The organism is Kitasatospora sp. NPDC127116 (genome assembly GCF_042677365.1).
GTDB lineage: Bacteria > Actinomycetota > Actinomycetes > Streptomycetales > Streptomycetaceae > Kitasatospora > Kitasatospora lactacystinica.
In genome coordinates this window covers 1-54,663 of the sequence record NZ_JBHXTL010000035.1, presented here as the reverse complement: position 1 = coordinate 54,663, position 54,663 = coordinate 1, and the positions used below count along the sequence as shown (strand labels likewise).

Sequence of the window (54,663 nt, the reverse complement as noted above, 5' to 3'; positions counted from 1 at the left end):
CCCGCTGGCCGTCGGCACGGTGTTGCAGAAGGCCACGATCGAGGTCGGCGAGGACGGCACGGTCGCGGCGGCCGGCAGCGGTGTCGGGATGGAGGTGATGGCGGTGCCGAACGCCGAACGGCCGGTCCAGGTGTACGTCGACCGGCCGTTCCTGTTCCTGATCCGGGACGCCCGGGGCGGCGCGCCGCTGTTCCTCGGCCAGGTCACCGACCCGCGGGCGGGCTAGTCACCGGGCCGGGTGGTCACCAGGCGGGGTAGCGCCCGCCGAGCCCGGGGTGCAGCGGGTCGCGGCTGCCGAACAGCACCAGCAGGTCGTCGGCGACCTGCCGCAGCTCGGCCCGGCCCTCGACCGCCCCGGCCCACTCGGGGGGCAGCGCGGCGGCGCCGTACGCGGCCCCGACCAGGTTGCCGCAGACCGCGCCGGTCGAGTCGCTGTCCCCCGAGTGGTTCACCGACAGCAGCAGCGCGGTGCGCACCGGGTCGGGGTCCAGGGTGGCCGCCAGCAGCGAGTACACCGCGATGGCCAGGCACTCCTCGGCGGTCCAGCCGAGCCCGACCCGCTCCACCGTCTCCGCGGCCGGCTCGGCCTCCTGGGCCAGCCGCACCGCCCGGGCCAGCGCCTGGACGGTCTCCTTGGAACTCGGCAGCTCGCGGATCTGCTCCACCGTCTCGCCGACCGCCGCCCACGGCTCGGTGCCGTCCGCGAGCCGCTCGACCAGGGCCGCGAAGGCGCCGGCCGCGAGGTAGCCGGTCGGGTGTCCGTGGGTGAGCTGGGCGCACTGCACCGCCAGCCCGAAGGACTGCTCGACACCGAGCCGGGCCAGCCCGAACGGCGCCGAGCGCATCACCGTGCCGCAGCCCTTGGAACCCGGGTTGATCGGCCCCAGCAGCCCGATCGCGGACGGCGCCTCGAACGCCGGATGCTCGGTCACCCCGCTCAGGCAGGCGTTGCCGGGCGCCCGCCGCGCGTACAGGAAGGGCCGGCTCAGCAGCCAGCCGTCGTACGGGCGGGGCTGCGGCTCGGTGTCCGGCGCGCCCTGGTACTGGGTCCGCAGCCAGCGCCGGTAGGCGCCGTGGACGGCCTCCGGCACCGAGCCGCCGCCGCCCGTCCAGCCGCGGACGAAGCCGCGGATCAGGCCCTCGGCGGTGAACAGCGTCATCTGGGTGTCGTCGGTGACCTCGACCGGCCCGGGCCCGGCCGGCAGCGTGGTCACGCCCTGCGGCCCGAACCGGTCCCGGATCTGGTGGAGTTGCTGGAACTCCACCGGCCAGCCCAGCGCATCGCCGATCGCTCCGCCGAGCAGCGCTCCGCGCACCCGGTCCCGGTACCCCGACTCCGCCGCCGGATCCGTCACGTCGCGTCCCCCTTCGTTCGTGGCGGACTACGTTCTATCAGGTCCCCGGGGAATGATCGGCGGGACGGGCCCTACCGGCGGATCGCACCGGCGCGTCCGTGCAGGGCGGCCCGGTCGGCGGCGGCGCGTCCGGCCGCCCAGCCCACGCCGTCGCTGACCCGCACCCGCTGCGAGACCAGCTTCGGGAACAGCCGGTCGACCTGCTCGTCCACCGCCTCGGAGCGGGCGGCGAGCGCGGGCAGCAGCCGCTCGTCCGGCAGCAACTGCTCCTCGGTGCCGTCCTCGCGCAGGTGCCGGCCGGCCGCGGCGGCGCTGGTGGCGCGCTCGGTCGCGGCGGTCAGCCGCTCGCGGATCCGCGCCGCGTACGCGACCAGGAAGGACTGCCGGAACGCCTTGCTGCGCGAGTCCTTGCGGGAGCCGGCCTTGTTGAGCGCGTGGGTGGCCTGCACCAGCAGCGAGGTGTAGAGCAGCTCGACGCCGTCCAGGTCGCCGTCGAAGCCGACCACGGTGCAGAAGCCGAACTCCTTCGCCCACACCACCCGGCACCGGTTGGCCGCCGCGACCGCGTCCAGCAGCATCGTCTTGGGACCCTCGTACGGGTTGTCCACCCCGATCCGCAGCGCCGCCGGGGTGTCGCGGTCGGCGCCGGCCGCGGCCAGCAGCGCGTCGTCGATGCTGTGCTGGGCCATCAGCTGCTGGGCCTTGGCGGTCAGCGCCTCGGCCTCCTCCGGGTACTCGGTGGACTCGGCCTTGGCCAGCAGCGCCCGGATCCGCGCCAGCATCCGCGGCTCGCCGGTCACCGGCGCCGAGTGCCGCCCCCGGACGGCCTGCCCGGGAGCGGGCCCCACCGGGGCGATCGGCGGCAGCCGGCCCCAGGTGCGCAGCAGCTCCAGGACGGCGGTGGCGAGCGCGAAGCGGTCCAGCCGGTGCCGGTGGGCGAAGGCGCCGAGGTACTCCTCGTCGCCGGACCACCACACCTCGGCCTCCAGCTCGCGCAGCTGCTCCCGCCAGCGCCGGTCCAGGCCGGCCGCGGGGTGGCGGCGGTCCTCGGCGGCGATCAGGTCCACCGCGAGGGCCAGGTGGACGGGCTGCAGCTCGCGCCGCACCACGCGCGCCAGGTCGGCCGGCCGCCATCCGGCGGACCAGCAGCGGCCGACGGCGGCGTCCGCGTGGCCGAGCACCGCCCGGCTCACCTCGGGCCACTGCCCGGCCGAGGCGGCCAGCAGCGAGGCCCCGGTGTCCAGGGCGAGGTCCAGTGCGTCCTCCGGTGCCGTCAGCACCGACCGCACCGCCTGCTCCAGCAGCGGCCCGGCGGTCCCGGCCTGCTGCGCTCGCTCGCCCACGGTGTGTCCCTGCTCTCCTCGACGGTCCGGCCTCCTGCCCATGATGCCGGAGCCGCGGCGGAGACCGTCCGGCGCTCGGGCCGGCGGGGCCCGCGGCTCAGCGCTCGATGGCCTTGGCCAGGATCTCCGGCGTGCGCTCCAGCAGCCGGCCCGCGGCCATCCGCACGCCCAGCGTCGCGACCAGGGCGCCGTACAGCGGGCCGACCAGCAGCACCGGCCAGCTCGACCCGTCCGAGACCAGCGCCCAGGCGAGGTAGCCGCCGACCGGCAGTGCCAGCACCGTGACGCCGAGCATCGAGCCGAACTGGTTGAGCAGGATCAGCCCGCCCTGTCCGGGGGCGGCGTTGCGCATCGGGTTGCTGTCGGCCGGCATGGTGTAGGGCGCCAGCACGCTGAACATCGAGCCCAGCGCGATCCCGCAGCCGAGGAGGGTCAGCGCCAGGCCGAGCGCGGACGGCAGCTCGCCCCACCGGCCGGTGACGGCCGCCAGCACCAGCCCCAGCACCACCGTCACCGGGACGGCGTACGACAGCACCGCGTACGCCCGGCCGCGCAGCTCGGACCGGGCGTCGGCCGGGGTGCGCAGGGTGGCGGCGACCATCCAGAACGCCGAGCCGTCCATGCCGAACAGGTTGAGCATCTGCAGTCCGAGGAACACCCCGGTCATCGCCAGCAGGTAGACGCTCGCCCAGCCCTGAACCATCGACAGCACGCAGATCACCAGCGTCATCCCGATGCTGGTGAACAGCGCGGCCTTGGCCCGCGGCTCGCGCCAGGCGTACCGCAGGTGGCGCTGCATCACCGCGCCGGTGCGGCCCTGGGGCAGGAAGCGCCAGCCGCGCGAGTTCTGCACCCCCCGGGCCACCTCCAGGGTGGAGGAGTCGGCGGTGACCATCAGCTCCTGCAGGCTCCGCCGCCACCAGCGCAGCAGCAGTGCCAGCAGCGCGGCGGCCGCGGCGAGCTGGAGCAGCGCGAGCCCGTACCGGCCCTCGCCGGCGGTGCGCGGCGCGTCCGCCGCGCTGATCGGCGGGATCCAGCGCAGCACCGAGGCGATCGGCTTCAGCGGGGTGAGGTCGATCGGTCCGCCCCGACGGCCGAGGATGCTCTGCGAGCCGACGTTGGCGACCTGCACCAGCAGCGCGAAGGCCAGCCCGCCGAAGATCGCGAAGTCCTTGCCGCGCCGGCTGGAGAGCATCCGGGCGTTGCCCGCGGCGACCGCCCGGGAGAGCGTGACCAGGCAGAGCACCGCGAGCGGTACGGCGGGCACCGCGACCGCGGCCGAGGCGCCGCCGGCCGCGCCGGCCAGCACCGCGCCGGTCACCAGCACCAGGCTGATCAGCGGCCCCGGTCCGATCAGCGCGGCCAGCAGCGAGCCGCGCAGCAGCGGGCCGGGCCGCAGCGGCAGCATGGTCAGCCGGGTCGGGTCGGCGCTCTCGTCGCTGGAGAAGAGGAACAGCGGCAGGGCGGCCCAGCCCAGGGCCAGCACGCCGAGCAGCATCACCCCGGCGTCCCCGGAGCCCGCGTAGCGCCCGTTCAGCGCGCTCATGGCGACGGCGACGCCGGCCGCGAGGGCCAGGCCCGCGACGCCGCCGATCACGTAGACGGTGGTCCGGCCGGGGCTGCGCCGCAGCCCGTTGCGCAGCAGCCGCAGCTTGAGCGCGACCAGGGCGCGCACCACCGTCCGCCCGTCGGGCACCGAGGCCGTGCGCGTGGCCTCGCTCCGCTCGGTCACAGGGCACCCCCGGGCTGCCCGCCGCCGAGCCAGCCGAGCGCCTGCCCGTCGTCCTCGCGCACGCCGATCAGGTCCAGGAAGGCCTCGTGCAGGCTGCGCCCGCCCCGTACGGTGTCCAGCGGTCCCTGGGCGATCACCTGGCCGGCGTTGACCACGGCGACCCAGTCGCAGAGCTGTTCGACCAGCTCCATCACGTGGCTGGAGAAGACCACCGTGGAGCCGGCCGCCGCGTACCGCTTGAGCACGCCGCGGATGGTCTGGGCGGAGACCGGGTCGACGCCCTCGAAGGGCTCGTCCAGGAACAGCACGTCCGGGTTGTGCAGCAGCGCCGCGGCCAGGCCGATCTTCTTGCGCATGCCGGTGGAGTAGTCGGCGACCAGCTTGTCGGAGTCGCGGCCGAGGTCCAGGACGGCCAGCAGCTCCTCGGCCCGCCGGTCCACCTCGGCGCCGGGCAGGCCGCGCAGCCGCCCGGTGTACTGGAGCAGCTCGCGCCCGCTGAGCCGCTCGAACATCCGCAGGCCCTCGGGCAGGATGCCGATCCGCGCCTTGACCGTGACCGGGTCCGCCCACACGTCGGTGCCGTGCACCAGGACGGTGCCCTGGTCGGGCCGGAGCAGCCCGGTGACCATCGACAGCGTGGTGGTCTTGCCGGCGCCGTTCGGCCCGACCAGGCCGATGAACGCCCCGGCCGGCAGCTCCAGGCTCAGCCCGGCCACCGCGGCCTGGGTGCCGAAGTGCTTCCAGAGCCCCTGGATGCTGACGGCGGACGGGGTTCCCGGCCCGGGGAGGTCGGAGGACGGCGGCGCTGACGCCTGCATGGCGGCCTTCTCTGCTCGTGGTGGTGGAGTGGTGGGCATCGTGCTGGTGGAAGCTCTCGGGGCTCAGCCTGTCACTGCTCGAACAGGCTGTCGCCCGAGTTGAGCATCCCCTGAGCACATCCGCCGAACGGGTGAGGCTCGCCGACCAATATCCTCTTCTCGGCGGCTACTGGGCCGATTTGGCAACTACTCAGTTCGGCCGTTCGTCCTGCACTATGAGGAAGCAGTGACGTGCGCGGGGGTGCCGCGCTACCGGGAGGTGGCGGATGTCCGTACAACCATGGGGCGAGCCCGGTTCCGGCTATCCGCCCGGCAAGCGGTCGGCGGGGGGCTGGCAGCCGGTGCCCGCGCCCGCGGTGTCGTCGCAGGCGGCGATGCGGGCGGGCCACGCGGACCGGGACCGGACGCTCGACGTGCTCAAGGCCGCGTTCGCCGAGGGGCGGCTCTCCGTCCAGGAGTACGAGCAGCGCCACGAGGCCGTGGCCGCGGCGCAGACCTACGGTCAGCTGGCCGTGCTGGTGGCCGACCTGCCCTCCGGGCCGATGACGGCGCCGCCGGCCGCCGCCGCCACGCCGGTTCCGGCCACCTTCATGGCCGTCCCGCCGCCGCAGGCCCGCCCCACCAACGTGCTCGCGGTGGTCTCCCTGGTGGCCAGTCTGGTCGGCCTCTCCGCGCCCGCCGTGATCACCGGCCACATCGCCCGCTCGGAGATCCGCCGCCGCAACATGGACGGCGACTGGGCGGCCGTCCTCGGCCTGGTCATCGGCTACCTGGGGTGCGCGTTCTGGACCCTGATGATCCTCCTCGGCTTCGCCTGAGGCCCACCCGGTCGGGTGATCCCACGGCGGTCGGCCGTTCTTCCCGATGGGGCCTTCCTCAGACGGAGGACCTATGATGCCCGGGGCTGCCGCCGCGCACCCGGAAGCAGTACGTTCTCCGTCACCGGCCGACGCCGAAGGGCCGGGCGGGCCGAGCGAGCGACCACGAGCTGAGGACCGTGCCAGTGACAGTCAGTGCCCAAGAGGCCTCCAGGATCCCGCCGAGCGGAGGGCGTTCGCTGGTCGGTGGATCCGCGGGCCGCTCCGTGGCCCGGCTCCGGACGTCGGCTCCGGCACTGCTCGCGGGCGAGGCCGTGGTCTCCTTCCTGGCCGCCCTGGTGCTCCCGCTGATGGCGCGCGGCTTCCAGATGGACCCGCTGAACCGGATCGCCCAGGTGAGCGGTCTCGCCGCGGTGCAGCTGCGGTTCGCGGTCATCGGCTTCCTCCTGCTCGGCGCGGTCGTGCTCGCGATGCGCTTCCGCTCGGGCCGGCACTTCGGCCTGGCGTCCCGTTTCTCCTCGGCCGCCATCGCCGGTCTCGCCAGCGGCTTCGTGGCGGCCGGCGCGGTCATCGCGCTGCTCGGCACGCCCTGGCCGATGTTCGGCATGAACGGCGACAGCCAGCGCATCGTCGAGTGGGCCCACGCGGTGGTGAACGGTCAGCCCTCGGGCTCGCCGGTCTACCCGCCGGCGCCGCTCTACACCCTGGGCTTCTACGCGGAGCTGTTCCGCGGCGGCAACACCGCGTACGCCTTCAAGGACCTGCAGATCTTCGGCGCCGCCGCGTTCGGCCCGCTGGTCTACCTCTCGTGGCGCATGCTGCTCAGCCCGGTCCGCGCACTGGCCTTCGGCGTGCTGCCGGCCTTCGCCCTGATCGACGCCTACAAGCCGTACAGCCAGACCGTGCTGGTGGTCCTGGTGCCCGTGCTGGTCGCCGTGGTGGTGCACCTGCGCCGGAGCGGGACGGACGGCTGGCGGCTGCTGCTGCTGAAGGCGGGCGGCTTCGGGGCGTTGCTGGGCCTGATGTTCCTCACGTACTCCGGCTGGTTCCTGTGGAGCGCCCTCGGCGTGCTGGTCGCGGCGCTGATGTACTTCCCCTGGCACGAAGACCGGCGCAAGGGCCTGGCGTACCTCGGCACCACCGGGGTCGCCTTCCTGCTGGTCTGCGGCAGCTACCTGGTGACCATGCTGACGGAGGCCCCGGACACCAAGGACTCCAACTTCCGCTTCGACAACTTCACCGACCCGGCGTACTTCCTGATGTGGCGTACGGACATGCCGGGCAAGGTGGGGGACTGGCCGATCCCCGGCGAGTTCGGCGGCATGGACCTGTTCGCGGTGGTGATGTTCGTCGCACTGGGCGCGGCCCTCTGGCTTGGCATCCGCAAGCCGGTGATCGTCACCATCAGCTGCATGTTCGCGAGCGCCTGGGTGATGCGGATGTTCATCGCCTCGCACATGTACGAGACGCAGACGGTCCAGCTCTACACCCGGACCAACAACCAGCTGCTCTACTGCGGCCTGCTGCTCTGCGCCCTGCTCGCCCACCTGGTCTCGCTCCGGCTGGCCGAGCGCCGCCGGGCCGCCGAGGCCGCGGAGGCCGCCGGGACGGCCGGAACCGCCGGAACGGCCCTGCCGGGTCCGCAGGCGGCCGTGATCGGTACGCTGTTCGCTCTTCTCTTCCTGTTCGGTACGGTCTCCTCGTCGATGGCGGACCGCTACATGCCGGCGAAGGAGGACACCTACCGCATCCTGCCGTGGGTGTCGCACACCATGCAGAACCTCGACGGCACCTGCCCGAAGTTCGCGCCGGGTGGGCAGTGCTCCAAGACCGGTGACCAGTCATGGCTCAGCATGATCAAGTAACCAGTTCCCGCCCATGAGCCCGAACTGACCCCGAAGGCCCAATCCTGATGATGATCACCGCCGTCAAGAGCCTCGCCGACCGGCTCGTCTCCTCACCGAGGCGTCTGTGGGTCGTGGCGTTCGCGATCCTGTTCGCACTGAGTGGGGCCTGGGCGTTCGCTTCGCCGACCGGCGCCTCGCCGGACGAGCACGCACACCTGATCCGGGCGGCGGCCGTCGCCCGGGGCCAGGTCGAGGGACGGGAGGTCATGGTCCCGCACCTGGTGGGCGGCATCGAGGGCCAGTTCGCCGAGACCGGGGTCGAGCTCCCGCGCATCTACCAGGACCTCAAGGACGTCAACAGCTGCTACGTCTTCAAGCCCGAGCAGCCGGCCTCCTGCGCGCCCCGGCTCGTGGACCGTCCGGGGGAGACCCTGGTGACCACCGCGGCGGGCCGCTACCACCCGGCGTACTACTTCGCGGTGGGCTGGCCCAGCCTCCTGGTCCACGGGGCCAAGGCCTTCTACCTGATGCGCCTGATGTCGGCGCTGATCTGCTCCGCCCTGGTGGCGAGCGCGGTGGTCTCGGCGGCGGAGTGGCGGCGGCGCTCCTTCACCCTGCTCGGCGTGATCACCGCGGCCACGCCGATGGCGCTGTTCCTGTTCGGCGTGGTCAACCCGAGCGGTCCGGAGATCGCGGCGGGCATCCTGGTCTGGAGCGCCGGGCTGCCGATGCTGATGAGCCCGGACCCGCTCCTGCTGAACCGCCGGCTGGCGCGGCTGGGAATCGGCGCGCTGGTGCTGATCAGCATCCGCCCGCTGGGCCTGATCTGGTTCGCCGGGGCCCTGTTCTTCGCGCTGCTGCTGGGCCAGAAGGGGGCGGTGCGCGAAGTGCTCCGCCGCAAGGTGACCTGGCTCTGGGGCGGCCTGGCGGCGGCGGGGGCCGTCGCGGCCCTGGCCTGGTCGTCGAGCCACCCGGACAACTCGATCATCAACACCCCGAGCGACCTCACCCCGCTCGCCGCGGCCCGGAAGACCTTCGACTTCGGCCTGCTCTACATGAAGCAGATGATCGGCTACTTCGGCTGGCTGGACGCCGAGGCGCCGGCCGCGACGCTGCTGGTCTGGTGCGGTGTGGCGCTCGCCCTGGCGATGTTCGCGCTCTGCTACGCCCGGTTCCGCGACGCCCTGGCGATCGTCGGCGTGATGGCCGGCATCGTGGTGATACCGATAGCGGCACAGGCCATGCAGGCGCGCCAGCTGGGCATGATCTGGCAGGGCCGCTACCTGCTGCCGTTCGCCGTCGGACTGCCGATCCTGTGCGCCGCGATCTGCCACGAGCGGCTGCCCTGGGGCGGCTTCGCCTGGCGCCGGCTGCTGGTGATCGCCGGCTTCTCGCTGTCCCTGGTCAACGCCGCGGCCTTCCTCTGGGCGCTGCGCCGCAACACCGTCGGCAGCACCGGCCCGCTGCTGATCAACCCGGCCCACTGGTCCCCGCCCGGCACCTGGATGCTCTGGCTGGCCGTGTACACGCTGGCCGCGCTCGCGCTGGGGCTGTTCACGGCGGTGTCGGACAACCGGGAGCGCCCGCTGCCGCAGTCGGCAGGGGCGGCCGGCGGCAGCGCCAGCCAGGACCCGCCCCGGCTCGCCGGGGCCCACGCGGAGGCGTAGGGTCGCGGTGCGGGGGCTGCCCGGTTGTGGTAGGGAGCCCCGCCCCGGCCCGGTTCCCGGCCCGCTTTCGGTGCAAGCCCCGCGACCTGCGGCGTTGCATTTGTTTTGACCGAGCCCGATGCGCTAGGTACGCTCTGACCTTGTGCCTGGGGTGTCCCCGGGTCCTTGTGCGTGCATGCACACCGGTCGCCGCGCCGAGCCGGAGCGCTTCCCAGCGCGCCGCGCGTAGAGCGCCGTCGCTGTACAGCAGCCATGGGATTCCGTGTCGTAACAAGCCCAACACACCCGACCGCGTGGGTCGACCACGGGGCCGTGTGCGAGGGAGACATCGCAGGTTAGTTCCACCAAGCCTTGGCACACAGAAAACGGAGAAACGGTGCCTACGATCCAGCAGCTGGTCCGAAAGGGCCGGCAGGACAAGGTCGAGAAGAACAAGACTCCCGCGCTGAAGGGTTCCCCGCAGCGCCGTGGGGTCTGCACGCGTGTGTACACGACCACCCCGAAGAAGCCGAACTCGGCTCTCCGCAAGGTCGCCCGTGTGCGCCTCACCAGCGGGATCGAGGTCACCGCTTACATCCCGGGCGAGGGCCACAACCTGCAGGAGCACTCCATCGTGCTGGTGCGCGGTGGTCGTGTGAAGGACCTTCCTGGTGTCCGCTACAAGATCATCCGCGGTTCGCTCGACACCCAGGGTGTCAAGAACCGCAAGCAGGCCCGCAGCCGCTACGGCGCCAAGAAGGAGAAGTAAGAATGCCTCGTAAGGGCCCCGCCCCGAAGCGCCCGGTCATCATCGACCCGGTTTACGGCTCCCCGGTCGTCACCCAGCTGGTCAACAAGATCCTGCTGCACGGCAAGCGCTCCACCGCTGAGCGGATCGTCTACGGCGCCCTCGAGGGCGTCCGTGAGAAGACCGGCTCGGACCCCGTCGTGACGCTGAAGCGCGCGCTGGAGAACGTCAAGCCGGCCCTCGAGGTCAAGTCCCGCCGTGTCGGTGGCGCGACCTACCAGGTTCCGGTCGAGGTCCGTCCGGGCCGCGCCAGCACCCTGGCGCTGCGCTGGATGGTCGGTTACTCCCGCGCCCGTCGCGAGAAGACCATGACCGAGCGCCTGATGAACGAGATCCTCGACGCCAGCAACGGCCTGGGCGCTTCCGTGAAGCGTCGTGAGGACACCCACAAGATGGCCGAGTCCAACAAGGCCTTCGCGCACTACCGCTGGTAGTCCCTACCCCGTCACTAGACAGAGAGAGAACGAGCCACCATGGCTGCAACCTCCCTTGACCTCGCCAGGGTCCGCAACATCGGGATCATGGCGCACATCGACGCGGGCAAGACCACCACCACCGAGCGGATCCTGTTCTACACCGGTGTCTCGTACAAGATCGGTGAGGTCCACGATGGCGCTGCCACCATGGACTGGATGGAGCAGGAGCAGGAGCGCGGCATCACGATCACGTCGGCCGCGACGACCTGTCACTGGACCGTTGACGACGTCGACAACACCATCAACATCATCGACACCCCGGGCCACGTCGACTTCACCGTCGAGGTGGAGCGTTCGCTGCGCGTCCTCGACGGTGCCGTGACGGTGTTCGACGGTGTCGCCGGTGTCGAGCCCCAGTCCGAGACCGTGTGGCGGCAGGCTGACCGCTACGGCGTCCCGCGCATCTGCTTCATCAACAAGCTGGACCGCACGGGCGCGAACTTCTTCTTCTGCGTCAAGACCATCGTGGACCGCCTCGGCGCCACCCCGCTGGTCATGCAGCTGCCGATCGGTGCCGAGTCGGACTTCCAGGGCGTTGTCGACCTGGTCCGCATGAAGGCGCTGGTCTGGTCCGCCGAGGCCGCCAAGGGCGAGATGTACGACGTCGTCGACATCCCGGCCGACCTGCAGGAGCAGGCCGAGGAGTACCGCGAGGCGCTCATCGACACGGTCTCGAACGTCAGCGACGAGATCATGGAGCTCGCCCTGGAGGGCGAGGAGATCCCGGTCGAGCTGCTGCAGGACGCGATCCGCAAGGGCACCCTGAACTCGGACTTCACCCCGATCTTCTGCGGTACCGCCTTCAAGAACAAGGGCGTTCAGCCCCTGCTCGACGCGGTCGTCAAGTACCTGCCGTCGCCGCTGGACATCGAGTCCATCGAGGGCACCAAGCCCGGCGACGACACGGTCAAGATCTCCCGCAAGGCCTCGGACGACGAGCCGCTCGCCGCGCTCGCGTTCAAGATCATGTCGGACCCGCACCTCGGCAAGCTCACCTTCGTCCGGGTCTACTCGGGCCGCCTGGAGTCCGGCACCTCGGTGCTGAACGCCGTCAAGGGCAAGAAGGAGCGCATCGGCAAGATCTACCGCATGCACGCGAACAAGCGTGAGGAGATCGACTCGGTGGGCGCCGGCGACATCATCGCCGTCATGGGCCTGAAGCAGACCACCACCGGTGAGACGCTGTCCGACGAGAAGAACCCGGTCATCCTGGAGTCCATGGACTTCCCGGCCCCGGTCATCCGCGTCGCGATCGAGCCCAAGTCCAAGGGTGACCAGGAGAAGCTGGGTGTTGCCATCCAGCGTCTCGCCGAGGAGGACCCGTCCTTCCAGGTCAACACGGACGAGGAGACCGGCCAGACCATCATCGCGGGTATGGGCGAGCTGCACCTCGAGGTGCTGGTCGACCGTATGCGCCGTGAGTTCAAGGTCGAGGCCAACGTCGGCAAGCCGCAGGTCGCGTACCGCGAGACCATCCGCCAGGCGGTCGAGCGCATCGACTACACCCACAAGAAGCAGACCGGTGGTTCCGGTCAGTTCGCCAAGGTGCAGATCGCGATCGAGCCGCTCGAGCAGGCCGAGGGCTACGAGTTCGTCAACAAGGTCACCGGTGGCCGCGTTCCGCGCGAGTACATCCCGTCGGTCGACGCCGGTTGCCAGGAGGCCATGGAGTTCGGCATCCTCGCCGGCTACCCGCTGCAGGGTGTCCGCGTGAGCCTGCTCGACGGTCAGGCGCACGACGTCGACTCCTCCGAGCTCGCGTTCAAGATCGCCGGTTCGATGGCGTTCAAGGAAGGCGCGCGGAAGGCCAAGCCGGTCCTCCTCGAGCCGATGATGGCCGTCGAGGTCACCACGCCCGAGGACTACATGGGCGACGTGATCGGCGACATCAACTCTCGCCGTGGCCAGATCCGGTCCATGGACGAGCGTCACGGTGCCCGCGTCGTCACGGCGCTGGTGCCCCTCTCCGAGATGTTCGGCTACGTCGGTGACCTGCGCAGCAAGACCTCTGGTCGCGCGAGCTACTCGATGCAGTTCGACTCGTACGCCGAGGTTCCGAAGAACGTGGCGGACGACATCATCGCCAAGGCCAAGGGCGAGTGACGTCCCGATAATCGGGACGATAGCGAAGCCTTAGGCTATTCGGAGGCAACCCGGGAGGATCCGGTCGGATCCTCCCGGGGCCTCCGGCCCCCCCACCAGCGGGACGGCACGGGATGTCCTCCGGACAACCCGCACCAAAACCGATCAAAGACCAACTGGCGTCAGCACGGCGTACAGGAACTGTCCTCAGGAGGACTCAGTGGCGAAGGCGAAGTTCGAGCGGACGAAGCCCCACGTCAACATCGGCACCATCGGTCACATCGACCACGGTAAGACCACGCTGACCGCGGCCATCACCAAGGTGCTGCACGACGCGTACCCGGAGATCAACCCCTTCACGCCGTTCGACCAGATCGACAAGGCGCCGGAGGAGCGGCAGCGCGGTATCACCATCTCCATCGCGCACGTCGAGTACCAGACCGAGGCGCGCCACTACGCCCACGTCGACTGCCCGGGTCACGCCGACTACATCAAGAACATGATCACCGGTGCTGCCCAGATGGACGGCGCCATCCTCGTGGTCGCCGCCACCGACGGCCCGATGCCGCAGACCAAGGAGCACGTCCTCCTGGCCCGCCAGGTCGGCGTTCCGTACATCGTCGTCGCCCTGAACAAGGCCGACATGGTGGACGACGAGGAGATCCTGGAGCTCGTCGAGCTCGAGGTCCGCGAGCTGCTCTCCGAGTACGAGTTCCCGGGCGACGACCTGCCGGTCGTCCGCGTCTCCGCGCTGAAGGCGCTGGAGGGCGACAAGGAGTGGGGCGAGAAGCTCCTCGGCCTGATGCACGCGGTCGACGAGGCCATCCCGACCCCGGCCCGCGCCGTGGACCAGCCGTTCCTGATGCCGATCGAGGACGTCTTCACGATCACCGGTCGTGGCACCGTCGTCACCGGTCGTATCGAGCGTGGCATCCTCAAGGTCAACGAGACTGTCGACATCATCGGCATCAAGGAGACCAAGACCACCACCACGGTCACCGGCATCGAGATGTTCCGCAAGCTGCTCGACGAGGGCCAGGCCGGTGAGAACGTCGGTCTGCTGCTCCGTGGCATCAAGCGCGAGGACGTCGAGCGCGGCCAGGTCATCATCAAGCCGGGTTCGGTTACGCCGCACACCGACTTCGAGGCGCAGTCCTACATCCTGTCGAAGGACGAGGGTGGCCGCCACACCCCGTTCTTCAACAACTACCGCCCGCAGTTCTACTTCCGTACCACGGACGTGACCGGCGTCGTGACCCTCCCCGAGGGCACCGAGATGGTCATGCCGGGCGACAACACCGCCATGACCGTCGCGCTGATCCAGCCGATCGCCATGGAGGAGGGCCTGAAGTTCGCCATCCGTGAGGGTGGCCGCACCGTCGGCGCCGGCCAGGTCACCAAGATCATCAAGTAATCTGATGGTCTGACCTGCCTGCCTCGTACAGGCTCAGTCCGAAGGGCCCCGCGCACCGCACGGTGCGCGGGGCCCTTCGGCGTCTCATCAGCGGTTCACCGGAGCGCGCCTCCTTTCAGCGGCCGCTCATCGCAGACTGTTATGGTCGGGCGACATCCAGCCCGGCCGTCGTGGAAAGTGGGACCAACGCATGTCAACGGCACCGCTGTTGTCGGTCGTGATGCCTATCTACAACGAGCAGGAGGCGCTCCCGCTGACCGTCGAACGGCTGCGGCCGATCCTCGACGGGCTCGACGTGAGCTACGAGGTGGTCGGCGTCGACGACGGCAGCACCGATGTCACCCCGGTGCTGATGCAGAAGATCCGCCAGGACTGGCCGGAGTTCCGCATCGTCCGCTTCGCCCGCAACTCCGGGCACCAGGCCGCCCTCACCGCCGGCCTCCACCGCGCCTTCGGCGACTACGTGGTCTCCATCGACGCCGACCTCCAGGACCCGCCGGAGAAGATCCCCGAGATGCTGGCGCTCGCCCGCGAGCAGAACCTGGACATCGTCTACGGCGTGCGCGGCGACCGCGGCACCGACACCTTCTTCAAGCGGCACACCGCCGGCGGGTACTACCGGCTGATGCGCCGACTGGTCGGCAAGCGGATGCCCAACCAGGCCGGCGACTTCCGGCTGCTCAGCCGGGCGGCCGTGGACGCGCTCAAGGCGATGCCCGAGCACCAGCCGGTCTACCGGCTGCTGGTGCCCTGGCTGGGCTTCCCCAGCGGCGAGGTGGTCTACGTGCGCGAGGAGCGGATCGCGGGGAGCAGCCACTACCCGCTGTCCAAGATGGTCCGGCTCGCGTTCGACAGCGTCACCAACTTCTCCGCCGCCCCGCTGCGACTGGCCACCTGGCTCGGGCTGTTCAGCTTCCTGGTCTGCATCCTGCTGGCGCTCTACACCACGGTCGCGTACGCCGTCGGCTCCACCGTGCCCGGCTGGTCCTCGCTGTTCATAGGGATGCTCTTCATCGGCGCCGTGCAGCTGGTCTGCGTCGGCCTGCTGGGCGAGTACGTCGGCCGGATCTACTCGGCGGTCCAGGCGCGGCCCGCGTACTTCGTCGGCTACGACTCGGCGGAGGAGCCGGACCGGTACGGTGCGGGCGCGTGAACGAGAGCCTCCCCACGGCCCGGGACGAGCGCGAGGAGCCCGCAGAGGCACCCCGGCCGGTCCGCCGGCTGCTGCCGTCCTTCCTGGTGATCGGGGTGCTGAGCACCGTCTTCTGCCTGGCGCTGTTCGTGCTGCTGCGGCTGGTGACCTCGCCGCAGGTGGCCAACCTGATCGCGCTGGCGGTCAGCGCGGTGGCCAACACCGCGGCCAACCGCCGCTTCACCTTCGGCATCACCGGCTCGGACGGCGCGGTGCGCCACCAACTGCAGGGTGCGGTCGCGTTCCTGATCGGGCTGGGCCTGTCCAGCGGCGCCCTGGCGCTGCTGGACGTGGCGGTGCCGCACGCCTCCCGGACGGTCGAGGTGGCCGGGCTGGTGGTGGCCAACGGCCTCGCCACGGTGGTCCGGTTCGTGCTGGCCAAGGTGTGGGTCTTCCGGACGCCCTGAGCCGGCGCGGGGGAGACGACGACGGAGGGGGCGCGTGCCGTGGCACGCGCCCCCTCCGTGTGGGCCGGGCTGCGCTACTGCTGCTTCAGCGAGTCCGTGTAGGCCTTGCAGGCCTGGTAGTCCGGCAGCAGGCCGTCGGCGAGCGCCTCCGCGAGGGAGGGCGCCACCGCGTCGCGGGCCGAGAGCTGCGGGGCGTCGGTCGGCCACTCGATGCCGAGATCCGGGTCCAGCGGGTGCACGCCGTGCTCGCCGGTCGGGTTGTACGTCGCCGAGCAGAGGTAGGTCAGCGTGGCGTCGTCGGTGAGGGCGCAGAAGCCGTGGCCGAGGCCCTCCGGGATGTAGACGGCCTTGCGCTCGGTGTCGTCCAGCCGGACGAACTCCCACTTGCCGAAGTTCGGCGAGCCGACCCGCAGGTCGACGATGACGTCCAGCACCGCGCCGCGGGTGCAGGCCACGTACTTGGCCTGGCCGGGCGGGACGTCGGCGAAGTGGATGCCGCGGACGACGTCCTTGGCGGAGAGCGACAGGTTGGCCTGGGCCAGGTTCAGCGGGTGGCCGACGACCTCGGCGAGGCGGTCGAAGCGGTACCACTCGGTGAAGTGGCCGCGGGCGTCGCCGTGCACCTGAGGGGTGATTTCGAAGGCGCCCTCGATGGAGAGCTCACGGAACTTCACTTGGCGGCCGCCTCTTCGAGCAGGCCCACCAGGTACTGGCCGTAGCCGCTCTTCAGCAGCGGCTCGGCGAGCTCGCGCAGCTGGGCGTCGTCGATCAGCCCGGCCCGCCAGACGGCCTCCTCGATGCAGCCGATCTTGAAGCCCTGGCGCTCCTCGATGACCCGGACGAACTCCGAGGCCTGGACCATCGACACGAACGTGCCGGTGTCCAGCCAGGCGGTGCCGCGGTCGAGGATCGTCACGTGCAGGTCGCCGGTGCGCAGGTAGGCGTCGTTGACGGCGGTGATCTCCAGCTCGCCGCGGGCGCTCGGCTCCAGCGTGCGGGCGATCTCGACGACCCGGTTGTCGTAGAAGTACAGGCCGGGGACGGCGTAACGGGACTTGGGCTCGGTCGGCTTCTCCTCGATGGAGATGACCTGGCCGGTCCCGTCGAACTCGACCACGCCGTACGCGGTCGGGTCGGCCACGGGGTACGCGAAGACCCGGCCGCCCTTGATGTCGGAGTGCTCGGTGAGCGCGGTGCCCAGGCCGGTGCCGTGGAAGATGTTGTCGCCGAGGATCAGGGCCACCGGCTCGTCGCCGATGAAGTCCGCGCCGAGCACGAAGGCCTGGGCGATGCCCTCGGGCTTCTCCTGGACGGCGTACTGGAGCTTCAGGCCGAACTGGGAACCGTCGCCCAGCAGTCGTTCGAACTGGTCCCGGTCGTTCGGGGTGGTGATGATCAGGATTTCGCTTATCCCGGCCATCACCAGGGTCGAGAGGGGGTAGTAGATCATCGGCTTGTCGAAGACCGGGAGGAGCTGCTTCGACACCGCACGGGTCAGGGGCCACAGCCGCGAGCCGGTGCCGCCGGCCAGGAGGATTCCACGCATGGGTGCACCCTATTCGAGATCGGTGAACGCGGGAGGGGCCGGGTCGGGAGGGCGTTCGGGCGGCGGTAGACTACGCGCATTATGCGCATCCTCGTGACCGGCGGCGCCGGATTCATCGGTTCGGAGTTCGTCCGTCAGCTCCTCGGGGCTGACGAGAATGCCCGGATCACGGTCTTTGACAAGCTCACCTACTCGGGCGTCCTGGAGAACCTCGCTCCGGTGGCCGACCACAAGGGCTACACCTTCGTCCAGGGCGACATCTGCGACGCGGACGCCGTCGACCAGGTCATGCCTGGACACGACGTGGTGGTGCACTTCGCCGCCGAGTCCCACGTGGACCGTTCGATCGCCGGCGCGGGCCCGTTCGTGCTGACCAACGTCGTCGGCACCCAGGTGCTGCTCGACGCGGCCCGCAAGCACGGCGTCGGCCGCTTCGTCCACATCTCCACCGACGAGGTGTACGGCTCGATCAACGAGGGCTCCTGGACCGAGACCTGGCCGCTCGAGCCGAACTCCCCGTACTCGGCCTCCAAGGCCTCCTCCGACCTGCTGGCGCTGGCCTACCACCGCACCCACGGCATGGACGTCGTGGTGACCCGCTGCTCCAACAACTACGGGCACTACCAGTTCCCGGAGAAGGTCATCCCGCTGTTCACCACCAACCTGATCGACGGCAAGAAGGTGCCGCTGTACGGCGACGGTGGCAACGTCCGCGACTGGCTGCACGTCTCGGACCACTGCCGGGGCATCGAGCTGGTCATGCGCGGCGGCCGCGCCGGCGAGGTCTACAACATCGGCGGCGGCACCGAGGCGACCAACAAGGAGCTGACCGGCCTGCTGCTGGAGGCCGCCGGCGCCGGCTGGGACATGGTCGAGCACGTCGCGGACCGCAAGGGCCACGACCTCCGCTACTCGATCGACATCAGCAAGATCCGCGAGGAGCTCGGCTACGAGCCGCAGGTCCGCTTCGAGGACGGCCTCGCCGCGACCATCGCCTGGTACCGCGAGAACCGCGCCTGGTGGGAGCCGCTGAAGCAGAAGGCGGCCCTGGCCAAGTGACCGCGAACGCCGCCGCGCCCGTGCGCTGGCTGGTCACCGGCGCGGCCGGGATGCTCGGGCAGGACCTGCTGTCGGTGCTGGGCGCCGACGGGACCGCCGAGATCACCGCGCTGCGCCGGGCGGACCTCGACATCACCGACGCGGCGGCCGTCCTGGCCGCCGTCGAGGGCCACGACATCGTGGTCAACTGCGCCGCGTGGACGAACGTCGACGGTGCGGAGACCGAGGAGGCAGCCGCCACCGCCGTCAACGGCACCGGCGTGCGCCACCTGGCCGCGGCCTGCGCCAGCACCGGCGCGCGGCTGCTGCACGTCTCCACCGACTACGTCCTGCCGGGCGACGCCACCGAGCCCTGCCCGGAGGACGCCCCGACCGCTCCGGTGAACGCGTACGGCCGCAGCAAGCTGGTGGGGGAGCAGGCGGTCGCCGAACTCCTCCCCGAGCACGGCTACATCGTGCGCACCGCCTGGCTGTACGGCGAGCACGGCCCGAACTTCGTGGCCACCATGCTCAAGCTCGCCGCCCAGCGGGACACCCTGGACGTGGTGGACGACCAGCACGGCCAGCCGACCTGGTCGTACGCGCTGGCCGGCCGCCTGGTCGAGCTCGGCCGGGCCGCGCTCGCCGGGCAGGCCCCGGCCGGGGTCTACCACGGCACCGCGAGCGGCCGCACCACCTGGTGCGGACTGGCCGGCGAGACCTACGCGCTGAGCGGGCTGGACCGGGAGCGGATCCGCCCGACCACGTCGGAGGCCTTCGTCCGCCCGGCCGCCCGCCCCGCCTTCAGCGTGCTGGCCCACGACCGCTGGGCCGCCGCCGGACTGGCGCCGCTGCCCGAGTGGCGGGCCATGCTGGCCGAGGCGCTGTCCCGGCCCGTCTTCGCCGAACTGGCCGCAACGGCCCGGACCACCGAGAGCGACAGACCTCAGTGAAGAACGCACTGACGAAGGTGGCTGCCGCGCTACCGCCGGGAACCCTGGCGGTGGCCGGCGGCACCGTCGTCCTGGGTGCCGCCAACTACATCCACCTCGGGGTGGCGGGCCACAGCCTGTCCGTCGACGACATGGCGAACGTCTCGCTGCTGTGGACGATCGTGATGTCCGTCGGCATCGGCGTCTTCTTCCCGATCGAGCAGGAGCTCACCCGGATCGTCGCGGCGCGCGCGGCGCTCGGCCACGGTGCCGCGCCGGTCCTGCGCCGGGCGGCCCTGCTCACCGGCGGGATCCTCGGGGCGACCCTGATCGTCCTCGGCGCCGCCTCCGGCCCGATCGCCCGGTCGATGTTCCACGGCGACCGCTCGCTGGTGCTGGCGCTCGGCGGGGCCTTCACCGGCATGGCCGTCTGCTACCTCACCCGTGGCGTGCTGGCCGGCCTCGGCCGCTTCGGCGCGTACGGCACCCAGCTCGGCCTGGACGGCGGCCTGCGGATCGGCCTGGCCTTCGCCTGCGGCGTGGCCGGGGTGCACTCGGCGCTCGCGTTCAGCTTGATCCTGGCCGTCGCGCCGATCCTCGCCACGATCGCCACGCTGCCGCCGCTGCTGCGCGCGGTGAAGCCCGGTGAGCAGGTCGGCTGGTCCGAACTCTGCTCCGGGCTGGGCCTGCTGATCTGCTCGACGCTGCTCTCGCAGGTCGTGGTGAACGCGGCCGTGGTGAGCACCAAGCTGCTCGCGCCCTCGGACTCCGCGCTGATCGCCGCCCTGCTCAACGCGCTGGTGCTGGCCCGGGTGCCGCTGTTCGTCTTCGGTTCGCTCCAGGCCTCGCTGCTGAACGGCCTCTCCGCCGCGATCGCGGTCGGGGACCGGGCGGCCTTCACCGGGATGCTCAAGAAGATCGGTGTCGTGGTGGGCGCGCTCGGCGTGCTCGGCGGGATCCCGGCGGTCGCCCTCGGCCCGTGGCTGATCCAGGTGCTGTTCGGCGCCAAGCCGGTGCTCGGCTGCCTCGACTTCTTCTGGTTGTCCGCCGGAACCGTGGCGTACATGTTCGCGATGGTGCTCGGCCAGGCGCTGATGGTATTCAAGCGGCACAACCTTCAGCTGCTCTGCTGGGCGCTCGGCACCGCGGTCCTCGCCGGGGTGACCTTCCTGCCGGGCGAGGTGTCCACCCGCGTGATCCTTGCGTACACGGCGGGTTCCGTGGCCACCGTCCTCGGTATGCTGGCGGTGCTGAGGCAGAGTTTCGCCCGTTCGGCGACGAATTCCGCCGGCCTCGTCCAGCAGCCGGGGGACCCGAACGCCGCGGTGCTGAGCAGCCGGACGGCCGGTGAATGACCGTGTCCGCCCCTCATCTTCAGATCGCCGCGCAGCAGCGCGGGCCAGACCCCATTCATGGAGCCTCCGTGTCCCAGTACGACGATGTTTGGCTGGTGATCCCGGCCTACAACGAGGGCCAGGTGATCGCCGACGTTGTGGAGGGGGCGCGAAAGACGTTCCCGAACATCGTGGTGGTCGATGACGGCAGCGGCGACGACTCGGCCAAGCACATCATGGAGACGGGCGCGCACCTGGTGCGCCACCCGGTCAACCTCGGTCAGGGCGCCGCCCTCCAGACCGGCCTGGCCTACGCCCTGGCCCAGCCGGGCGCCAAGTACTTCGCCACCTTCGACGCGGACGGTCAGCACCAGACCGCCGACGTCGAGAAGATGGTCGCCCTGCTGCGGGAGGGCGACACGGACGTGGTCCTCGGCTCGCGCTTCATCGAGCAGAACGGGCAGGTGCCGTGGATCAAGCGGGTCGTCCTGCGCACCGCGGCGACCGTCAGCCCGACCGCCCGCAAGCTCAAGCTGACCGACTCCCACAACGGCCTGCGGGTGCTGAACCGCGAGGCCGCCGGCCGGCTGCGGATCACCATGAACGGCATGGCACACGCGTCGGAGATCGTCAGCTTCCTCGCCGGCTCGGACCTCCGGGTCGCCGAGCTCCCGGTGGACATCCTGTACACCGACTACTCACGCGCCAAGGGTCAGTCCCTGATCAACGGCGTCAACATCATCTTCGACATCTCGCTGCGGGAGCGTAGCCGCCGATGAAATTCTTCTGGATCCAGCTGGTTCTCATTCTCGGCTCGGTCACTCTCGCCTACATGTTCATCCGGCGTTGGGACCGTGCCAACACCCGCGCCTGGAAGCGCATCGCGTTCTCGGTCTTCGTGGTCGTGAACATCTACGCGGTGCTGCGTCCCACCGACGTGACCTGGCTGGCCCACCAGCTCGGCGTCGGCCGCGGCACCGACCTGGTGCTGTACGGGATGGTGCTGGCGATGGGCTTCCTGACCCTGAACACCTTCCTGCGCTTCCGCTCGCTGGAGAAGAAGCTCACCGATCTGGCGCGCACCGTGGCGATCAACGAGGGCGCCCGCCTGAACGAGGAGCGCTTCGACCTGGACCTGCCGGTCTCGGCTCCGGTCGACCGCAGCAAGGCCTGATCCCGTGGCGACCTTCGAGTTCATGCTGCCGTACTACGGCGACGTGGCGCTGATGCAGGCCGCCGTGCGGAGCATCCTCGCGCAGACCGACCCGGACTTCCGGCTGACGGTCATCGACGACGGCAAGGAGCCGGACGTCCCGGGCTGGTTCGCCACGCTCGGCGACGACCGGGTGGGCTACCTGCGCAACGAGCAGAACCTCGGCATCACCAAGAACTTCCAGAAGTGCGTGGAGCTGTCCAAGGCCGACCACGTGGTCATCATGGGCTGCGACGACCTGCTGCACCCGCACTACCTGGAGACCGTCCGGTCGATCCTCAAGGCCAACCCGGACCTGGGCATGGTGCAGCCGGGCGTCGAGGTCATCGACGGCAACGGCGAGGTCAGCCGTTCCGGCCTGGCGGACAACGTCAAGGAGAAGATCTACGCGCCGACCGTCAAGGGCCGGCGGCTGATGGGCGGCGAGGAGCTGGCCGCGAGCGTGCTGCGCGGCAACTGGCTCTACTTCCCGTCGATCTGCTGGCGGGGCGAGGCGCTGCGCGCGGTCAACTTCCGTGACGAGTACTCGGTGATCCAGGACCTGGCCCTGGTCGTCGACCTGCTGGAGCGCGGCGAGCAGATGATGGTGGACAACACCACCGTCGTCTTCCAGTACCGCCGGCACGCCGTCAGCGAGTCCTCGGTGCAGGCCTTCTCCGGCACCCGGTTCACCGAGGCGGAGCGGTACTTCAACGCGGTGGCCGAGCGGATGGACGCCCGCGGCTGGCCGAAGGCCGCCCGGGCGGCCCGGTTCCGCAGCGCCTCCCGGCTGCACGCGCTGACCATGCTGCCGGGCGCGCTGAAGCGCGGTCAGCGGGACGGCGCCAAGGTCCTGGTCCGCCACGCGCTGACCGGCGGAGAGCGGCACTGACCGCTCGTAGGTCCTGATACGGCACTGGGCCGGTAGTCCGAACTCGGACTACCGGCCCAGTGCCGTTCGCGGGCGCCTCGCCGCGGGTTACCAGGGCGCGCCCGAGGGGCCGAGCGGGTCGGGCTGCCGCGGCGGGTACGGGTTGACCTTCGGGCACGCGAGCTTGCCGGTGTCGGGCACCGGCTCCAGCAGGTTGCTGATGTCCGTCGGCTGGTCGCACTGGCCGTTGGGCGCGTAGCGCGAGCAGTGCCCCTTGGTGTCGGCGGTGCTCTGCGCGATCCAGGCCAGCGCGCCGGGGCCCCAGTGCGGGTCGGGCATGTACTTGCTGGCGGTGGCGGAGCCGGCCATGCCGAAGAGCAGGCCCAGCGAGCAGATGGCGCCGATGGCCACACCGCGCGGGTTGAGGCGCAGCGGGAGCCGGCGTCCGGTCTCCGCGGCCGTCTCGGCGGCGGGGGCCGCCGGGGCGCCCTGGCGGCGGCGGACGATCAGGTAGCACGCCAGCCCGACGAGGACCAGCAGGCAGTAGAGCAGCTGCGCGCTGGTGCGCGGGTAGAGCATGACGGCCTGGTCGCGCTCCATGTGGGAGGCGTACCAGTAGCGCATCAGCAGGGCGCTCGCCGTGCACGCGGCGGCGGTCAGCACGGTGGCCCGGCCGATCCCGAGGGCCAGCGCCACGCCCAGGCCGACCAGCAGGAGGATCGTGAAGAGGCCGACCCCGCCGATCTCGCCGGGGACCGGCCAGGTGCTCTGGCCGTCGGTGCCGGGGAGGTCGTCGCGCCACATCGCGAAGTAGGTGGGCTCGGTGTAGGTGTCGAAGTAGCAGTAGCGGTCGACGGTGCTGCCGGCGGACCCGAGCAGCCGGACCAGGTAGAGGCCGGCGACGACCAGGAAGACCCCGGCGGCGGCGCCGATCGCGCACAGGGCGTTGAGCAGGCCGGGGGTACCGCCGGTGCGGCGGGCGCGCAGCAGCAGCACCAGGGTGAGCACCACCACTCCGGCCGCGGACCACACGAACCAGCCGGAGTAGAGGAGGAACAGCAGCCCGATCCCGAGGCCGAGCACGGCGCCGCGGACGGCGGCGGTGCGGCGCGGGAGGTCCGGGGCGCGCTGGAGGAGCTGCATCAGCTTCGCCACCACGGGGAGGAAGGCGACGAGCACGAAGGTGGTGTACGGCTTGTACGGCTGCGCCATCGGCAGGGCGGCGGTGACGCCGATCCCGAGCGCCCAGAGCGGGGGCAGCAGCAGGCGCCAGGACAGGTAGGCGAGCGGGCCCAGCAGCGCGGTGAACGCCAGGTCGGCGAGCTTGAGCGCGTAGCCCACCTGGCCGTGGGTGAGGTGCTCGGCGATGAAGGCGACGATGTGCGGGAACAGCGGAGGGTAGGCGCCGTCGAGGGACTTGCCGTCCATCAGGGCGCCGACCCAGGCCTGGAGGCTGCCGGAGTCGCCGTGCTGGGCGTACAGCGGCCAGTTGGTGTCGCGCAGCGCGAGCGAGATGCCGGCGGCCAGGACGCCGGAGGACAGGCCCGCGACCGCGGCGGCGGCGAACCGCACCGGGAGGTCCGCCCAGCGGCGCATCGCCGGCACCAGGACCAGGACGACGAGGCCGACGAGCAGCAGGAGCCGGAGCTGGAGCGCGGCGAGGCCGCTGACCTGGCCGATCCTCGACATGGGGTTCAGGTGGACGGTCCATGCCAGACCGGTCATGAACAGCGCCGCCGTGGCCGCGGTCAGGATCTCCGCGGCCCAGAGGACAGCGGGGAGGCGAAGAGCGGCTGCCCGTCTCCTCTGGCTGGGCGGTATGCCCTGATGCCTGCCCGAGGCGGGGGCGGGCTGGACGCTCGTCGTCACTGTTCGGTCCTTCTGCTTCCCGCAGCACGTGGACGCGGGGGCGGTGTGTGGTTTCGGTGGCCGGACACCGCGATTCTGCCAGCACCTCGATCGGGGGATCAGCGCGGGCTGAACCACCGTTCCCCGGCGGGTCGTTGTCGTCCAGGGGCGAGGAGTGCGTTGGCTCCGGCCGATCACCGCGTGGCACACTGCCGATGCGCTTCGACGCGTGGTGGCAGGACCCGTGGCGCGCCGTCCGGAACCGGCCATGACGAGATCGTCAACTCATACAAGTAGGGAAGTGTCTCGGTGCAGCCGCTGATCGACTCTGCCCACACGTCCGACGGGCCGCGCCGGGGTGAGGGCGGCGACGGGAGCGCGCCCGGCACCCCGGCCCAGGTCGTGCCGGTCCGGCTGCGGGCGCTCGCCGCCCACCGCTGGTTCTGGCCGGCGGCCCTGCTGCTCGGGTACGGCGCGCAGGTGGCGTTCCGCCTGGTGCTGTCGATCCACAACTACTTCCCGTCGGTGCACGCCGACGAGGACTCGTACCTGGTGATAGCGCGGGTGCTGGCCGGCCGGCCGACCACCGAGATGCCGGTCGGCGTGGTGATCCCGGGCGGTTACCCGCTGCTGATCTCGCCGGCGCTGCGGATCGCCGACAACCCGGCCACCGCGTACCACCTGGTGATGGGCATCAACGCGGTGCTCAACGCGCTGGTGTTCCCGCTGGCCGTGGTGGCGGCGCGCCGGCTGGGCCTGTCCCGGCCGCAGGCGTACCTGGTGGGCACCGCCGTGGCGGTGGTGCCGCCGGTGGTCTTCTACTCCCAGTTCGTCATGTCGGACACCGTGCTGCCGGTGCTCCTGCTGGCCTGGGTGCTCGCGATGCACGGCTGGCTCTCGCCCGGCACGGCGCGCCGCCGCGCGCTGTACGCGGCGGGGATGGGCCTGGCGGCCGGCTACACGATGGCCACCCACGACCGGGGCGGCGTGGTCGTGGCGCTGACGGGGCTGGTGCTGGTCGTGGTGCTGGTCCTCGGCTGGGCGCCGCGGCTCGCCTCGCTGGCCGGCGTCGGCGCGCTCGGGGTGTCGTACCTGGGCGCCAAGCTGCTGGCCGGCTTCGTCGAGAGCCGGTTCAAGGACGTGCCGCCGAGCGACGTCGGCAACAAGGTCTTCGAGAACCTCGAGGACAGCAAGTACATCGGCACGATCGTCGCCCGCACGTTCGGGCAGCTGTGGTACTTCATGACCTCCACGTACGGCTTCGGGGCGATCGCCCTCGTGCTGTGCGTGGTGGTGGTGTTCCGGCGCCGGTACTCGGTGGCCGAGCGGGTGGTGGCCTTCACCATGGTGGCGATGCTGTTCGGCACCGCGCTGGCCTCGGCGGCCGGCCTGGCGGACAACGACCGGACCGACAACTGGGTGTACGCCCGGTACTGCGCGGTGCTGGTGCCGCTGTTCCTGGTGGTCGGCCTGACCGCGCTGTTCCGGGCCGGGGTCCGTGCGCTGCTGTGGATGGCGCTGGTCGGCACGGTGGTGATCGGTGTCATCCAGCTGTCGGTCGGCGCGTACGCGGGTGCCGCGCTCAAGCTCTGGATCAGCCCGTGGACGGTGCCGGACGCGATGTTCCTGGCCTCGACCTGGGACGGCCTGCACATGATCCGGACGAGCTTCGGCGCGCTGGCGGTGCTGGCCGCCTGCCTGCTGCTGCGGGTGGCCGGCGGGCGCCGGGTGGTCGCCGCGGTGGTGGCCTGCCTGACGCTGTTCGCGGCCTACGCGACGGTCGCCATCACCGACAACGTCTCCGAGCCGCACGCCAAGTTCCGCAAGTACCAGGCGGTCGGCGTGGCCAAGGAGGCGGGCCTGCGCAAGGGCGACAACGTGGTCCTGGACTGGGACCTCGACTGGGACACCCGGATGGCGATGGCCTACGAGGTCTACTGGGGCCGGGTCTGGACGGACGACGTCAAGGGCGGCAACACCCCGCCGGAGAAGGCCACCGCGTTCCTGGCGGCCACCGGCAAGGACGCCCCGCCGGAGGCCAGCTGGCCGGATCCGAAGCCCGGCTGGCACGTCGCGAAGTACAACAAGGACCGCGGCTGGGTGCTCTGGCGCAAGGACTGACCAGGGCGTTCACCCCATCGGGGCCGGTGAGGAGCGCCTCACCGGCCCCGATTGGCATCCGGGCTGCTCCATGTGGCAGTATGTCCAAGTTGCTCGGTTGAGTGCCGATGCTGCGCGCCTCCCGCCGGGAGGACTGGAAGCGAGTCCCATGTACTCGTCGTTCCCGTGATGGCCGTCAAGCGTGAGTTCTACGCCACGGCAGCTGCGGGGCGAAAGTACGGGAATCTTCCGGGAAGCGTGAGCGGGGCCTCGACCCGGCGCCCCCAACCCCGAAAGTTCTAAACCGACGAAGTGATTCGTTGGTTTTTTGCAAGCGCGAGTGCGACACGCCCGAGCGCGGGGGTCGGAGGGTTGTCGTGCAGTGACTAAGGACAAAGGACTACTGAGTAGCCATGGCGGGACAGAAGATCCGCATCCGGCTCAAGGCCTACGACCACGAGGTCATCGACTCTTCGGCGAAGAAGATCGTCGAGACGGTGATCCGTACTGGTGCGCAGGTCGCGGGCCCGGTGCCGCTGCCCACTGAGAAGAACGTGTACTGCGTCATCCGCTCGCCGCACAAGTACAAGGACTCGCGCGAGCACTTCGAGATGCGTACTCACAAGCGTCTGATCGACATCCTCGACCCCACGCCGAAGACGGTTGACTCGCTGATGCGTCTCGACCTGCCGGCCGGCGTCGACATCGAGATCAAGCTCTGAGAGGCGCACCGAAGATGGCTAAGCAGATTAAGGGCATCCTGGGCGAGAAGCTCGGCATGACCCAGGTCTGGGACGAGAACAACCGGGTCGTCCCGGTGACCGTCGTCAAGGCTGGGCCCAATGTCGTGACCCAGGTCCACACCGCCGACAGCCCGGCCGGCTACGACGCCGTCCAGATCGGCTTCGGCGAGATCGACCCCCGCAAGGTGAACAAGCCCCTCGCGGGTCACTTCGCCAAGGCCGGTGTCACCCCGCGCCGCCACCTGGTCGAGCTGCGTACCTCGGACGCGTCCGAGTACACCCTGGGCCAGGAGATCACCGCCGAGCTGTTCGAGGCGGGTGTCAAGGTCGACGTGACCGGCACCTCCAAGGGCAAGGGCTTCGCCGGTGTCATGAAGCGCCACAACTTCCGGGGCCTCGGCGCCGGTCACGGCGTGCAGCGCAAGCACCGTTCGCCCGGTTCCATCGGTGGCTGCGCCACCCCGGGCCGCGTGTTCAAGGGCCTGAAGATGGCCGGCCGGATGGGTCACGAGCGTGTGACCACCCAGAACCTGACCGTGCACGCGGTTGACGCGGAGAAGGGTCTGCTCCTGATCAAGGGTGCGATCCCGGGCCCGAACGGCGGCCTCGTCCTCGTCCGCACCGCGGCGAAGGGGCTGTGAAGGATATGAGCACCATTGACATCCTGTCGCCCTCGGGTGACAAGACCGGCAGCCTCGAGCTGCCGGCCGAGATCTTCGACGCGAAGGTCAGCGTTCCGCTGATGCACCAGGTCGTCGTGGCGCAGCTCGCTGCGGCCCGTCAGGGCACCCACAAGACCAAGACTCGTGGCGAGGTCCGTGGCGGCGGCAAGAAGCCGTACCGCCAGAAGGGCACCGGCCGCGCCCGTCAGGGCTCGACCCGTGCGCCGCAGTTCGCCGGCGGTGGCGTCGTGCACGGTCCCGTGCCGCGCGACTACTCGCAGCGGACCCCGAAGAAGATGATCGCCGCCGCTCTGCGCGGTGCGCTCACCGACCGGGCCCGCCACAACCGCATCCACGTCGTCACCGACGTGGTCGCGGCCGAGGTGCCGTCGACCAAGGCCGCCAAGGGCCTGTTCGGCAAGATCACCGAGCGCAAGAACGTCCTCCTGGTCGTCGAGCGCGAGGACGAGCTGGGCCTGAAGTCCGCTCGTAACCTGCCGCACGTGCACATCCTGGACGCCGGTCAGCTGAACACCTACGACGTGCTCGTCTCCGACGATGTGGTCTTCACCCAGGCCGCCTTCGAGCGTTTCGTGGCCGGTCCGGCCGCGTCCGCCAAGGCCGTTGCCGCTGAGGGCGAGCTCGAAGGGAGCGCCGCCTGATGAGCGACGTTACGAGCAAGACGTTCACGGACCCCCGTGACGTCCTGGTGAAGCCGGTCATCTCCGAGAAGAGCTACAGCCTTCTCGACGAGAACAAGTACACGTTCATCGTGTCGCCGGGCGCCAACAAGACCCAGATCAAGCAGGCCGTCGAGGCGGTCTTCTCGGTCAAGGTCGAGGCTGTCAACACGATCAACCGTCAGGGCAAGCGCAAGCGCTCCAAGACGGGCTTTGGCAAGCGCAAGGACACCAAGCGCGCCATCGTGACGCTGGCCGAGGGCAACCGCATCGACATCTTCGGTGGTCCGGTCTCCTAACGGAGATCGTGATCGTCGATAAGGACGAGGACGAGAGAGCCAAATGGGCATCCGCAAGTACAAGCCGACTACGCCGGGCCGTCGTGGCTCCAGCGTGGCCGACTTCGTAGAGATCACGCGGTCCACGCCGGAGAAGTCGCTGGTTCGCCCCCTGCACAGCAAGGGCGGCCGTAACAACGCCGGTCGGATCACCGTTCGCCACCAGGGTGGCGGTCACAAGCGCGCCTACCGCGTGATCGACTTCCGTCGTCACGACAAGGACGGCGTGCCGGCCAAGGTCGCGCACATCGAGTACGACCCGAACCGCACCGCGCGCATCGCGCTCCTGCACTACGCGGACGGCGAGAAGCGCTACATCATCGCGCCGCGCGGCATCGCGCAGGGTGACCGGATCGAGAACGGCGCTGGCGCCGACATCAAGCCGGGCAACAACCTGCCGCTGCGCAACATCCCGGTCGGTACCACCATCCACGCGGTGGAGCTGCGTCCCGGTGGCGGTGCCAAGCTGGCCCGCTCCGCCGGCTCCGGCATCCAGCTGCTGGCGCGTGAGGGCAAGATGGCGCACCTGCGCATGCCCTCCGGCGAGATCCGCCTGGTGGACGCGCGCTGCCGCGCGACCGTCGGCGAGGTCGGCAACGCCGAGCAGTCGAACATCAACTGGGGCAAGGCCGGCCGTATGCGCTGGAAGGGCGTTCGCCCGACCGTGCGTGGTGTGGCCATGAACCCGATCGACCACCCGCACGGTGGTGGTGAGGGTAAGACCTCCGGTGGTCGCCACCCGGTCTCGCCGTGGGGCCAGAAGGAGGGTCGTACCCGTCGCCCGAAGAAGGCGTCGGACGCTCTCATCGTGCGCCGCCGCAAGACCAACAAGAAGCGCTAGGAGCAGGTCAGATGCCGCGCAGTCTCAAGAAGGGCCCCTTCATCGACGGCCACCTTCTCAAGAAGGTGGACGCGCAGAACGAGGCGGGTACCCAGAACGTCATCAAGACCTGGTCCCGTCGCTCCGTGATCTTCCCGGCCATGCTCGGCCACACGATCGCGGTTCACGATGGTCGCAAGCACGTCCCGGTGTTCGTCACCGAGTCGATGGTCGGCCACAAGCTGGGCGAGTTCGCTCCGACCCGCACCTTCCGCGGCCACGTCAAGGACGACCGCAAGTCGAAGCGTCGCTAGTCGCCTGAGCTTCACCGCCAGAACGACTCAATGACTTACTCCATTAAGGGGACAACCATGGAAGCCAGGGCCCAGGCGCGGTACATCCGCGTCACGCCCATGAAGGCCCGCCGCGTGGTGGACCTCATCCGTGGCCTGCCGGCCACGGAGGCCCAGGCCGTCCTGCGTTTCGCTCCGCAGGCCGCCACCGTGCCGGTCGGCAAGGTGCTCGACAGCGCCATTGCCAACGCCGCGCACAACTACAACCACTCCAACGTGGACGACCTCGTCATCAGCGAGGCGTACGTTGACGAGGGTCCGACCCTGAAGCGGTTCCGCCCGCGTGCCCAGGGCCGCGCCTACCGGATCCGCAAGCGGACCAGCCACATCACCGTGGTCGTCAGCAGCAAGGAAGGGACCCGGTAATGGGCCAGAAGGTTAACCCGCACGGGTTCCGCCTCGGCATCAGCACGGACTTCAAGTCCCGCTGGTACGCCGACAAGCTGTACAAGGACTACGTCAAGGAAGACGTTGCCATTCGTCGCATGATGACGAAGGGCATGGAGCGCGCCGGCATCTCGAAGGTTGAGATCGAGCGCACCCGCGACCGCGTCCGCGTCGACATCCACACCGCCCGCCCCGGCATCGTCATCGGTCGCCGTGGCACCGAGGCCGACCGCATCCGCGGCGACCTCGAGAAGCTGACCGGCAAGCAGGTCCAGCTGAACATCCTCGAGGTCAAGAACCCCGAGCTGGACGCCCAGCTCGTGGCTCAGGGCGTCGCGGAGCAGCTGTCCTCGCGCGTCTCCTTCCGCCGTGCCATGCGCAAGTCGATGCAGGGCACCATGAAGTCCGGCGCCAAGGGCATCAAGGTCCAGTGCTCCGGTCGTCTCGGCGGCGCCGAGATGAGCCGTTCGGAGTTCTACCGCGAGGGTCGCGTGCCGCTGCACACCCTGCGTGCGAACGTCGACTACGGCTTCTTCGAGGCCAAGACCACCTTCGGCCGCATCGGCGTGAAGGTCTGGATCTACAAGGGCGACGTCAAGAACATCGCCGAGGTCCGCGCTGAGAACGCCGCTGCCCGCTCGGGCAACCGCCCGGCCCGTCCCGAGGGTGGTCGTCCCGCCCGCGGTGGCGACCGCCGTGGTGGCGAGCGCGGTGGCCGTGGCCGTCGCCCCGCCGCTGCCGAGGCCCCCGCGGCCGCGGCCGCCGAGGCTCCGGCTGCCGAGAACACCGGAACGGAGGCCTGACCCCAATGCTGATCCCCCGTCGGGTCAAGCACCGCAAGCAGCACCACCCCAAGCGCCGCGGCGCTGCCAAGGGTGGCACCGAGCTCGCGTTCGGCGAGTACGGCATCCAGGCCGTCACCCCGGCCTACGTGACGAACCGGCAGATCGAGTCCGCTCGTATCGCCGTCACCCGTCACATCAAGCGTGGCGGCAAGGTCTGGATCAACATCTACCCGGACCGTCCGCTCACCAAGAAGCCGGCCGAGACCCGCATGGGTTCCGGTAAGGGTTCGCCCGAGTGGTGGATCGCGAACGTGCACCCGGGTCGGGTCATGTTCGAGCTGTCGTACCCCAACGAGAAGGTGGCTCGTGAGGCGCTGACCCGCGCAGCTCACAAGCTCCCGATGAAGTGCCGGATCATCCGGCGCGAGGCAGGTGAGAGCTGATGTCGGCCGGCACCAAGGCTGCTGACCTCCGCGAGCTGGACAACGAGGGTCTCGTTGCCAAGCTCCGTGAGGCCAAGGAGGAGCTGTTCAACCTCCGCTTCCAGGCGGCGACCGGGCAGCTCGACAACCACGGACGGCTGAAGCTCGTCCGCAAGGACATCGCGCGGATCTACACCCTGATGCGCGAGCGCGAGCTGGGCATCGAGACGGTGGAGAACGCCTGATGACTGAGAACACCAACGAGACGCGCGGTTTCCGCAAGACCCGTGAGGGTCTCGTCGTCAGCGACAAGATGGACAAGACCGTCGTCGTCGCCGTCGAGGACCGCGTCAAGCACGCTCTGTACGGCAAGGTCATCCGCCGTACGAACAAGCTGAAGGCGCACGACGAGGCGAACGCCTGCGGCATCGGCGACCGGGTCCTCCTCGCGGAGACCCGCCCGCTGTCCGCGACGAAGCGCTGGCGCGTCGTCGAGATCCTCGAGAAGGCCAAGTAACGAAGCCGATGTGGTACGGCCGTATGTGCAGCGGGTCCCTGCGGGACGCCGGTGTGAGCAGCGGTCGGCCCGTCAGCTCTCGTTGACGATCAGGAGAAAGCTGTGATCCAGCAGGAGTCGCGACTGCGTGTCGCCGACAACACGGGCGCGAAGGAAATCCTTTGCATCCGCGTTCTCGGTGGCTCCGGTCGTCGCTACGCCGGTATCGGGGACGTCATCGTCGCGACCGTCAAGGACGCGATCCCCGGCGGTTCGGTGAAGAAGGGTGACGTCGTCAAGTGCGTCGTCGTCCGTACCGTGAAGTCGCGTCGTCGTCCGGATGGCTCGTACATCCGCTTCGACGAGAACGCCGCGGTTGTTCTGAAGAACACCGATGGTGACCCCCGTGGCACCCGCATCTTCGGCCCGGTGGGCCGCGAGCTGCGTGACAAGAAGTTCATGAAGATCATCTCGCTTGCGCCGGAGGTGCTCTAACTCATGGCGAACAGCATGAAGATCAAGAAGGGTGACCTGGTTCAGGTCATCACCGGCAAGGACCGCGGCAAGCAGGGCAAGGTCATCCAGGCCATGCCCGCCGAGAACAAGGTCCTGGTCGAGGGTGTGAACCGGGTCAAGAAGCACACCAAGCCGGGCCCGGGCACTCAGGGTGGCATTGTCACCGTCGAGGCCCCGGTGCACGTCTCCAACGTCCAGCTGGTCGTGGAGAAGGACGGCAAGAAGGTCGTCACCCGCGTTGGCTACCGCTTCGATGACGAGGGCAACAAGATCCGCGTTGCCAAGCGAACCGGTGAGGACATCTGATGTCTGAGACGACTGTTGAGAAGGTGACCCCCCGTCTCAAGGAGCGTTACAACTCCGAGATCAAGGGTCAGCTGCAGGAGCAGTTCTCGTACGAGAACGTCATGCTGACGCCCGGCCTGGTCAAGGTCGTCGTCAACATGGGTGTCGGCGAGGCCGCCCGTGACAGCAAGCTGATCGAGGGCGCGATCCGAGACCTGACCGCGATCACCGGTCAGAAGCCGGCCGTGACCAAGGCTCGCAAGTCCATCGCGCAGTTCAAGCTGCGCGAGGGCCAGCCGATCGGCACGCACGTCACCCTCCGCGGTGACCGCATGTGGGAGTTCCTGGACCGTCTGGTTTCGCTGGCCCTGCCGCGAATCCGTGACTTCCGCGGCCTCTCCCCGAAGCAGTTCGACGGCCGTGGCAACTACACCTTCGGTCTGACCGAGCAGGTTATGTTCCACGAGATCGACCAGGACAAGGTCGACCGTCAGCGCGGTATGGACATCACCGTCGTGACCACCGCTCAGACCGACGACGAGGGCCGGGCGCTCCTGCGCGCTCTGGGCTTCCCGTTCAAGGAGGCGTGAGCCAATGGCGAAGAAGTCCCTCATCGCGAAGGCCGAGCGGAAGCCGAAGTTCGGCGTCCGGGCCTACACCCGGTGCCAGCGCTGCGGCCGTCCGCACTCGGTGTACCGCAAGTTCGGCCTGTGCCGTGTCTGCCTCCGTGAGATGGCGCACCGCGGCGAGCTGCCGGGCGTGACCAAGAGCTCCTGGTAATCAAGGCGCTTTAGGCACACAGCGAAGCAGAGGTGCCCGATCCCACACCGGCCCGTTTTGGGCCTGCCGTACGGATTCCCGTAAGGTAGTGGGGTCGGGCCCCCTGCCACGGCTTCCCCATGGACGTCCGTGGCCCTCTCAAGGGAGGGCTCGCACCCAGTCTTACGACGTCGCAGGTCCCCTGCGCTTGTGCCCCTGACGAACTCGGAAGAGTGCGTAAGGGGGACCTGGCGCGGAGAAACCGCGGCGAGAGAGGCCTGAGGCCATCATGACCATGACCGACCCCATCGCAGACATGCTCACGCGTCTGCGTAACGCGAACTCGGCGTACCACGACACCGTGGCGATGCCGGCCAGCAAGATCAAGGCGCACGTCGCCGAGATCCTGCAGCAGGAGGGGTACATCTCCTCCTACAAGGTTGAGGAGCCCGTCGAGGGCGAGGTCGGCAAGAAGCTGACCATCGAGCTCAAGTTCGGCCCCAACCGTGAGCGCTCCATTGCCGGCATCAAGCGCATCAGCAAGCCGGGTCTGCGCGTTTACGCAAAGTCCACCAACCTGCCGAAGGTTCTCGGCGGCCTGGGCGTGGCGATCATCTCCACGTCCTCCGGCCTCCTGACCGACAAGCAGGCCGCCAAGAAGGGCGTAGGCGGAGAAGTTCTCGCCTACGTCTGGTAATTCGGGAAACGGAGGTACAGCAATGTCGCGCATTGGACGGCTGCCCATCCAGGTCCCCGCTGGCGTGGACGTCACCATCGATGGCCAGACGGTCTCGGTGAAGGGCCCGAAGGGCTCCCTCACCCACGTCGTCGCCGCGCCGATCGAGATCGGCAAGGGCGAGGACGGCATTCTGGCTGTCACCCGCCCCAACGACGAGCGTCAGTCGAAGGCCCTGCACGGCCTGACCCGCACGCTGGTGGCGAACATGATCACCGGCGTGACCGCGGGCTACCGCAAGTCGCTGGAGATCAGCGGTGTCGGCTACCGAGTTCTGGCGAAGGGCTCCGACATGGAGTTCCAGCTGGGCTACAGCCACCCGATCCTCGTCGAGGCGCCCGAGGGCATCTCCTTCGTCGTCGAGTCGGCCACCAAGTTCCACGTGGACGGCATCGACAAGCAGAAGGTCGGCGAGGTCGCCGCGAAGATCCGCAAGCTGCGCAAGCCGGACCCGTACAAGGCCAAGGGTGTCAAGTACGCGGGCGAGGTCATCCGCCGCAAGGTCGGAAAGAGTGGTAAGTAAGCGATGAGTGTCTCTGTCAAGATCGGCAAGGGCAACGCCTACAAGAGCGCCGCTCGCAAGCGCCGCGCGATCCGCGTTCGCAAGCGCGTCGTCGGCACCGAGGTGCGTCCGCGCCTCGTCGTGACGCGCTCGAACCGTCACATGGTCGCCCAGGTCATCGACGACGCCAAGGGTCACACCCTGGCGTCGGCGTCCACCCTCGACGTGTCCATCAAGGGCGCCGAGGGCGACAAGACCGAGCTGGCCAAGAAGGTCGGGAGCCTGGTCGCCGAGCGCGCCAAGGCCGCCGGCATCGAGTCGGTCGTCTTCGACCGCGCGGGCAACCGGTACGCCGGCCGCATCGCCGCCCTGGCGGACGCGGCCCGCGAGGCCGGGCTCGACTTCTAAGCCGCTCGTCGACTCTGTCGACGGACGTAAACGAGAGAGGTAATTCCAATGGCTGGACCCCAGCGCCGCGGTAGCGGCGCCGGCGGTGGCACCGGCGGTGGCGAGCGGCGCGACCGTAAGCGTGACGACCGGGGCAACGCCCCCGCCGTCGAGAAGACCGCTTACGTCGAGCGCGTCGTCGCGATCAACCGTGTCGCCAAGGTTGTCAAGGGTGGTCGTCGCTTCAGCTTCACCGCGCTGGTCGTGGTGGGCGACGGTGACGGCACCGTGGGTGTCGGTTACGGCAAGGCGAAGGAGGTTCCGGCCGCCATCGCCAAGGGTGTTGAGGAGGCCAAGAAGAACTTCTTCAAGGTCCCCCGTATCCAGGGCACCATCCCGCACCCGATCCAGGGTGAGAAGGCCGCCGGCGTCGTGCTGCTGAAGCCCGCCGCCCCCGGTACCGGTGTTATCGCCGGTGGTCCGGTGCGCGCCGTCCTGGAGTGCGCCGGCATCCACGACATCCTGTCGAAGTCGCTCGGCTCGGACAACGCGATCAACATCGTGCACGCCACGGTGGCCGCTCTGAAGGGCCTCGTGCGCCCCGAGGAGATCGCCGCCCGTCGTGGTCTGCCGCTGGAGGACGTGGCCCCCGCCGCTCTGCTGCGGGCGCGTGCTGCTGGGGTGAGCGCCTGATGGCTCGCCTGAAGATCACGCAGACCAAGTCGTACATCGGCAGCAAGCAGAACCACCGTGACACCCTGCGTTCGCTTGGTCTCAAGCGCATGCACGACGTGGTGGTCAAGGAGGACCGTCCCGAGATTCGCGGGATGGCCCACACGGTCCGTCACCTGGTGACGGTTGAGGAGGTGGACTGATCATGGGCGACAACCCGATCAAGATCCACAACCTGCGTCCCGCCCCGGGTGCCAAGACCGACAAGATCCGCGTGGGTCGTGGTGAGGGCTCCAAGGGTAAGACCGCTGGTCGTGGTACCAAGGGCACGAAGGCCCGCTACCAGGTTCCGCAGCGCTTCGAGGGTGGCCAGATGCCGCTCCACATGCGCCTGCCGAAGCTGAAGGGTTTCAAGAACCCGTTCAAGATCACCTTCCAGGTCGTCAACCTCGACAAGCTGGCCGAGCTCTACCCGCAGGGTGGAGAGGTCACGGTCGAGGACCTGGTCGCCAAGGGCGCGGTTCGCAAGAACTCCCTCGTCAAGGTGCTCGGCACCGGCGAGATCTCGGTTGCCCTGCAGGTGACGGTCGACGCCGTCTCCGGCTCGGCCGCCGAGAAGATCACCGCCGCCGGCGGTACGGTCACCGAGCTCGTCTGAGCCCGCTGACAACCGGCTTCGAGCCCCGCACCTCCTCCGGGAGGTGCGGGGCTCGCGCCGTTCCCGGGGATATCCGGCCGGACGGCGCTCGTTCTTTTGTGTGGCAAACCCGGGCATCCCGTACCCCATGAGTGGGGGAGGGGTGGTACGCGCTTCTTCCGAGTGGCTGCGCACTGTTAGAGTCCGTGGAGTTCCCTTGTAGGCTGCGCGTAGGCTCGCCTGTGCCGTCTGTACGGGAGCCCGAACCGCCAAACTCCCCATTCAGGACCGACCCTCCCGCCGACGACGCGCGGGAGGCGCAGGAGGCACCGTGCTCAGTGCGTTCGCGCGGGCGTTCCAGACGCCCGACCTGCGCAAGAAGCTGCTGTTCACGCTGGGCATCATGGTGCTGTTCCGCCTGGGCTCGCACATCCCGATCCCGGGCGTGAGCTTCACGGCCGTGAACGAGTGCGTGAAGGAGACCAAGAACAGCGGCCTCTTCGGACTCGTCAACCTGTTCAGCGGTGGCGCGCTCCTCCAGCTGACGATCTTCGCCCTCGGCATCATGCCGTACATCACGGCGAGCATCATCCTCCAGCTCCTCACCGTCGTGATCCCGCGACTGGAGATGCTGAAGAAGGAGGGACAGGCCGGCCAGGCCAAGATCACCCAGTACACCCGCTACCTGACCATCGCGCTCGCCGTGCTCCAGGGCACCGGCATCGTGGCGACGGCCTCCAGCGGTGCGCTGTTCTCCGGCTGCCCGCTGGCCAACCAGATCGTCCCGGACACCGGCGTGTTCCGGATCGCCGTCATGGTGCTCACCATGACCGCCGGCACGACGGTCATCATGTGGCTCGGCGAGCTGATCACCGACCGCGGCATCGGCAACGGCATGTCGCTGCTGATCTTCACCTCGATCGCGGCCCAGTTCCCGTCCTCGATGTGGGCGATCAAGCAGTCCGGCACCATCGGCGGCGGCTGGGTCGAGTTCCTCTCGGTGGTCGCGGTCGGCGTCATCGTCGTGATGCTGGTCATCTTCGTCGAGCAGGCCCAGCGCCGGATCCCGGTCCAGTACGCGAAGCGGATGATCGGGCGCCGCGCGTTCGGCGGGACCTCGACCTACATCCCGCTCAAGGTGAACCAGGCCGGTGTCATCCCGGTCATCTTCGCCTCGTCGCTGCTGTACATCCCCGCCCTGGTGGTCCAGCTGACCAACAGCCAGGCAGGCTGGGCCACGTGGATCCGGACGAACTTCGTCAAGGGTGACCACCCGATCTACATGGCCACCTACTTCCTGCTGATCGTCTTCTTCGCGTTCTTCTACGTCGCCATCTCCTTCAACCCCGAAGAAGTTGCCGACAACATGAAGAAGTATGGTGGGTTCATCCCGGGTATCCGGGCTGGCCGACCGACGGCCGAGTACCTGAACTACGTGCTGACCCGTATCACGTGGCCGGGTTCGCTCTACCTGGGCCTGATCGCGTTGATCCCGATGATCGCCCTGGTCGCCTTCGGACAGCAGACCAACTTCCCGTTCGGCGGCACCAGCGTGCTCATCGTCGTCGGCGTCGGACTCGAAACTGTGAAGCAGATCGAGAGCCAGCTCCAGCAGCGCAATTACGAAGGGTTCCTCCGCTGATGCGTATCGTCCTCGTTGGTCCTCCCGGGGCCGGGAAGGGTACTCAGGCGCACCTGCTCGCCAAGACCCTGTCCATCCCGCACATCTCCACCGGCGACCTGTTCCGTGCCAACATCGGCCAGGGCACCCCGCTGGGGCTCGAGGCCAAGGGCTACATGGACGCCGGCCGCCTGGTACCGGACGAGGTCACCATCGGGATGGCCAAGGACCGCATGCTCCAGGCGGACGCCGAGAACGGCTTCCTGCTCGACGGCTTCCCCCGCAACCTGGGCCAGGCCGAGGCGCTCGACGAGTTTCTCGCCGAGAAGGGCATCAAGCTGGACGGCGTCCTGGACCTGGAGGTCCCCGAGGACGAGGTCGTCAAGCGGATCGCGGGCCGTCGCCTGTGCCGCAAGAACGGCAGCCACGTGTTCCACGTCGCGTACAACCCGCCGAAGGAGGAGGGTGTCTGCGACGAGTGCGGTGGCGAGCTCTACCAGCGCTCCGACGACACCGAGGCGGCGGTGCGCACCCGCCTGGAGGTCTACCACACGGAGACCGAGCCGATCATCGGCTACTACAAGGAGCAGGGGCTGCTGGTGACCATCCTGGCCCTCGGCAAGGTGGACGAGGTCACCTCCCGCGCCATCGAGGCGCTGAAGCGGGACAGCTGAGTCTCTCGGCGAACGTACGACGGTACGGCCGGGTCGCCCGCCCCTCGCGGGTGGCCCGGCCGTTTCGGCGTCGTACGGTGGTAGCAGTGGTAATCCGGACTTGGAAGGCGTGACCAGATGGTGGAGATCAAGACCCCCGAGCAGATCGCGAAGATGCGAGCGGCCGGGCTGGTCGTCGCCGAGGCCCTGAAGGCCTGTCGCGAGGCGGTCGTCCCCGGGGTGACCACCCAGGAGCTCAACGACGTCGCGGACAAGGTCATCACCGGCCACGGTGCCACCTCGAACTTCCGGGCCCACCACGGCGGGCTCTGGTTCCCGGGCGTGATCTGCGCCTCGGTGAACAACGAGGTCGTGCACGGCATCCCCGGCGAGCGGGTGCTCCAGGAGGGTGACGTCATCTCGATCGACTGCGGCGCCATCCTGGACGGCTGGCACGGCGACTCGGCCATCACGGTGGCGGTCGGCGAGGTCAGCCCGGAGGTCGAGATGCTGAGCCGGGTCACCGAGGGCTCGATGTGGGCCGGCATCGCCCAGATGAAGAAGAACAACCGCCTGGTGGACGTCTCCAAGGCGATCGAGGGCTTCATCCGTCGCCAGCCGCTGCCGCCGAAGGGCAAATGGGGCATCACCGAGGGCTACGGCGGCCACGGCATCGGCACCGCGATGCACATGGAGCCGCACGTGCTGAACTACGTCGAGCGCGGCCGCGGCAAGGGCCCGAAGCTGGTCCCCGGCACCGTGCTGGCGATCGAGCCGATGGTCTCGCTCGGCACCCCGCACACCACCGTGCTGGACGACGAGTGGACGGTCGTCACCAACGACGGCACCTGGGCCTCGCACTGGGAGCACTCGGTGGCCGTCACCGAGCAGGGACCGCTGGTGCTGACCGCCTTCGACGGCGGCAGGGCGGAGCTGGCCAAGCTGGGCATCACCGCAGCTCCGGACCCCCTCGCGTAGTCGCCACGGCGCCCAACTGCCGCTGCTGACAAGGGATCAGAGCCCTGGAGGTTTGGACCTCCAGGGCTTTTGTCCTATTTTTATCGGCTGGCAGGGTCCGTAGTGGCTCACGAGCGAGCAGGAGAGAGTAAGTGCTCAAGGGATTCCGCGACTTCATGATGCGCGGCAACGTCGTCGACATGGCGGTCGGTGTGGTCATCGGTGCCGCGTTCACCGCGGTGGTGACCGGCTTCGTGTCCGCCTTCCTCACCCCGTTGGTGGGCGTGGTGGTCGGTGCGGCCGGCGACTTCAGCTCGTACAAGGCGCACATCGCGGGGGTGACCTTTCCGTACGGGCAGTTCCTCAACGTGCTGATCGCGTTCTTCATGACCGCCGCGGTGCTGTACTTCTGCGTGGTGCTGCCGATCACCAAGGCGACCGCGCGCTACATGCCGAAGAAGCCGAAGACGCCGAAGCGTCCCTGCCCCGAGTGCCTGACCGAGATCCCCGAGGCCGCCCGCCGCTGCTCGGCCTGCACCGCCCACGTCGAGCCGCTGGTGGTCGTCGCCAAGGCCTGACGCGACGGGTGTGACGGTGACCGCTTTCCGGGACCCCCGTTTTGGTCCGTCGGACGCGCTGGCGTAGGATGGACCGTCGGCTCACTCGTAGCGTGCTTCAGCGCGCCCTCTTCCCCCCGGGGGAGGGGTGAACCCAGGTTCGCACGAGCGTTCCGCATACGGTAGCCGGTCCCGGAAGGTGGATCTCGCAGTTCATGGCTAAGAAGCAAGGCGCCATTGAGATCGAGGGCACCGTGATCGAGTCTCTGCCGAACGCGATGTTCAAGGTCGAGCTGCAGAACGGTCACAAGGTCCTCGCGCACATCAGTGGCAAGATGCGCATGCACTACATCCGCATCCTGCCGGACGACCGGGTCGTCGTGGAGCTCAGCCCCTACGACCTCACGCGCGGGCGGATCGTCTACCGCTACAAGTAAGAACGTCAGATCTAGACCCGGAGAACCTGAACATGAAGGTCAAGCCGAGCGTCAAGAAGATCTGCGACAAGTGCAAGGTGATCCGCCGTCACGGCCGGGTCATGGTGATCTGCGACAACCTGCGCCACAAGCAGCGCCAGGGCTGATCTCTCCCCAGCATTTCTCGTAGTACTTCGCGCGACGCGAAAACGTCATAAGCGGGCTGCCCGATCCGTTCCGTCCGGAACGGACTGCCACCCCCGGTCAGAGGCCGGGGCTCCCTCACCGTGAGGTGTCGGAGTAGGTAGCACGCAAGACCTCTGAAAAAGCACAGGAGCCTTGAATGGCACGCCTCGCCGGCGTTGATCTCCCCCGTGAGAAGCGGATCGAGATCGCCCTCACCTACGTGTACGGCATCGGCCGTACCCGCGCCCAGCAGACCCTGGCCGAGACCGGTGTGAACCCGGACGTCCGCGTCCGCGACATCACCGAGGACGACCTGGTCAAGCTGGGTCAGTACATCGACGCCAACTACACGGTCGAGGGTGACCTCCGCCGTGAGGTGGCCGCCGACATCCGCCGCAAGGTCGAGATCGGCTGCTACGAGGGTCTGCGTCACCGCCGTGGCCTGCCGGTCCGCGGCCAGCGCACCCACACCAACGCGCGTACCCGCAAGGGCCCGCGTCGCGCGATCGCCGGCAAGAAGAAGCCGGGCAAGAAGTAGTCCGTCCCGTAACCGGACATCCCTCCGGCCCGCGGGTCAGCGGACCGACCACCTCAGTAGGAGAACAGACTTATGCCCCCCAAGGGTCGTCAGGCTGCCGGCGCGAAGAAGATCCGCCGCAAGGAAAAGAAGAACGTCGCTCACGGCCACGCGCACATCAAGAGCACGTTCAACAACACCATCGTTTCGATCACCGACCCCGCGGGCAACGTGATCTCCTGGGCCTCCGCCGGCCACGTCGGCTTCAAGGGCTCGCGCAAGTCCACCCCGTTCGCCGCGCAGATGGCCGCCGAGGCCGCTGCCCGTCGCGCGCAGGAGCACGGCATGCGCAAGGTTGACGTCTTCGTGAAGGGTCCGGGCTCCGGCCGCGAGACCGCGATCCGTTCGCTCCAGGCCACCGGCCTGGAGGTCGGCTCGATCCAGGACGTCACCCCCACCCCGCACAACGGCTGCCGTCCGCCGAAGCGCCGCCGCGTCTGACGCAGCGCCTTCGGGCACGCAGGTGATGTTTTAAACCTCGTACGGGCTCCCGTTCTCCACGGGAGCCCGTACGCTTGGTCCTGTCGGCATCAAATAGTGGGTGCCGAAGACAACCGGAGGATTTCCCCCATGCTTATCGCTCAGCGTCCCTCGCTGACCGAAGAGGTCGTCGACGAGTTCCGCTCCCGGTTCGTGATCGAGCCGCTGGAGCCGGGCTTCGGCTACACCCTCGGCAACTCCCTGCGCCGCACGCTCCTGTCGTCGATCCCGGGTGCCGCTGTCACCAGCATCCGCATCGACGGCGTCCTGCACGAGTTCACCACCGTGCCGGGCGTCAAGGAGGACGTGACCGACCTCATCCTCAACATCAAGCAGCTGGTCGTCTCCTCGGAGCACGACGAGCCGGTCGTGATGTACCTGCGCAAGCAGGGCCCGGGTGTCGTCACCGCCGCCGACATCGCCCCGCCGGCGGGTGTCGAGGTGCACAACCCCGAGCTGGTCCTCGCCACGCTGAACGGCAAGGGCAAGCTGGAGATGGAGCTGACCGTCGAGCGCGGTCGCGGCTACGTCTCCGCCGTCCAGAACAAGGCCTCCGGCCAGGAGATCGGCCGCATCCCGGTCGACTCGATCTACAGCCCGGTGCTGAAGGTCACCTACAAGGTCGAGGCCACCCGTGTCGAGCAGCGGACCGACTTCGACAAGCTGATCGTCGACGTCGAGACCAAGCCCGCCATGCGTCCGCGCGACGCCATGGCCTCGGCCGGCAAGACCCTGGTCGAGCTGTTCGGTCTCGCCCGCGAGCTGAACATCGACGCCGAGGGCATCGACATGGGCCCGTCCCCGACGGACGCCGCCCTGGCCGCTGACCTGGCGCTGCCGATCGAGGAGCTGGAGCTCACCGTCCGCTCCTACAACTGCCTCAAGCGCGAGGGCATCCACACCGTGGGTGAGCTCGTCGCCCGCTCCGAGGCCGACCTGCTCGACATCCGCAACTTCGGTGCGAAGTCGATCGACGAGGTCAAGGCGAAGCTGGCCGGCATGGGCCTGGCCCTCAAGGACAGCCCGCCCGGGTTCGACCCGACCGCTGCCGCCGACGCCTTCGGCGCCGACGACCTCGACGACTCGCACTTCGCCGAGACCGAGCAGTACTAAGAGAATTGGCCGCGGGGGCGGTTCCACGGAGCCGCCCCCGCCGTCGCGAAAGTCGTACGGGCAACAGTGCCCGTACGCCCGCTGCGGTACCTGATACGGCCGTAGTCGGAGATCCAAGGAGAAATCCATGCCGCGTCCCACCAAGGGTGCCCGCCTCGGCGGCGGCCCGCACCACGAGCCGCTGCTGCTCGCCGGTCTGTGCCGGGAGCTGTTCCAGTACGGCCGCATCACCACGACCGAGGCCAAGGCCCGTCGGATGCGCCCGCTGGCGGAGAAGCTGATCACCAAGGCGAAGAAGGGCGACATCCACAACCGTCGCCTGGTGCGCAAGACCATCACCGACATCTCGGTGCTGCACACCCTCTTCACCGAGATCGCGCCGCGCTACGAGAACCGCCCGGGTGGCTACACCCGCATCACCAAGATCGGTCCCCGTCGTGGCGACAACGCCCCGATGGCCGTGATCGAGCTGGTCGAGGCGCTGACCGTCGCGCAGACCGCCGTCGGCGAGGCCGAGGCCGCCACCAAGCGCGCCGTCAAGGAGGCCGACGAGGCCGCTGCCGTCGAGACCAAGGCCGACGAGGCCGAGGCCGCCGAGCAGGCCTGACGCCTCTAGGTGTTCCGCGGGCCCGTTTCCCCAGCAGTGGGGGAGCGGGCCCGTTCCTCATCCCCGGGAGATGTGAGAAGCAGTGGTCAACGATTGCGCCGAGCAGCCGCCGGTGAAGGACGGCCCGGCCGACGAGTACGTCCGGGTCCGGCTCGACCTCGCCTACCAGGGCGCCGAGTTCTCCGGCTGGGCCCGCCAGAAGGGCGGCCGGCGGACGGTCCAGGAGGAGATCGAGACCGCGCTGCAGATCGTCACCCGCAGCCCCGAACTGTTCCCGCTGACGGTGGCCGGCCGCACCGACGCCGGGGTGCACGCCCGCGGCCAGGTCGCCCACGTCGACCTGCCCGCCGAGCTGTGGGAGGCGCACCGGGAGAAGCTGCTGCGCCGGCTGGCGGGCCGGCTGCCCGGGGACGTCCGGATCTACCGGGTCGGCGAGGCGCCGGCCGGGTTCGACGCCCGTTTCTCGGCGGTCTGGCGCCGGTACGCGTACCGCGTCGCCGACCACCCGGGCGGGGTGGACCCGCTGCTGCGCGGCCACGTGCTCTGGCACGACCGCCCGCTGGACGTGGACCGGATGAACGAGGCGGCGAAGCTGCTGCTCGGCGAGCACGACTTCGCCGCGTACTGCAAGAAGCGCGAGGGTGCCACCACCATCCGCACCCTGCTGGAGCTGCACTGGGACCGCGTCCCGGTGGACTCCTACGCGGCCCAGGAGGGCTCGCTCGCGGTCGCCACCGTCCGGGCCGACGCCTTCTGCCACAACATGGTCCGGGCGCTGGTCGGCGCGATGCTGCTGGTCGGCGACGGGCACCGGCCGGTGGAGTTCCCCGGCGAGGTGCTGGCGGGCGGGGTGCGCAACTCCGCCGTCAACGTGATCCGGCCGTACGGGCTCACGCTGGAGGAGGTCGGCTACCCGCCGGACGACCAGCTGGCCGAGCGCAACCGGGCGGCCCGGCGGATGCGGACCCTGCCCGGGCAGCCGGCCGTCGGGTAATCCGTTTTGGCCCGGCGCGTCCGCTTGGGAGAATCGCTCCCATGGGACACGTCGAGATTTCGCACCTGGAGTACTACCTGCCGGACGGGCGCGTGTTGTTCGACGACGCGTCCTTCCGGGTCGGAGAGGGCGCCGCGGTCGCCCTGGTCGGTGCCAACGGCGCCGGCAAGACCACCCTGCTGCGCATGATCGCGGGGGACATCCAGCCGCACGGCGGCTCGGTGACGATCAGCGGCGGGCTCGGCGTGATGCGCCAGTTCGTCGGCACCACCGGCCGCGAGGACCAGTCGTCCACCCCGGGCGCGCTGCCGGCCGACGCCTCGGTGCGCGACCTGCTGGTGTCGGTCGCCCCCGAGCGGATCGCCAAGGCCGCCCGCGCGGTGGACGCCGCCGAGCTGGCGATGATCGCCCAGGACGACGAGAAGACGCAGATGGCCTACGCCCAGGCGCTCTCGGACTGGGCCGACGTCGGCGGCTACGACTACGAGACGGACTGGGACGTCTGCACCACGGCGGCCCTCGGGGTGCCGTTCGACAAGGCCCAGTGGCGGGGCCTGAACACCCTCTCCGGCGGCGAGCAGAAGCGGCTCGTCCTGGAGGCGCTGCTGCGCGGCCCGGAGGAGGTGCTGCTGCTCGACGAGCCGGACAACTACCTGGACGTCCCGGGCAAGCGCTGGCTGGAGGAGGCCATCAAGACCACCTCGAAGACGGTGCTGTACATCTCGCACGACCGCGAGCTGCTCTCGAAGACCGCGGACAAGATCATCGCCGTCGAGTCCGGCGCCGCCGGCAGCAGCGTCTGGGTGCACGGCGGCGGCTTCGACAGCTTCCACGAGGCCCGCAAGGACCGCTTCGCGCGCTTCGAGGAACTGGGCCGGCGCTGGGACGAGGAGCACGCCAAGCTCAAGAAGCTGGTCGTCACCCTGCGCCAGGCGGCCTCGGTCAGCCACGCGCTCGCCACCCGCTACGCCGCCGCCCAGACCCGGCTGAAGAAGTTCGAGGAGGCCGGCCGCCCGGAGGAGCCCCCGCGCGAGCAGAGCATCACCATGCGGCTCAAGGGCGGGCGCACCGGCATGCGCGCCTTCACCCTGGAGCAGCTGGAGCTCACCGGCCTGATGCAGCCCTTCGACCTGGAGGTCTTCTACGGCGAGCGGGTCGCGGTGCTGGGCGCCAACGGCGCCGGCAAGTCGCACCTGCTGCGGCTGCTGGCCGGTGACACGACGGTCGGGCACACCGGGGACTGGAAGCTCGGCGCCCGGGTCGTACCCGGCCACTTCCGGCAGACCCACGCCCACCCGGAGCTGTTCGGCCGCACCGTGCGGTCGATCGTCGAGGAGGAGCACGCGCTCAGCCGCGGCGCCGCGATGGGGGCGCTGCGCCGCTACGAGCTGGACCGCCAGGAGGAGCAGAAGTTCGAGTCGCTGTCCGGCGGGCAGCAGGCCCGGCTGATGATCCTCAAGCTCGAACTCTCCGGCGTGACGGCCCTGTTGCTCGACGAGCCGACCGACAACCTGGACCTGGAGAGCGCCGAGGCCCTGCAGACCGGCCTGGAGGCCTTCGAGGGCACCGTGCTGTGCGTCACCCACGACCGCTGGTTCGCCAGGACCTTCGACCGCTTCCTGGTGTTCGGGGCGGACGGCCGGGTGTACGAGTCGTCGGAGCCGGTCTGGGACGTGACCCGGGTGGAGCGCGAACGCTGAGTCGCGACCGGCCCGGCCGGGAGGGGTCCAGCCGATTTTTGACCCCTCAGGGTCGGGCCGGTAACCTGGACGCTTGATGTGCGTATTGGCTCGCTCTATCTCACGTGAGAGGTCGGTACGCCGGAGACATCAGGTCGTCGACCAGCGGTCCCCCTTGAATTGCGTCCAAGGTTGGCCAGGCTGCTCTGCCGTCCGGGTGCTCCTGTCAGGACTCACTCACTGAAAAGCGAAGGCTACGACCGTGCGTACGTACAGCCCCAAGCCCGGCGACGTCCAGCGTCAGTGGCACGTCATCGACGCGACCGACGTCGTGCTCGGCCGCCTGGCCTCCCAGGCCGCCAACCTCCTCCGGGGCAAGCACAAGGCGATCTACGCGCCGCACGTTGACACTGGTGACTTCGTCATCATCATCAACGCCGACAAGGTGCACCTGTCCGGTAACAAGAAGACCCAGAAGCTGGCCTACCGCCACTCGGGCTTCCCGGGCGGTCTGCGCTCGGTGCGCTACGACGACCTGCTGGCGAACAACCCGGAGAAGGCCGTCGAGAAGGCCATCAAGGGCATGATCCCCAAGAACAGCCTGGGCCGCCAGATGCTCTCCAAGCTGAAGGTCTACTCGGGCGACCAGCACCCGCACGCTGCCCAGCAGCCGGTGCCGTTCGAGATCACCCAGGTCGCGCAGTAATTCGGCCACCAAGCCCCCCAACACTGAAAAGAGCTGAGGAACATCGTGGCCGAGACCACTGAAACCCTTGAGGTCGACTTCGACGAGGCCGTTGAGGCCGTCGAGGGCGAGTACACCTCCGAGGAGAGCTACACCTCCGAGTCCCTGGCCGGCCGCTTCGGCGAGGCCACCCCGGGCGCCGGCCTCGGCCGTCGCAAGGAGGCGATCGCCCGCGTGCGCATCGTCCCCGGCACCGGCCAGTGGAAGATCAACGGTCGCACCCTCGAGGGTTACTTCCCGAACAAGGTGCACCAGCAGACCGTGAACGAGCCCTTCAAGCTCCTTGAGCTGGACGGCCGTTACGACGTCGTCGCCCGCATCAGCGGTGGTGGCGTGTCCGGCCAGGCCTACGCGCTGCGCCTCGGCGTCGCCCGTGCCCTGAACGAGGCCGACGTGGACAACAACCGCGCCGCCCTGAAGAAGGCCGGCTTCCTGATGCGTGACGCCCGTGCCGTCGAGCGCAAGAAGGCCGGTCTGAAGAAGGCCCGCAAGGCGCCGCAGTACAGCAAGCGCTAATCGCCTCCCCGGGGGTGCGCTCCGCCCTGGCGGCGCACCCCCTGGTTGTGCGAAACCGTCGCCCCGGAGTACCTCGAGTACTCCGGGGCGACGTGTTCCCCGGCTACTGTGCGGCGGCCGGGATCTTCGGTTGGGTTCCGAGCAGTGGTGATGGAGGACGGGACAGTGGGACGACTCTTCGGTACGGACGGCGTGCGCGGGGTGGCCAACGAGGGCCTGACGGCGGAGCTGGCGCTCGGTCTGTCGGTCGCGGCGGCCCATGTGCTCGGCGAGGCCGGCGCCTTCGACGGCCACCGGCCGGTCGCGGTGGTCGGCCGTGACCCGCGCGCCTCGGGCGAGTTCCTGGAGGCCGCCGTCATCGCCGGTCTGGCGAGCGCCGGCGTCGACGTCCTGCGGGTCGGCGTCCTGCCCACCCCGGCCGTGGCGTACCTCACCGGCGCGCTCGGCGCCGACTTCGGCGTGATGCTGTCCGCCAGCCACAACGCCATGCCGGACAACGGCATCAAGTTCCTCGCCCGCGGCGGCCACAAGCTGGACGACCGGATCGAGGACGCGATCGAGTCCCACTACCGCAAGCACACGCTCGGCGACGAGGACTGGAACCGTCCGACCGGCGCGGCCGTCGGCCGGGTGCGCGAGTACACCGAGGGCTTCGACAAGTACGTCGCCCACCTGATCGGCGTGCTGCCCAACCGCCTGGACGGCATCAAGGTCGTCATCGACGGCGCCCACGGCGCGGCCGCCTACGTCGCCCCCGAGGCCTTCGCCCGGGCCGGTGCCGAGGTGGTCCACACCCTGGGGGCCGAGCCCACCGGCCTCAACATCAACGACGGCGTCGGCTCCACCCACCTGGACCGGCTGCGGGTCGCGATGAAGGAGCACAAGGCCGACCTGGGCATCGCCCTGGACGGCGACGCCGACCGCTGCCTGGCCGCCGACGCCGAGGGCGCCGAGGTGGACGGCGACCAGATCATCGCCATCCTCGCGGTCGCCATGAAGGAGGCCGGCACCCTGCGCCGCAACACCGCGGTGGCCACCGTGATGTCCAACCTCGGCTTCAAGCTGGCGATGGAGCGCGAGGGCATCGAGCTGGTGGAGACCGCCGTCGGCGACCGCTACGTGCTGGAGGCGATGAAGGAGCACGGCTTCGCGCTGGGCGGCGAGCAGTCCGGCCACGTGATCCTGCTGGACCACGCCACCACCGGTGACGGCACCCTGACCGGCCTGATGCTGGGCGCCCGGCTGGCCGCCACCAAGCAGCCGCTGGCCGACCTGGCCGCCGTGATGACCCGGCTGCCGCAGGTGCTGATCAACGTCAAGGGCGTCGACAAGTCCCGGGTGCGGACCAGCACCGAGCTGACCGCCGCGGTCGCCGCGGCCGAGGCCGAGCTGGGCTCCACCGGCCGGGTGCTGCTGCGCCCGTCGGGCACCGAGCCGCTGGTCCGGGTGATGGTCGAGGCCGCCGACCCGGCGCAGGCCGAGGCGGTCGGGCAGCGGCTGGCCGACGCGGTGCGCACCCACCTGGGCTGAGCCCCGGAGACGGCGAAGGGCCCCCGCGCGACGCGGGGGCCCTTCGTGTCGTGCCCGGCGGGCGCTCAGAGCTTGCGCAGCAGCGCCCGGCGGACCTTGTGGTCCGAGCCCTTCTGGAGGATCAGGGTGGCGCGGCCGCGGGTCGGCAGCACGTTCTCCAGCAGGTTGGGCTTGTTGATGGTGCGCCAGACCTGCCGGCCGTACTCCATCGCCTCCTCCTCCGGCACCTCGGTGAAGCGGCGGAAGTAGGAGTTCGGGTCCTGGAAGGCGGTCTGCCGCAGCTTGCGGAAGCGGTCCAGGTACCAGTGCTCGATGTCGTCGGTCCGGGCGTCGACGTAGATCGAGAAGTCGAAGTAGTCGGCCACCGCGAGGCGGGTGCGGCCGTCGGAGCCGGGCAGGGCCGGCTGGAGCACGTTCAGGCCCTCGACGATCAGGATGTCCGGGCGCTCCACGGTCAGCCGCTCGCCCTGCACGATGTCGTACACCAGGTGCGAGTAGACCGGCGCGCTGACCCGCTCCTTGCCCGCCTTCACGTCCGCGACGAAGCGCATCAGCGCCCGGCGGTCGTACGACTCCGGGAAGCCCTTGCGGGCCATCAGGCCGCGCCGGCGCAGCTCGGCGTTGGGGAGCAGGAAGCCGTCGGTGGTGACCAGCTCGACCCGGGGGTGCTCGGGCCAGCGGGCGAGCAGCGCCTGGAGCAGGCGGGCGGTGGTGGACTTGCCGACCGCCACGGAGCCGGCCACGCCGATGATGAACGGGGTGCGGGTGCGTTCGGTGTCCGGGGTGTCCAGGAAGGTGCCCAGCGTGCCGCGCAGCTCGTGCGTGGCGTGGATGTACAGGTTCAGCAGGCGGGACAGCGGCAGGTAGACGTCGCGGACCTCGTCCAGGTCGAGGGCGGTGCCGAGGCCGCGCAGCCGTTCCACCTCCTCGGCGGTCAGCGGCAGTGGCGTACGCTCGCGCAGCGCGCTCCACTCGGCCCGGCTGAGGTCGACGTAGGGGGACGGCGACGGGCCGGGCGTGGCGGCGCCCCGCGTACAGAGTTCGGTCAGCACATGCTCCATTGTGAGCCGTAGCGGCGTTCACGGTGGCTGTGGTGTCGGTCACGCAGCGTTCGCGCGCGAGGGGGAAACGGCCACAGAACCGCCCTTATGCTGGCACGCATGTGCGGAATTGTTGGATACGTGGGCGCTCAGTCCGCCCTCGACGTAGTAATCGCAGGCTTGCAGCGACTGGAGTACCGGGGCTACGACTCGGCCGGTGTCGCGGTGCAGGTCCAGGACTCCGAGGGGCAGTGGAGCCTGGCCACCGACAAGCGGGCGGGCAAGCTCGCCAATCTGGAGAAGTCGCTCGCCGAGACCCCTCTGCCCGGCGGCACCACCGGCATCGGCCACACCCGCTGGGCCACCCACGGCGGCCCGACGGACGCCAACGCCCACCCCCACCTGGACGACCACCAGCGGGTGGCCGTGGTGCACAACGGCATCATCGAGAACTTCGCGCAGCTGCGCGCCGAGATCGCCGAGCGCGGCCACACCCTCCGGTCCGAGACCGACACCGAGGTCGTCGCCCACCTGCTGGGCGAGGCCTACGCGGGTGACCTCGCCGAGGCCATGCGGGTGGTCTGCCGTCAGCTGGAGGGCGCCTTCACCCTGGTCGCCGTGCACGCGGACGCGCCGGACGTGGTCGTCGGTGCCCGCCGCAACTCGCCGCTGGTGGTCGGCCGCGGCGAGGGCGAGAACTTCCTCGCCTCGGACGTCGCCGCCTTCATCGCCCACACCCGCGAGGCGATCGAGCTGGGCCAGGACCAGGTGGTCGAGCTGCGCCGGGAGGGCGTGACCGTCACCAACTTCGACGGCACCCCGGCCGACGTGCGCGAGTACCACGTCGACTGGGACGCCTCGGCCGCCGAGAAGGGCGGCTACGACTACTTCATGCTCAAGGAGATCGCCGAGCAGCCGAAGGCGGTCGCCGACACCCTCCTCGGCCGGATCGGCACCGACGGCCGGCTGACCCTGGACGAGCTGCGGATCTCCGACGCCGACCTGCGCTCGGTCGACAAGGTCGTCATCGTGGCCTGCGGCACGGCCTTCCACGCCGGCATGATCGCCAAGTACGCGATCGAGCACTGGACCCGCATCCCCTGCGAGGTCGAGGTCGCCTCCGAGTTCCGCTACCGCGACCCGATCATGGGCCCGGGCACGCTGGTCATCGCCATCTCGCAGTCCGGCGAGACCATGGACACCCTGATGGCCCTGCGGCACGCCCGCGAGCAGGGCGCCAAGGTGCTGGCGATCTGCAACACCAACGGCTCCACCATCCCGCGCGAGTCGGACGCGGTGCTGTACACCCACGCCGGCCCGGAGGTCGCGGTCGCCTCGACCAAGGCGTTCCTGACCCAGCTGGTCGCCTGCTACCTGGTCGCCCTGTACCTGGGCCAGGTGCGCGGCACCAAGTGGGGCGACGAGATCTTCGCCGTCATCAAGGAGCTCGGCGACGCGCCGAAGCAGGTCGAGCAGGTCCTGGAGACCATGGAGCCGGTGCGCGAGCTGGCCCGCTCGCTGGCCGACGCCCGCTCGGTGCTGTTCCTCGGCCGCCACGTCGGCTTCCCGGTGGCCCTGGAGGGCGCGCTCAAGCTCAAGGAGCTGGCGTACATGCACGCCGAGGGCTTCGCGGCGGGCGAGCTCAAGCACGGCCCGATCGCGCTGATCGAGGAGGGGCTGCCGGTCGTGGTGGTCGTGCCCTCGCCGCGCGGACGCTCGATCCTGCACGACAAGATCGTCTCCAACATCCAGGAGATCAGGGCCCGCGGTGCCCGCACGATCGTGATCGCCGAGGAGGGCGACGAGGCCGTCGTCCCGTACGCGGACCACCTGATCCGCATCCCGGCCACCCCGGTGCTGCTCCAGCCGCTGGTCGCCACCGTCCCGCTCCAGGTCTTCGCCTGCGAGCTGGCCACGGCCAAGGGCCACGAGGTCGACCAGCCGCGCAACCTGGCGAAGTCGGTCACCGTCGAGTAGTCGCTCGGCGGCACGGCGCCCCTGCGGTGGCTGCGTCCTACCGCAGGGGCGCCGTGTCGAGCGTGAAGGAGAACGGGGCGGGGAGCTTGATGCGCCTGCCGAATTCGGTTTCGTGAAGGGTGGTGTAGTCGCCGTTCCTCGGATCCGTGAACAGCGTCACCCTGCCTTCGCTGCGGTCGATGAGCAGGTAGCACGGAATGCCCGCAGCGGCGTAGCCCAGGCGCTTGGCCTCGCGGTCCTTGTGCGGGTTGATCGAGGTGACTTCAAGGACCAGTTCGACTCCCACCGCGGATGACCACGAATCCTGAGCGCGGAAATGGCCGACCGGAGCGACCGTGGCGTCCGGGATGAAACGGCCCTTGGGGGTGATCAGTCCCTTCCCGCCGCTGACGTACAGGTCCTCGGCTGCCTCACGCGCAACAGCGCGGGCGAACCGGGCGATGGCGTCCTCATGGTCGCCGTCCGGCGGTGGCGTCACGACGATCTCCCCTTCGATGAGCTCGGCCTTGAAACCGGGTGGGGTGTCCAACTCCAGAAACGCCTGGAGGAGGCTGTCCTCGCCCAGCGGGTGCTCGACTGCCGGCATGGCGACCATGGCCCTTCTCCCTCCTGTGGGTCCGTGCCGAGCCACAAGGTAGGCGTACGGACCGGCACCGGCGGGGGATCGAAGTGGTTGTCACTCGAAAGTGTGCCGCAGGCCCGGCTCCCGCGGGGCGGTGGCGCGGGCTAGCGTCGGCGGCAGCCGACCGCTGAAGGAGTTCTCCCCATGCGTCATGCACACCCTGTGGAAACCGTCCGGGCCGCCGAGGCCGAGCTGATGGCGCGGCTGCCCGAGGGCACCCTGATGCAGCGGGCGGCCGCGGGGCTGGCCGCGACCTGCGCGCGGCTGCTGACGCGGCGTCGGGGGCGGGTGTACGGCAGCCGGGTGACGGTGCTCGCGGGCAGCGGGGACAACGGGGGTGACGCCCTGTACGCCGGGGCCGCGCTGGCCCGGCGCGGGGCGCGGGTGACGGCGGTGCTGCTGGCGCCGGAGAAGGCCCACCCGGGCGGGCTGGCCGCGCTGCGGGCCGCCGGCGGGCGGGTGACGGCGGAGCGGGAAGTCGGCCTGGCCGACTTCTCGCGCGCGGACCTGGTGCTGGACGGGATCGTCGGCATCGGCGGCCGGGGCGGGCTGCGCCCGGAGGCCGTGCCGTACGCGAGGGCCGAGCGGCACGGGATCGTGGTGGCGGTGGACCTGCCGAGCGGGGTGGACGCCGACACCGGGGAGGTGCCGGGCGCCGCGCTGCGGGCCGACGTCACGGTCTGCTTCGGCACGTACAAGCCCGGGCTGCTGGTCGACCCGGGGGCCTCGTACGCGGGGGCCGTGCAGCTGGTCGGCATCGGGCTGGAGCCGCCCGCCGCGCGGGTGACGGCGCTCCAGCACGCGGACGTGGCGGCGCTGCTGCCGGAGCCGGGCGCGGAGAGCGACAAGTACCGGCGCGGCGTCGTCGGGGTGGCGGCCGGCTCGGCGACCTACCCGGGGGCGGCGCTGCTGGCGGTGGTCGGGGCGCTGCACGGCGGCGCGGGCGCCGTCCGGTACGTGGGCACGGCGGCCGAGGAGGTGGTGCGGCGCTTCCCGGAGGTGCTGGTCACCGAGGGCGGGCCGGCCGGCGCCGGACGGGTGCAGGCCTGGGTGGTCGGGCCGGGCGGCGGCGAGGGGGCGCGGCAGGCGCTGACCGAGGCGCTGGCGAGCGACGTCCCGGTGCTGGTGGACGCCGACGGGCTGACCGAGCTGGGCCGGCTCGGCCCGGACGCGCTGGCCGGCCGCACCGCGCCCACCCTGCTCACCCCGCACACCGGCGAGGCCGCCCGGCTGCTCGCCGGCGCCGACGGCGGCACACCGCCGGCCGCCGACGACCTGGCCGCGGCCCGGCTGGCCACCGCCCGACGGCTGGCGGCCGGCTACCGCGCCACGGTGCTGCTGAAGGGCTCCACCACGGTGGTCGCCGATCCGGGCGGGGCCGTCCGGGTGAACCCCACCGGCACCTCCTGGCTGG

At 69.9% G+C, this 54,663-nt stretch carries 64 protein-coding genes (1 of these 64 only partly in view); 55 read left to right on the top strand and 9 right to left on the bottom strand.

The window, feature by feature from the left end:
- On the top strand, positions 1-226 hold the 3' portion of the coding sequence (locus tag ACFVHV_RS16730; protein ID WP_380351768.1) for a serpin family protein. Its footprint begins 1,094 nt before the window's first position; only the last 226 of its 1,320 coding nucleotides appear in the window; its start codon lies beyond the left edge, outside the window; it ends in the stop codon at positions 224-226.
- Positions 227-242: 16 nt separating this feature from the next.
- Here ACFVHV_RS16730 and ACFVHV_RS16725 read toward each other — a convergent pair whose 3' ends face one another.
- From ACFVHV_RS16725 to ACFVHV_RS16710, 4 genes are all read right to left on the bottom strand, one after another.
- Positions 243-1,355 carry an ADP-ribosylglycohydrolase family protein gene (locus tag ACFVHV_RS16725; RefSeq protein WP_359897530.1) on the bottom strand — a complete coding sequence of 371 codons (1,113 nt, stop codon included), beginning with the start codon at positions 1,353-1,355 and terminating at the stop codon, positions 243-245.
- Positions 1,356-1,426: 71 nt separating this feature from the next.
- The gene (locus ACFVHV_RS16720) at positions 1,427-2,698 is read right to left on the bottom strand and encodes a DUF2786 domain-containing protein (protein WP_359897529.1); all 1,272 of its coding nucleotides are present in this window, start codon (positions 2,696-2,698) and stop codon (positions 1,427-1,429) included.
- Between the two features lie 97 nt (positions 2,699-2,795).
- Positions 2,796-4,430 (bottom strand): transporter, encoded by a 1,635-nt coding sequence (locus ACFVHV_RS16715; protein ID WP_380351766.1) that lies wholly within the window; start codon positions 4,428-4,430, stop codon positions 2,796-2,798.
- Positions 4,427-5,248 carry an ABC transporter ATP-binding protein gene (locus ACFVHV_RS16710; RefSeq protein ID WP_359897527.1) on the bottom strand — a complete coding sequence of 274 codons (822 nt, stop codon included), beginning with the start codon at positions 5,246-5,248 and terminating at the stop codon, positions 4,427-4,429. Before ACFVHV_RS16710 ends, ACFVHV_RS16715 begins: the two co-directional genes overlap by 4 nt.
- Before the next feature lie 266 nt (positions 5,249-5,514).
- Between ACFVHV_RS16710 and ACFVHV_RS16705 the strand changes: the two genes are divergently transcribed.
- The 9 genes from ACFVHV_RS16705 (at position 5,515) to ACFVHV_RS16665 (ending at position 15,938) form a co-directional block, all read left to right on the top strand.
- The gene (locus ACFVHV_RS16705) at positions 5,515-6,066 is read left to right on the top strand and encodes a DUF1707 and DUF4190 domain-containing protein (protein ID WP_380351764.1); all 552 of its coding nucleotides are present in this window, start codon (positions 5,515-5,517) and stop codon (positions 6,064-6,066) included.
- A 266-nt stretch (positions 6,067-6,332) separates the two neighbouring features.
- Positions 6,333-7,931: a hypothetical protein gene (locus ACFVHV_RS16700; RefSeq protein WP_359897525.1), complete on the top strand. Its 1,599-nt coding sequence runs from the start codon at positions 6,333-6,335 to the stop codon at positions 7,929-7,931.
- A gap of 47 nt (positions 7,932-7,978) precedes the next feature.
- Positions 7,979-9,580, top strand: coding sequence for a DUF2142 domain-containing protein (locus ACFVHV_RS16695; protein WP_359897524.1), 1,602 nt, complete (start codon positions 7,979-7,981; stop codon positions 9,578-9,580).
- 376 nt (positions 9,581-9,956) lie between these two features.
- Entirely contained in the window at positions 9,957-10,328 is a 372-nt protein-coding gene (rpsL, locus tag ACFVHV_RS16690) for a 30S ribosomal protein S12 (protein WP_014144289.1), read from the top strand.
- Between the two features lie 2 nt (positions 10,329-10,330).
- Positions 10,331-10,801 (top strand): 30S ribosomal protein S7, encoded by a 471-nt coding sequence (gene rpsG, locus ACFVHV_RS16685; protein WP_030055803.1) that lies wholly within the window; start codon positions 10,331-10,333, stop codon positions 10,799-10,801.
- A 39-nt stretch (positions 10,802-10,840) separates the two neighbouring features.
- The gene (gene fusA, locus ACFVHV_RS16680; protein WP_359897523.1) at positions 10,841-12,946 is read left to right on the top strand and encodes an elongation factor G; all 2,106 of its coding nucleotides are present in this window, start codon (positions 10,841-10,843) and stop codon (positions 12,944-12,946) included.
- A gap of 199 nt (positions 12,947-13,145) precedes the next feature.
- Positions 13,146-14,339, top strand: a complete 1,194-nt coding sequence (gene tuf / locus ACFVHV_RS16675; protein WP_359897522.1) for an elongation factor Tu — start codon at positions 13,146-13,148, stop codon at positions 14,337-14,339.
- A gap of 190 nt (positions 14,340-14,529) precedes the next feature.
- Positions 14,530-15,492 carry a glycosyltransferase family 2 protein gene (locus ACFVHV_RS16670; RefSeq protein ID WP_359897521.1) on the top strand — a complete coding sequence of 321 codons (963 nt, stop codon included), beginning with the start codon at positions 14,530-14,532 and terminating at the stop codon, positions 15,490-15,492.
- The gene (locus ACFVHV_RS16665; RefSeq protein WP_359897520.1) at positions 15,489-15,938 is read left to right on the top strand and encodes a GtrA family protein; all 450 of its coding nucleotides are present in this window, start codon (positions 15,489-15,491) and stop codon (positions 15,936-15,938) included. The genes ACFVHV_RS16670 and ACFVHV_RS16665 overlap by 4 nt, the downstream gene beginning before the upstream one ends.
- 74 nt (positions 15,939-16,012) lie before the next feature.
- Here the strand turns inward: ACFVHV_RS16665 and rfbC are convergent, their stop codons facing one another.
- Complete coding sequence (rfbC, locus tag ACFVHV_RS16660; RefSeq protein WP_359897519.1) at positions 16,013-16,612, bottom strand: dTDP-4-dehydrorhamnose 3,5-epimerase; 600 nt, start codon at positions 16,610-16,612, stop codon at positions 16,013-16,015.
- Positions 16,609-17,484, bottom strand: coding sequence for a glucose-1-phosphate thymidylyltransferase RfbA (gene rfbA, locus ACFVHV_RS16655; RefSeq protein WP_359897518.1), 876 nt, complete (start codon positions 17,482-17,484; stop codon positions 16,609-16,611). Before rfbA ends, rfbC begins: the two co-directional genes overlap by 4 nt.
- 81 nt (positions 17,485-17,565) lie before the next feature.
- Here rfbA and rfbB point away from each other — a divergent pair, with 81 nt between their 5' ends.
- The 6 genes from rfbB (at position 17,566) to ACFVHV_RS16625 (ending at position 22,872) form a co-directional block, all read left to right on the top strand.
- Positions 17,566-18,543 (top strand): dTDP-glucose 4,6-dehydratase, encoded by a 978-nt coding sequence (gene rfbB / locus ACFVHV_RS16650; RefSeq protein ID WP_359897517.1) that lies wholly within the window; start codon positions 17,566-17,568, stop codon positions 18,541-18,543.
- On the top strand, positions 18,540-19,475 hold the full coding sequence (rfbD, locus tag ACFVHV_RS16645) for a dTDP-4-dehydrorhamnose reductase (protein ID WP_380351760.1): 936 nt from the start codon (positions 18,540-18,542) through the stop codon (positions 19,473-19,475). Before rfbB ends, rfbD begins: the two co-directional genes overlap by 4 nt.
- A 17-nt stretch (positions 19,476-19,492) precedes the next feature.
- Positions 19,493-20,809, top strand: a complete 1,317-nt coding sequence (locus tag ACFVHV_RS16640; RefSeq protein WP_359897516.1) for a hypothetical protein — start codon at positions 19,493-19,495, stop codon at positions 20,807-20,809.
- A 68-nt stretch (positions 20,810-20,877) separates the two neighbouring features.
- Positions 20,878-21,567 carry a glycosyltransferase family 2 protein gene (locus ACFVHV_RS16635; protein ID WP_359897515.1) on the top strand — a complete coding sequence of 230 codons (690 nt, stop codon included), beginning with the start codon at positions 20,878-20,880 and terminating at the stop codon, positions 21,565-21,567.
- A complete protein-coding gene (locus ACFVHV_RS16630; protein ID WP_359897514.1) occupies positions 21,564-21,962 on the top strand; it encodes a DUF2304 domain-containing protein in 399 nt (132 codons plus the stop codon). The genes ACFVHV_RS16635 and ACFVHV_RS16630 overlap by 4 nt, the downstream gene beginning before the upstream one ends.
- Positions 21,963-21,966: 4 nt before the next feature.
- Positions 21,967-22,872: a glycosyltransferase gene (locus tag ACFVHV_RS16625; RefSeq protein WP_359897513.1), complete on the top strand. Its 906-nt coding sequence runs from the start codon at positions 21,967-21,969 to the stop codon at positions 22,870-22,872.
- A gap of 87 nt (positions 22,873-22,959) precedes the next feature.
- On the opposite strand, the gene ACFVHV_RS16620 is transcribed toward ACFVHV_RS16625, so the two are convergent.
- Positions 22,960-24,576 (bottom strand): hypothetical protein, encoded by a 1,617-nt coding sequence (locus tag ACFVHV_RS16620; protein ID WP_380351758.1) that lies wholly within the window; start codon positions 24,574-24,576, stop codon positions 22,960-22,962.
- A 432-nt stretch (positions 24,577-25,008) separates the two neighbouring features.
- Between ACFVHV_RS16620 and ACFVHV_RS16615 the strand changes: the two genes are divergently transcribed.
- The 37 genes from ACFVHV_RS16615 to glmM all read left to right on the top strand — a co-directional run bounded on the left by ACFVHV_RS16615 (position 25,009) and on the right by glmM (position 49,610).
- Positions 25,009-26,820, top strand: a complete 1,812-nt coding sequence (locus ACFVHV_RS16615) for a hypothetical protein (protein ID WP_380351756.1) — start codon at positions 25,009-25,011, stop codon at positions 26,818-26,820.
- A 392-nt stretch (positions 26,821-27,212) separates the two neighbouring features.
- Positions 27,213-27,521: a 30S ribosomal protein S10 gene (gene rpsJ, locus ACFVHV_RS16610; RefSeq protein WP_012785157.1), complete on the top strand. Its 309-nt coding sequence runs from the start codon at positions 27,213-27,215 to the stop codon at positions 27,519-27,521.
- A 14-nt stretch (positions 27,522-27,535) separates the two neighbouring features.
- Positions 27,536-28,183 (top strand): 50S ribosomal protein L3, encoded by a 648-nt coding sequence (gene rplC / locus ACFVHV_RS16605; protein WP_189916064.1) that lies wholly within the window; start codon positions 27,536-27,538, stop codon positions 28,181-28,183.
- 5 nt (positions 28,184-28,188) lie between these two features.
- Positions 28,189-28,866 (top strand): 50S ribosomal protein L4, encoded by a 678-nt coding sequence (gene rplD / locus ACFVHV_RS16600; RefSeq protein WP_359897509.1) that lies wholly within the window; start codon positions 28,189-28,191, stop codon positions 28,864-28,866.
- Positions 28,866-29,183: a 50S ribosomal protein L23 gene (rplW, locus tag ACFVHV_RS16595; RefSeq protein WP_030280768.1), complete on the top strand. Its 318-nt coding sequence runs from the start codon at positions 28,866-28,868 to the stop codon at positions 29,181-29,183. The genes rplD and rplW overlap by 1 nt, the downstream gene beginning before the upstream one ends.
- A gap of 43 nt (positions 29,184-29,226) precedes the next feature.
- Positions 29,227-30,063, top strand: a complete 837-nt coding sequence (gene rplB, locus ACFVHV_RS16590) for a 50S ribosomal protein L2 (RefSeq protein WP_320440637.1) — start codon at positions 29,227-29,229, stop codon at positions 30,061-30,063.
- Between the two features lie 11 nt (positions 30,064-30,074).
- The gene (gene rpsS / locus ACFVHV_RS16585) at positions 30,075-30,356 is read left to right on the top strand and encodes a 30S ribosomal protein S19 (protein ID WP_030055821.1); all 282 of its coding nucleotides are present in this window, start codon (positions 30,075-30,077) and stop codon (positions 30,354-30,356) included.
- Positions 30,357-30,413: 57 nt separating this feature from the next.
- Positions 30,414-30,761, top strand: coding sequence for a 50S ribosomal protein L22 (gene rplV, locus ACFVHV_RS16580; RefSeq protein ID WP_030055822.1), 348 nt, complete (start codon positions 30,414-30,416; stop codon positions 30,759-30,761).
- Positions 30,761-31,585 (top strand): 30S ribosomal protein S3, encoded by an 825-nt coding sequence (gene rpsC, locus ACFVHV_RS16575; protein ID WP_359820416.1) that lies wholly within the window; start codon positions 30,761-30,763, stop codon positions 31,583-31,585. The genes rplV and rpsC overlap by 1 nt, the downstream gene beginning before the upstream one ends.
- Positions 31,586-31,590: 5 nt before the next feature.
- Entirely contained in the window at positions 31,591-32,010 is a 420-nt protein-coding gene (gene rplP / locus ACFVHV_RS16570; RefSeq protein WP_030055824.1) for a 50S ribosomal protein L16, read from the top strand.
- Positions 32,010-32,234 carry a 50S ribosomal protein L29 gene (gene rpmC / locus ACFVHV_RS16565; RefSeq protein WP_063348970.1) on the top strand — a complete coding sequence of 75 codons (225 nt, stop codon included), beginning with the start codon at positions 32,010-32,012 and terminating at the stop codon, positions 32,232-32,234. Before rplP ends, rpmC begins: the two co-directional genes overlap by 1 nt.
- Positions 32,234-32,506, top strand: a complete 273-nt coding sequence (gene rpsQ / locus ACFVHV_RS16560; RefSeq protein ID WP_030055826.1) for a 30S ribosomal protein S17 — start codon at positions 32,234-32,236, stop codon at positions 32,504-32,506. The genes rpmC and rpsQ overlap by 1 nt, the downstream gene beginning before the upstream one ends.
- A 102-nt stretch (positions 32,507-32,608) precedes the next feature.
- On the top strand, positions 32,609-32,980 hold the full coding sequence (gene rplN / locus ACFVHV_RS16555; RefSeq protein WP_030393301.1) for a 50S ribosomal protein L14: 372 nt from the start codon (positions 32,609-32,611) through the stop codon (positions 32,978-32,980).
- 15 nt (positions 32,981-32,995) lie between these two features.
- The gene (gene rplX / locus ACFVHV_RS16550) at positions 32,996-33,307 is read left to right on the top strand and encodes a 50S ribosomal protein L24 (RefSeq protein WP_030055828.1); all 312 of its coding nucleotides are present in this window, start codon (positions 32,996-32,998) and stop codon (positions 33,305-33,307) included.
- Positions 33,307-33,876: a 50S ribosomal protein L5 gene (gene rplE, locus ACFVHV_RS16545; protein WP_030393302.1), complete on the top strand. Its 570-nt coding sequence runs from the start codon at positions 33,307-33,309 to the stop codon at positions 33,874-33,876. The genes rplX and rplE overlap by 1 nt, the downstream gene beginning before the upstream one ends.
- 4 nt (positions 33,877-33,880) lie before the next feature.
- On the top strand, positions 33,881-34,066 hold the full coding sequence (locus ACFVHV_RS16540) for a type Z 30S ribosomal protein S14 (protein WP_030393303.1): 186 nt from the start codon (positions 33,881-33,883) through the stop codon (positions 34,064-34,066).
- 268 nt (positions 34,067-34,334) lie between these two features.
- Positions 34,335-34,742 (top strand): 30S ribosomal protein S8, encoded by a 408-nt coding sequence (gene rpsH / locus ACFVHV_RS16535; RefSeq protein ID WP_033824224.1) that lies wholly within the window; start codon positions 34,335-34,337, stop codon positions 34,740-34,742.
- A 22-nt stretch (positions 34,743-34,764) separates the two neighbouring features.
- Entirely contained in the window at positions 34,765-35,304 is a 540-nt protein-coding gene (gene rplF, locus ACFVHV_RS16530) for a 50S ribosomal protein L6 (protein ID WP_030393304.1), read from the top strand.
- Positions 35,305-35,307: 3 nt separating this feature from the next.
- Positions 35,308-35,691, top strand: coding sequence for a 50S ribosomal protein L18 (gene rplR / locus ACFVHV_RS16525; RefSeq protein WP_030280785.1), 384 nt, complete (start codon positions 35,308-35,310; stop codon positions 35,689-35,691).
- Positions 35,692-35,739: 48 nt separating this feature from the next.
- Entirely contained in the window at positions 35,740-36,363 is a 624-nt protein-coding gene (gene rpsE, locus ACFVHV_RS16520) for a 30S ribosomal protein S5 (RefSeq protein WP_030055834.1), read from the top strand.
- Complete coding sequence (gene rpmD / locus ACFVHV_RS16515; RefSeq protein WP_030055835.1) at positions 36,363-36,545, top strand: 50S ribosomal protein L30; 183 nt, start codon at positions 36,363-36,365, stop codon at positions 36,543-36,545. The genes rpsE and rpmD overlap by 1 nt, the downstream gene beginning before the upstream one ends.
- A gap of 2 nt (positions 36,546-36,547) precedes the next feature.
- Positions 36,548-37,000 carry a 50S ribosomal protein L15 gene (rplO, locus tag ACFVHV_RS16510; protein ID WP_255752515.1) on the top strand — a complete coding sequence of 151 codons (453 nt, stop codon included), beginning with the start codon at positions 36,548-36,550 and terminating at the stop codon, positions 36,998-37,000.
- A 310-nt stretch (positions 37,001-37,310) separates the two neighbouring features.
- Positions 37,311-38,621: a preprotein translocase subunit SecY gene (secY, locus tag ACFVHV_RS16505; protein ID WP_359820423.1), complete on the top strand. Its 1,311-nt coding sequence runs from the start codon at positions 37,311-37,313 to the stop codon at positions 38,619-38,621.
- Positions 38,621-39,274 carry an adenylate kinase gene (locus ACFVHV_RS16500; RefSeq protein ID WP_359897508.1) on the top strand — a complete coding sequence of 218 codons (654 nt, stop codon included), beginning with the start codon at positions 38,621-38,623 and terminating at the stop codon, positions 39,272-39,274. Before secY ends, ACFVHV_RS16500 begins: the two co-directional genes overlap by 1 nt.
- A gap of 117 nt (positions 39,275-39,391) precedes the next feature.
- Complete coding sequence (gene map, locus ACFVHV_RS16495) at positions 39,392-40,231, top strand: type I methionyl aminopeptidase (RefSeq protein ID WP_359897507.1); 840 nt, start codon at positions 39,392-39,394, stop codon at positions 40,229-40,231.
- 131 nt (positions 40,232-40,362) lie between these two features.
- Positions 40,363-40,788 carry a large conductance mechanosensitive channel protein MscL gene (gene mscL / locus ACFVHV_RS16490; RefSeq protein WP_359897506.1) on the top strand — a complete coding sequence of 142 codons (426 nt, stop codon included), beginning with the start codon at positions 40,363-40,365 and terminating at the stop codon, positions 40,786-40,788.
- A gap of 194 nt (positions 40,789-40,982) precedes the next feature.
- Complete coding sequence (infA, locus tag ACFVHV_RS16485; RefSeq protein ID WP_003956442.1) at positions 40,983-41,204, top strand: translation initiation factor IF-1; 222 nt, start codon at positions 40,983-40,985, stop codon at positions 41,202-41,204.
- Between the two features lie 32 nt (positions 41,205-41,236).
- A complete protein-coding gene (gene rpmJ, locus ACFVHV_RS16480; RefSeq protein ID WP_003956441.1) occupies positions 41,237-41,350 on the top strand; it encodes a 50S ribosomal protein L36 in 114 nt (37 codons plus the stop codon).
- A 176-nt stretch (positions 41,351-41,526) separates the two neighbouring features.
- On the top strand, positions 41,527-41,907 hold the full coding sequence (rpsM, locus tag ACFVHV_RS16475) for a 30S ribosomal protein S13 (RefSeq protein WP_350511311.1): 381 nt from the start codon (positions 41,527-41,529) through the stop codon (positions 41,905-41,907).
- Between the two features lie 72 nt (positions 41,908-41,979).
- A complete protein-coding gene (gene rpsK / locus ACFVHV_RS16470) occupies positions 41,980-42,387 on the top strand; it encodes a 30S ribosomal protein S11 (RefSeq protein ID WP_030232513.1) in 408 nt (135 codons plus the stop codon).
- Positions 42,388-42,516: 129 nt separating this feature from the next.
- Positions 42,517-43,539, top strand: a complete 1,023-nt coding sequence (locus ACFVHV_RS16465) for a DNA-directed RNA polymerase subunit alpha (RefSeq protein WP_049649049.1) — start codon at positions 42,517-42,519, stop codon at positions 43,537-43,539.
- A gap of 127 nt (positions 43,540-43,666) precedes the next feature.
- Positions 43,667-44,146 carry a 50S ribosomal protein L17 gene (gene rplQ, locus ACFVHV_RS16460; RefSeq protein WP_359897505.1) on the top strand — a complete coding sequence of 160 codons (480 nt, stop codon included), beginning with the start codon at positions 43,667-43,669 and terminating at the stop codon, positions 44,144-44,146.
- An 82-nt stretch (positions 44,147-44,228) separates the two neighbouring features.
- Entirely contained in the window at positions 44,229-45,140 is a 912-nt protein-coding gene (gene truA / locus ACFVHV_RS16455; RefSeq protein ID WP_380351751.1) for a tRNA pseudouridine(38-40) synthase TruA, read from the top strand.
- Between the two features lie 41 nt (positions 45,141-45,181).
- Positions 45,182-46,840: an ATP-binding cassette domain-containing protein gene (locus ACFVHV_RS16450; protein ID WP_359897503.1), complete on the top strand. Its 1,659-nt coding sequence runs from the start codon at positions 45,182-45,184 to the stop codon at positions 46,838-46,840.
- A 241-nt stretch (positions 46,841-47,081) separates the two neighbouring features.
- Positions 47,082-47,525, top strand: a complete 444-nt coding sequence (rplM, locus tag ACFVHV_RS16445) for a 50S ribosomal protein L13 (protein WP_030055846.1) — start codon at positions 47,082-47,084, stop codon at positions 47,523-47,525.
- A gap of 45 nt (positions 47,526-47,570) precedes the next feature.
- Positions 47,571-48,080, top strand: a complete 510-nt coding sequence (gene rpsI / locus ACFVHV_RS16440) for a 30S ribosomal protein S9 (RefSeq protein WP_350503556.1) — start codon at positions 47,571-47,573, stop codon at positions 48,078-48,080.
- Positions 48,081-48,245: 165 nt separating this feature from the next.
- On the top strand, positions 48,246-49,610 hold the full coding sequence (gene glmM, locus ACFVHV_RS16435; protein WP_359897502.1) for a phosphoglucosamine mutase: 1,365 nt from the start codon (positions 48,246-48,248) through the stop codon (positions 49,608-49,610).
- Between the two features lie 65 nt (positions 49,611-49,675).
- On the opposite strand, the gene coaA is transcribed toward glmM, so the two are convergent.
- Positions 49,676-50,671 carry a type I pantothenate kinase gene (gene coaA / locus ACFVHV_RS16430; protein WP_359897501.1) on the bottom strand — a complete coding sequence of 332 codons (996 nt, stop codon included), beginning with the start codon at positions 50,669-50,671 and terminating at the stop codon, positions 49,676-49,678.
- Between the two features lie 99 nt (positions 50,672-50,770).
- Here coaA and glmS point away from each other — a divergent pair, with 99 nt between their 5' ends.
- Positions 50,771-52,627 carry a glutamine--fructose-6-phosphate transaminase (isomerizing) gene (glmS, locus tag ACFVHV_RS16425; RefSeq protein WP_359897500.1) on the top strand — a complete coding sequence of 619 codons (1,857 nt, stop codon included), beginning with the start codon at positions 50,771-50,773 and terminating at the stop codon, positions 52,625-52,627.
- Between the two features lie 37 nt (positions 52,628-52,664).
- Here glmS and ACFVHV_RS16420 read toward each other — a convergent pair whose 3' ends face one another.
- Complete coding sequence (locus tag ACFVHV_RS16420) at positions 52,665-53,222, bottom strand: Uma2 family endonuclease (protein WP_380351747.1); 558 nt, start codon at positions 53,220-53,222, stop codon at positions 52,665-52,667.
- A gap of 171 nt (positions 53,223-53,393) precedes the next feature.
- Between ACFVHV_RS16420 and ACFVHV_RS16415 the strand changes: the two genes are divergently transcribed.
- Positions 53,394-54,663: NAD(P)H-hydrate epimerase (locus ACFVHV_RS16415; protein ID WP_380351746.1), on the top strand; the 1,270-nt coding region annotated here is incomplete at its 3' end.

Excerpts from the sequence above, each read along its gene's own strand:
- ACFVHV_RS16710 (WP_359897527.1), bottom strand. The coding sequence starts at position 5,248 with ATGCAGGCGTCAGCGCCGCCGTCCTCCGACCTCCCCGGGCCGGGAACC.
- ACFVHV_RS16705 (WP_380351764.1), top strand. The coding sequence starts at position 5,515 with ATGTCCGTACAACCATGGGGCGAGCCCGGTTCCGGCTATCCGCCCGGC.
- ACFVHV_RS16695 (WP_359897524.1), top strand. The coding sequence starts at position 7,979 with ATGATGATCACCGCCGTCAAGAGCCTCGCCGACCGGCTCGTCTCCTCA.
- rpsG (WP_030055803.1), top strand. The coding sequence starts at position 10,331 with ATGCCTCGTAAGGGCCCCGCCCCGAAGCGCCCGGTCATCATCGACCCG.
- fusA (WP_359897523.1), top strand. The coding sequence starts at position 10,841 with ATGGCTGCAACCTCCCTTGACCTCGCCAGGGTCCGCAACATCGGGATC.
- ACFVHV_RS16670 (WP_359897521.1), top strand. The coding sequence starts at position 14,530 with ATGTCAACGGCACCGCTGTTGTCGGTCGTGATGCCTATCTACAACGAG.
- rfbA (WP_359897518.1), bottom strand. The coding sequence starts at position 17,484 with ATGCGTGGAATCCTCCTGGCCGGCGGCACCGGCTCGCGGCTGTGGCCC.
- rfbB (WP_359897517.1), top strand. The coding sequence starts at position 17,566 with ATGCGCATCCTCGTGACCGGCGGCGCCGGATTCATCGGTTCGGAGTTC.
- ACFVHV_RS16630 (WP_359897514.1), top strand. The coding sequence starts at position 21,564 with ATGAAATTCTTCTGGATCCAGCTGGTTCTCATTCTCGGCTCGGTCACT.
- ACFVHV_RS16620 (WP_380351758.1), bottom strand. The coding sequence starts at position 24,576 with ATGACCGGTCTGGCATGGACCGTCCACCTGAACCCCATGTCGAGGATC.
- rpsJ (WP_012785157.1), top strand. The coding sequence starts at position 27,213 with ATGGCGGGACAGAAGATCCGCATCCGGCTCAAGGCCTACGACCACGAG.
- rplC (WP_189916064.1), top strand. The coding sequence starts at position 27,536 with ATGGCTAAGCAGATTAAGGGCATCCTGGGCGAGAAGCTCGGCATGACC.
- rplD (WP_359897509.1), top strand. The coding sequence starts at position 28,189 with ATGAGCACCATTGACATCCTGTCGCCCTCGGGTGACAAGACCGGCAGC.
- rplW (WP_030280768.1), top strand. The coding sequence starts at position 28,866 with ATGAGCGACGTTACGAGCAAGACGTTCACGGACCCCCGTGACGTCCTG.
- rplB (WP_320440637.1), top strand. The coding sequence starts at position 29,227 with ATGGGCATCCGCAAGTACAAGCCGACTACGCCGGGCCGTCGTGGCTCC.
- rpsS (WP_030055821.1), top strand. The coding sequence starts at position 30,075 with ATGCCGCGCAGTCTCAAGAAGGGCCCCTTCATCGACGGCCACCTTCTC.
- rplV (WP_030055822.1), top strand. The coding sequence starts at position 30,414 with ATGGAAGCCAGGGCCCAGGCGCGGTACATCCGCGTCACGCCCATGAAG.
- rpsC (WP_359820416.1), top strand. The coding sequence starts at position 30,761 with ATGGGCCAGAAGGTTAACCCGCACGGGTTCCGCCTCGGCATCAGCACG.
- rplP (WP_030055824.1), top strand. The coding sequence starts at position 31,591 with ATGCTGATCCCCCGTCGGGTCAAGCACCGCAAGCAGCACCACCCCAAG.
- rpmC (WP_063348970.1), top strand. The coding sequence starts at position 32,010 with ATGTCGGCCGGCACCAAGGCTGCTGACCTCCGCGAGCTGGACAACGAG.
- rpsQ (WP_030055826.1), top strand. The coding sequence starts at position 32,234 with ATGACTGAGAACACCAACGAGACGCGCGGTTTCCGCAAGACCCGTGAG.
- rplX (WP_030055828.1), top strand. The coding sequence starts at position 32,996 with ATGAAGATCAAGAAGGGTGACCTGGTTCAGGTCATCACCGGCAAGGAC.
- rplE (WP_030393302.1), top strand. The coding sequence starts at position 33,307 with ATGTCTGAGACGACTGTTGAGAAGGTGACCCCCCGTCTCAAGGAGCGT.
- ACFVHV_RS16540 (WP_030393303.1), top strand. The coding sequence starts at position 33,881 with ATGGCGAAGAAGTCCCTCATCGCGAAGGCCGAGCGGAAGCCGAAGTTC.
- rpsH (WP_033824224.1), top strand. The coding sequence starts at position 34,335 with ATGACCATGACCGACCCCATCGCAGACATGCTCACGCGTCTGCGTAAC.
- rplF (WP_030393304.1), top strand. The coding sequence starts at position 34,765 with ATGTCGCGCATTGGACGGCTGCCCATCCAGGTCCCCGCTGGCGTGGAC.
- rplR (WP_030280785.1), top strand. The coding sequence starts at position 35,308 with ATGAGTGTCTCTGTCAAGATCGGCAAGGGCAACGCCTACAAGAGCGCC.
- rpsE (WP_030055834.1), top strand. The coding sequence starts at position 35,740 with ATGGCTGGACCCCAGCGCCGCGGTAGCGGCGCCGGCGGTGGCACCGGC.
- rpmD (WP_030055835.1), top strand. The coding sequence starts at position 36,363 with ATGGCTCGCCTGAAGATCACGCAGACCAAGTCGTACATCGGCAGCAAG.
- rplO (WP_255752515.1), top strand. The coding sequence starts at position 36,548 with ATGGGCGACAACCCGATCAAGATCCACAACCTGCGTCCCGCCCCGGGT.
- ACFVHV_RS16500 (WP_359897508.1), top strand. The coding sequence starts at position 38,621 with ATGCGTATCGTCCTCGTTGGTCCTCCCGGGGCCGGGAAGGGTACTCAG.
- map (WP_359897507.1), top strand. The coding sequence starts at position 39,392 with ATGGTGGAGATCAAGACCCCCGAGCAGATCGCGAAGATGCGAGCGGCC.
- infA (WP_003956442.1), top strand. The coding sequence starts at position 40,983 with ATGGCTAAGAAGCAAGGCGCCATTGAGATCGAGGGCACCGTGATCGAG.
- rpmJ (WP_003956441.1), top strand. The coding sequence starts at position 41,237 with ATGAAGGTCAAGCCGAGCGTCAAGAAGATCTGCGACAAGTGCAAGGTG.
- rpsM (WP_350511311.1), top strand. The coding sequence starts at position 41,527 with ATGGCACGCCTCGCCGGCGTTGATCTCCCCCGTGAGAAGCGGATCGAG.
- rpsK (WP_030232513.1), top strand. The coding sequence starts at position 41,980 with ATGCCCCCCAAGGGTCGTCAGGCTGCCGGCGCGAAGAAGATCCGCCGC.
- ACFVHV_RS16465 (WP_049649049.1), top strand. The coding sequence starts at position 42,517 with ATGCTTATCGCTCAGCGTCCCTCGCTGACCGAAGAGGTCGTCGACGAG.
- rplQ (WP_359897505.1), top strand. The coding sequence starts at position 43,667 with ATGCCGCGTCCCACCAAGGGTGCCCGCCTCGGCGGCGGCCCGCACCAC.
- ACFVHV_RS16450 (WP_359897503.1), top strand. The coding sequence starts at position 45,182 with ATGGGACACGTCGAGATTTCGCACCTGGAGTACTACCTGCCGGACGGG.
- coaA (WP_359897501.1), bottom strand. The coding sequence starts at position 50,671 with ATGGAGCATGTGCTGACCGAACTCTGTACGCGGGGCGCCGCCACGCCC.
- glmS (WP_359897500.1), top strand. The coding sequence starts at position 50,771 with ATGTGCGGAATTGTTGGATACGTGGGCGCTCAGTCCGCCCTCGACGTA.
- ACFVHV_RS16420 (WP_380351747.1), bottom strand. The coding sequence starts at position 53,222 with ATGGTCGCCATGCCGGCAGTCGAGCACCCGCTGGGCGAGGACAGCCTC.